Consider the following 57,671-nt stretch of genomic DNA (forward strand, 5'->3'; position numbering starts at 1 on the left):
TTTTTTGCCTGTCCGTTATGAAGAAGCGCTGGATATCCTTTTTGCGATTGACCAGGATTGCGTCGGCTTCCCTTATCTTATCTTCCCGGATTTTGTGGAGGTGTATGGACAAGCCGAGGCGCATTGGGAGCTTTCGATGTTGGCGCTGGAACGTTTCACGGGAAAATCATCTGCCGAGTTCGCGGTCAGGCCGTTTCTCTTGCGGGACCCGGAGCGGATGATGCGCCAAATGCTCCTGTGGTCGAAGCATCCGGATGAGCATGTGCGGCGTCTGGCCAGTGAAGGGTGCCGGCCCCGCCTGCCCTGGGGGCAGTCCTTGCCGATGTTTAAGCGTGATCCTGCCCCGGTGCTGCCGGTGCTGGAGCAGTTAAAGGCCGATCCGTCCCTTTATGTGCGCAAAAGTGTGGCCAACAACCTGAATGATATCGCCAAGGATCATCCAACGCTGGTCCTGGACTTGGCATCACGCTGGAAGGGGGCCTCTGAACATACGGACTGGATTGTGCGGCACGGCTGCCGCTCGCTGATCCGTAAAGCAGATCCTGCAGTGATGGCATTGTTCGGATACGCCGCATCGGAGGATGCTGCACCGCTGGTAACAACAGCCGAATTATCGGTGGCCCCTGGGGTGCTGTCCATCGGCGGCAGCTGTGAGCTGCGCTACACACTTGCTGTCCGGGAAGGCGGGCCGGTGCGTGTCCGTATCGAATACGGGATCGATTTTGTAAAGGCGGGGGGCCGTACCTCGCGCAAACAGTTTCTTTTATCCGACAAAACAGTCCCCGGAGGCACCAGCCTTGCCGGAACGCGGACCCACCGCTGGGCGGATCTGACGACCCGCCGCCATTATCCTGGGGAACACAGGATTGTGCTGCTGGTCAACGGCCGCGAAGCGGCTGATACGGTACTTTCCCTGGAATCAGCAGAAGCCGACGTACAAGGATGAGGAACAACCTGCATTAAGGGAAAACAACACCCTGCCAGCCATATAGCTGCGTAAAGAACGGGCGAGAGCCACGTCTTGCGCAGCTTTGTGTCTTTGAGGAGGAACAACAGTTCCGGTTAAAAGGGTTACTTCTTATTCAGCTCGCGGAAACACTTATGTTACCTTTCCATAGTCTTCCTGCTATACAATAGAAAGGCTACATACAGCAAATTCAAAGAGACAAAGGTGGTATTGCAGTGAAATCAAGCAAATACAGTAAATGGGCCTCGCTGGTGCTGACCGGGGTGCTTAGCCTCACCCTGTCGGCACATGCTTCTGCGGCGGCGGCACAACCGGGGACAACAATGAAGCCAAGCTGGACCTCTCCTTCCCTGTTCACGCCTACAGTGCTGGTCAAATCCGGAAGCGAAGCCGTGATCCACGATGTTAAAGCTGTCCCTGACAAAAAGCTGGTCTATGTGTACATGGGGCAGAATGTGCCAAATACAACCGGCAAGACCAAACAGGAATGGTCGGTAGATACCTTGAAAGCGCTGGATGCGAACACTGGCAAGCTCAAGTGGGAATATGTCTTCCATGAGTCCAAAGGCCCTTATACCATTACCAGCAAAGCCGTGTTCGGCAGCAGTGGAACGTCTTATGTCTATCAGGCTTTTTCTGACAAAACGTACAAGCTCTATTCCGTGAACAGCGCCGGCCAGCTGAACTGGGTGCAGAAGCTGACAGGTCCATCCAACATCTCCTTGATGAAGGATGGCTCGGTCCTGACTTCCACCACCGGTCTTCCGAACGCCAAAGGTGTGGTGAAATCGGTGCTTACCTTGTATAACAGCAGCGGCAAGCAGCTCCTCAGCCAGCAGGTGCAAGGCAGTGTCATTACAGCTCAGGGTGAGCGGATTGTAATGGCTGCAAGCCCGATGAGCCAAGCTAGTAACGGCACATGGCTGGAGAAATTGAATCCGCGGCTTGAAGTCTATGATTTGTCGCTTAAGCAGCTGTATGCTTATCAGACTCCGGCCAGCTCCAATATTTACGGCGATGGCAGTCCGGGACAATTTGTACTGAACGACGGAACCTTTATTATCCGCATCCATCTGGCGGATAACCAGAACAAGCTGCTGGCGTTTGGACCGGAAGGCAAGCTTCTATGGGGCCGCAGCATCCCGGGCAGTGCATATACAGAGGCTACCGCAAGCGGGTATATCGTGTACGAGAACGGGAAATTTACTTTATATGATCTGGCCGGTCAAGTAGGTGACCCTCATACATTTTTAGATGCCGAAGGGGAGACTTTCGGGATCAATCGGACCAGCGACGGCAACCTGAGCTTCAGTATGAAAGAAGACCAAATGTACATACTGAACCCGAAGACCCTGCAGACGATCCACGGATTCAGTATCACCGACCTAAACCTCGGTACGAATGATTATGCAGCCCATACCGTATACTCTTCGTCAGAAGACGGCAAGCTGTCCAAGTTTGTATTGCCGGTGAAGTAACTTTAACTGCTTTTCAGAGCACCCTTCGGGGTGCTTTTTCTTATGAAAAAATGTGAATTCGCCCCCAGGTGTGGATCGGGCCGAATGAAAGGCAAAAATGCCTTTGAATTCGCCCGGTAGCTGGGGACTCGCTCGCAGTTACGGATACGCCCACAAGTGCGACTAGTTGGTTCATGATAGTTCGATCTCTTTGAGCTGTTTGGTTCATGGCTCAGGGTCCTACAGCTGGACTCGTATTTACCGGCTGGGCTGCAAATGATAAAATAAGCCAGAATAGCGGCAGAAAGGCCATTCCTTATCTGCGCATAAAGGAGCTGTATGCATGGCTAAACAAAAGTTCTATGTGGTATGGGAAGGCAAACAACCAGGCGTCTACAGCACTTGGGCGGAATGCCAGGCACAGACCGATCATTATACCGGTGCTAAATATAAGTCCTATGAATCAAAGGCGGCGGCGGAAGCGGCTTACAAGGCTGGCTGGAAAGGCAACTGGGGAACAGGAGCCAAGACCTCCGGCACAACCGGCGCCAAAACGGGAAGCTCTTACAAACGCAGTGCCATCGTAGAGACTTCGGAAGAGATTGATTATGACAGCATATCGGTAGACGTAGGAACCCGGGGCAATCCGGGCCCGGTGGAATATAAGGGTGTGGATACGCAGACAGGGGACATTATATTCTCCTGCGGTCCGATCAAAAAGGGAACGAACAATCTGGGAGAATTTCTGGCCATTGTGCATGCGCTGGCGCTTCTTCATCAAGAAGGCAGCAAACGGACGGTCTACAGCGATTCTGTTAATGCCATGAAGTGGGTGAAGCAGAAGAAGGTAGCCACTACACTGCCCAGGGACGCCTCAACCGCTGAGATCTGGGAGCTGATTGACCGGGCAGAACATTGGCTGCGGACCCATACCTACGAGAATAAACTGCTCAAGTGGCAGACCAAGCAGTGGGGAGAGATCAAGGCCGATTATGGCCGCAAATAACGGCTGAGCTAGGGCGTGTAATCAAACCCGAACCGAAGGAGAAATTGGAGCCAAGATTCCCCATTCCAGGGGTTTGAATACACTGCCTTGCTTAATGGTAGTTCCGGATCACTGTTAATCTGCTGTATGCCGCAATGGCGAACAGCAACAGCAGCAATCCAATCGAACCCATGACCGGACCGGGACTGAACAGGTCGGACAGGTAGGAGACGGCCGTGAGACCTATTGAAGGAGCCACGCTCATGATGGAACCCAGCACGCCGAATACTCTGCCCTGAATTTCCTCCGAAATTTCCAGTCTGAGCAGGGTGTTGATCAGAAGTGTGCTGAATGAGAACATGAAGCCGATTATAAGAATGACGGGAATAGCCACCGCTGCGGTTGTAGTGAAGGATAACAGGATGTACAGAGGACCGAGACACAACAGGCTGGTCATGATCAGCCTCCCCCGGTTCTTCAGCCTGGAGCCCAAGAGCATAATTAACCCTGAGCCAATCATATAGCCGAGCGGAATACAGGCTTCCATAAGACCGAATTGAAAGGGTGTTGATTTCCAGACCTTAACAGCCATAACCTGGGTCAGCATCATCGAAGGCATGAAGAACAAGGTAAGGGAAGGCAGCATAATGATGACGGCGCGGGCGAAGGGGAACCTCCAAATATAGCGGACACCTTCGGCCAGGTCTTGGGTGAACTTTCTTTTTTCTCTGGGGGCAAGGTTGACACGGGAAGGCAGCGGTAGCGAGCGGACAGCCAGGATCAGCAGGAAGGATACGAAGAAAGTAACGCCGTCAAATAAAATAGCGTCAGCCGCGCCGAAGCTGGCCACAAAAATACCTCCCGCCGAAAAGCCGATCGTCCGGCAAATATTTTCCGACAGATTCAGGAGCCCTACCGCTTGTTGCACATGCTCTTTGCCGACTACGCCTACGATCGAAGCCTGATAGGCCGGGGACTGGAATAATGCCGAAGCTGTCGTAAGCCCCATCAATACAGCCACGATAATGAACGAAGTGGACGGTACGGAGATTACCGCAGCCAGCGTCAGTGCCAGCACACAGCTAATCAGATCCGTGACCAGCATAATGGTTCTGCGGTTCACTCTGTCTGCAAAGGTGCCTCCGATCGAGCCAAGCAGGGAACTGAGCAATAAATTGATAATGGTAAGGACGGCAACCAATCGGGCGCTTCCGGTTGTTTGCAGCACCCAGAGACTCAAGGCGATACTGTGAAAGGTGTTGCCGAACAGGGAAATGGAAAAGGAGCAAAGCAGCAGCAGGAATCTCCGGTTTCCCCAAATCGTCGGATGGGATTGGACAGTGGGGGTTGCGGGTTTCGCCAAGCTTGGATCTGGCATAACGTTCTCTCCTCTCAACTTAAGCGTTTAAGTGAACAGCTAAAAAAAATTATTCTACAAAAATACGGTTATTTTCTTGTTCAGCGTAGTTGGAGCGGTTCAGTAAATCTGTCATTAGCTCAAAGGCAGCCGCTGTTTTATCTCCGCTAAAGGTAACCTTTTGTACCTGTTCACCCAGTATTTGTGGACAATTGCAGGTACAGACAACATAGAGACGTTCAAAGCTCCCGGCTTTCTGGGCGTAACTACCCATAAACTCATTGATGATGATAGCTTCTTGAAATTGTTGACCCTGCAGGATATTATCCAGTTCCTCCTGATTCTGAACCATAAACACCGCGTCGTCCGGCAGCGGAAGGCTATCCCTGATGTAGCGGGCAAGCAGAGAATTGTTGTAGCTCTCCATAATTAAGCAGACCTTCGAAGGATCCTCAGGCATAATCTTGCCTAGAGCGGAGCGGTAGTTGAACAGAACCTGCTTGAACAGCTTATCCTCAATCAGGCTGTCAATCAGAATCAGTGGTATACCTTCCACAAAGTGTTGGGATATGGAATAGAAGGATTCATCCCGGACATCGATTAGGAATACGGCTTCCAGTTTTCGTTCAATGATGATATCCAGGGAAGGTTTCTCTGCATCCAGTGAGTATAGCAGCGTATGATAGCCGGCCGCTGTCAGCCGCTGTTCCAAAGACCGGATAAACGAAAACTGCGAATGGAGCTTCCAGTAAGGCATATTGACAGATGTATTGACCAATACGCCAACCAATCCCGTGCGTCTGTTCGCCAGCGAGCGGGCCGCCAGATTCGGAATGTAATGAAGCTCTTCGGCAAGCTGCATAATCTGATTGCGTGTCTTCTCCGGAATGGTCTGGTTACCAACGCGGTTCAGAACATAGCTTACCGTCGCCACAGAGACGTTGGCCCTAAGCGCGATGTCTTTCATTGTAGTCTTTTTCAAGGCTGCCTGGCTCCTTACCTTGTATAATATTTCTAAATATTAACATTGGGATCAGCGAAGAGTCAATCCATCGTATTGCACCTTTGCTCGTCTGTTGACGGAGAGGGCACCAAGATTTAGTATATTAAAAGCGGGTTTCTATGAATAATAGGCTGAATTAATGATAGACTCAGAGAATGTGGCAGCCAAATCCGAGTTTGGTGCAGAGTCATCAAATGGATCAAAATTGTGGTTAATAACAGATAAAGAATGAATACTATGGCAAGCGGCAGGAGGAGAACCGGATGTTTGGAAATGATTGGGACGAGGTACTGGAAGAAGAAACGAACAAACCGTATTTTCAAGAGCTGCGGTATGCGCTGGCACGGGAATACAAGGAACATACGGTCTATCCGCCAAAAGATTTATTGTTCTCTGCGCTGAAGCTGACCCCTTATCAGCAGACCAGGGTTGTCATCCTGGGACAAGATCCTTATCATGGAGCGGGACAGGCGCATGGACTCAGCTTCTCTGTGAAGCCAGGTGTACGGATTCCGCCATCCCTGCGCAATATTTATGCGGAGCTGAAGGAGGATACAGGGGCTGCGATTCCGAATCATGGTTCGCTGCTGCACTGGGCCGAACAGGGTGTACTGATGCTGAATGCGGTGCTGACCGTACGTGAAGGACAGCCCAATTCGCATAAAGGGCTGGGCTGGGAGAGGTTTACGGATGCGATTATGGAGAAACTGAATGAACGGACTGTGCCGCTGGTCTTTATTTTATGGGGAAGCCATGCGCAGCAAAAAGGGGCTTTTATCGATAAAAGCCGCCATCTGGTCATTCAGTCCCCGCACCCCAGCCCGTTTTCGGCACACCGCGGCTTTTTGGGCAGCCGCCCTTTTTCCCGGGCTAATCAGTATTTGGAATCACATCATCTGGAAGGTATAGATTGGTCCATTCCGAACTTATAGGTAGCTTTGGACGACAGCGAAGGGGTTGGCGCAATGAAACATTGGGTGGGCAGACCGGTTATTATGTATTGCGGCGAAGAGCCCTACACCATCATGAAGGGAATTCTGCGCAAATGGGACCCTGCGGCCTCTGTGGCGGTTATCGGCCATCAGGAAATTGCCGTGCCTTTTCGTGATATTATGTACATCAAGGCTTTGGCACCCAAAGAGCGGGCCTTGCCTCCGGTGCTCCATTCCGTCGGATACGTCATGAGAGAGCGGCAGCAGTTTGATACCGCCGTCTATTTCAAATCGGCAGTAACTGTCTGGAGAGGGGACAAGCTGATTGCCTTTAATACATCGATCATATCCCATACAAAAGGTTCAGTTACGCTTCAGGATGGTCAGAGTCTGATGAAGGGTACTCATCTATTTGTAGTGCGGTCCTTGCGGGGATAAGCGCATATTCACAAGTCAAAAGGCAAGCCTTCGATTACCCGGAGGCTTGCCTTTGTTTGGATTCCCGTCTCTATAAAGGCTCCACAGGATCTGGCGGCGGATCTTCGACCCGCTCCGCGACAATGATCTCATAAATGTGCAGGAAGATAATTTTGGCGATCATATAGACCGGAAGGGCGATAAGCACGCCGATAATACCATAGAAATCTCCGCCGATCAGCACGAGAACCACAGTAGTTAAGGGATGGACATCAAGTGATTTGCCGTAAATGATCGGCGAGAGCAGATTATCCTGAATCTGCTGGGCGATGATAATAATGACGAGTGCCCAGAGGGCCATGGATGGCGATTCGATGAAGCCCACGATAAGGACAGGAATGGCGGCGAGCAGCGAACCTACATAGGGAATAAAATTCAGCGGAACTGAAATCACAGCCAGCATCAGGGCATACGGCATACCGATAATAAGAAAGCCGATATACAGCATGACACCCAGGACAACATTGAGCAGAACACGTGTAACAATGAAGCTGCTGAGTGCACTGTCAATTTCCTTGAGGATTTCCTGTCCTTCCTTGCGGTATTTCTTTGGAACCAGTCCCATAAGAATAGGGGTCAGCTTGTGGCCATCCTTCAGCATGTAATACAGAAGGATCGGCAGGGTGGCGATCACGATAACGATGCTGGAGACAATACTGATGAAATTGGACATGGAATCCGTTACCCAGGAAATGGCGTCGTTCAAATAGCCGGAGAACCTGGCAAAGATATCGGATTCACCCTGGAATATACGTGAGAACAGCGGTTTGCTGCGCAATTGATTGAACTGCTCCTGAATTCCCTGGACCAGATAAGGCGTGCTGTCGATAAAGTTCTGGATTTGTTCCTGAAGCGTCGGCCAGACCAGGATCCAAAAAAGCACAAACAGCCCGGCGAAGACAAGATAAATCAGCAGGATGGAAAACATGCGGTTCAGCCTTTTTTTCTCCAGGAAACTGACGAGCGGCCGCAGCAGATAATACATGAACCCCGAGAGCATCATCGGAACCAGCAGCAGATTTATAATGGCGCCCAGCGGCCTGAAGAGGAACATCACTTTGGAACCCAGATACAAGATCAGCAAAAAAGCAATAATGCCAAGGCATGTCCGGAAATACCTGTGTTGCAGCAAATGCAGCACCCCCTAATTTCTATAATGTTTATTTTCCGGCGTATGTACTGCACCATTTGGAGGCTCTACTAATATACTAAACCCGGTTCTATCTTTATAACCTAATTCGCAAGTCTTGATTCACAGAATGGATATGAATGCGTGCAGTCACGGTTTAAGAGGTGGCATAGGCGGTTAATACCGCTTTATCGGGAGGGATGCATGATGACCAGACTTGTCGTGGGGATTTTCGGGCATCCAAGTGATGCTTCCCTGTCTATCAACGCAGTGCAGGAAATCGGAATCAAGGCGAAGGATATATCGGTCGTAACCAAACAGAAGGCCGTCGTCGAGCGGATTGGCAAAGACACAGGGATTGGCCAGGCAAAAGCCGGGGTTGGGAACGGGGGATTATTCGGTACCGCCAAGGGGCTTGCTGTGGGACTTGCAATGATGCCCGACTCGGCTGTAGCAGCCGGTCCAGCCGCACCAAAACTGGCAGGCGCCGGTCTGGGAGAGGAACCGCAGATCGATGGCTTGGCCGTCAGTCTGATCGGAATCGGTATTCCAAAAGCGGATGCCATAGCCTATGCTCAGCATGCCGAGCAGGAACATATAATCGTAATCGTCAAACTCAACGGGGAGAACAGCCGGCAGGTGGAGGATCTGTTTAAAGCACATCATGCCATTCCGCTTAGATCTTCAGAAATGGATTAGAAACGAATATATCAAGGTCTGGAACGCGCTGAACGGGATTTCCGTTTGAGCGCTTTTTTTCTGGATTGAATAAGCAAAGTCGGGATAATCTCGTTCACACCTCCGGTTTCTCTCGTCACCTCCCTGGCTTTAATCAAGGACAGAAACGCAAAAAATTCACCTAAAGCAGCCAGGCCGGAGGCAATAATGGCCAGGTCTTCGGCACTTAGCTCTTCAATCTCCAGTGTGTTGCTTTGATTTGGATTATCGCCCATCTGCTGATCACCTGCTTTTTCCGGTATGTAATATAAACTATGTTGGAGGTCATGGGGTTGAATAGGCATTTGAGACGTAATTTCTCTGTCTTGGCAAACAAGCCATAATAACGAATAGGAATAAAGAATTATAGAAAATATAATCGTTGAGCAGGGAGGTTGCTTCGACCAAAAAAGAAAGATGGATTTGATTTGATAAATGCGCTTTACAGGGAATGAAAACGCTGTTAAAATCATAAATGAGCATAAATGATCATTAAAATTCAAAATATATGGTGAAATGGTCATAAATACTCATCGAAGGGATATATAGTTGAGCGCGGAGAGTTACGCTGGAACATAAAGGGAGAGTGGCAACATGCTCTTTGAAGAGGAGCGAAAGCGCCGGATTGTTCACTATGTCGAGATGCATACAAGGGGATCGGTTCAGGAGCTTAGCCAGGAAATGGGCGTATCCGAATCGACGGTTCGCCGGGATTTGAAAGAGCTTGAAGAGGCCAAGCTTTTGAAGCGTACACATGGCGGAGCGGTGTCTTTGCAGAGTGTGAACTTTGAGGCGGAATTTCAGGACAAGGAAGACCGCTTCCTTGAAGAGAAGCAGCGGATAGCACGCAAGGCGGTGGAAATGATCCAGGAAGGCGATGCCATCCTGCTGGATGGAGGAACGACGACTTTGCATATAGCGAGGGAGCTTAGGTCCTTCTCCAATATCAAGGTCATCACGAACTCCATTATGGCTCTGAATGAATTGAAGGATTGCCGCACGATTGAAGTTTCAATTACCGGGGGAATGCTGAGGCCGGATACTATGGCTTTTGTGGGACCGATGACTGAACGTTCGCTGGAAATGGTGAGGGTGGATAAGGCGTTTCTGGGTACGAACGGACTTGACTTGCGGGAAGGAATCACCACACCGAATATGCTGGAAGCCGCAACTAAACGCAAGATGATTGCTGTTGCCAAGCAGTCCATCCTGCTTACGGACCATAGCAAGATCGGCCAGGTATCCTTTTGCAAAGTAGCCGACCTTACGGAAATGGATCACTGCATCATCGATTCCGGGGCCCCGGACGGCTTTATCGGGCGGCTGACAGATATGGACATTAACTTCACTTTAGTGTGAACAAAACATAACAAATTGAGGGTGTAACTATGATTTATACAGTAACGCTTAATCCTTCCATTGATTACATTGTGGAGGTTGATCAACTTATACTGGGCGGCTTGAACCGCATGGAGCGCGATCTGAAGCTCCCCGGCGGCAAGGGAATTAACGTTTCCCGGGTGCTGAATCAGCTTGAGGTGGAGAATAAGGCACTGGGTTTTCTGGGCGGCTTCACCGGCCGTTACATTGAGGAATGGCTTCATCAGGAGGGCATTTCCAGCGATTTCGTAGCTGTTGCTGATGACACCCGCATTAATATCAAGCTCAAAGCAAAGGAAGAGACGGAGATCAATGGTACAGGCCCGGCTATCCGTGCTGCGGAAGCGGAGGCCCTGCTGCATAAGCTTGATGCGCTGCAGGCCTCGGATATCGTTGTCTTGTCCGGGAGTGTTCCTCCTTCGCTTGGCGCAGATTTCTATGACCGCCTGATTGCGGTCTGCAAGCGGCGGGGTGCTGAATTCGTCATTGATACGACAGGGCAAGCCCTGAGACAGGCACTGGTGAGCAGGCCTCTGTTGATTAAGCCGAATCACCATGAGCTTGCAGAATTGTTCGGTGTAACGATTACCTCAAGAGATGAGATTATCGTCTACGGACGCAGGCTCCTGGAAGAAGGAGCGCAGCATGTGCTGGTCTCCATGGCTGGTGAAGGTGCTTTGTTCATCTCCGAGCAAGGTGTCTATCATGCCAAAGCACCGGCAGGAATCGTGAAGAACTCGGTAGGTGCGGGTGATTCAATGATCGCCGGATTTGTAGGCACGTTCTCTTTAACCGGAGATCTGCTGGAAGCTTTCCGCGCAGGTGTAGCTTCGGGGAGCGCAACCGCCTTCTCCGATGACCTGGCATCCCGGGAGCACATCGAGCGGCTTCGGTCTGGGGTTGTGGTCTCGAAAGTGTAGGCAAGGTAACCGCATTTTAGCATTTTAAAGAACTCTAGGAGTTGACAACAATGAAAATTACGGATCTGATGATTAAAGATACAATGATCCTGGACCTGCAATCTACTACTAAGGAAGCTGTGATTGATGAATTGATCGCAAGCCTTGCAGCAAGCGGGCGGATTAATGATCCAAGCCTCTTTAAGGAAGCGATTCTGGCCCGGGAGGCCCAGTCCAGCACCGGCATTGGCGGCGGGATTGCGATGCCGCATGCCAAGACCAAAGCCGTGAACGAAGCGACGGTTGTGTTCGCCAAGAGCAGTGCGGGCGTTGATTTTGCTTCGCTTGATGAGGAGCCGGCACGGCTATTCTTCATGATCGCTGCTCCGGAGGGGGCGGGCAATGTGCATCTCCGTACTTTGGCCTCCCTGTCCAGACTGCTGATCGACAGTGAGTTCATCCAGCAGCTGATGGATACGCGGACACCTGATGAAGTATCGGCACTCTTTGATGCCAAGCAGGCGGAAGAGGAAGCCAAGGCGGCTGCGGAAGCAGAAGCCCAGGCGAACAAAGCCGGCGAAGCTGCAGCCCTGCGGAAGCCGGCAGCCGTCATTGTCGGCAATCCGGATTCCGAGGCCTTTGTCGTTGCGGTTACGGCTTGCCCGACCGGAATTGCCCATACCTTTATGGCGGAAGATGCACTCAAGAAAAAGGCCCTGGAAATGGGCATCAATATCCGTGTGGAGACGAACGGTTCGGAAGGTGCGCAAAATGTGCTGACCTCCGAAGAGATCCGCCGGGCCAGCGGTGTCATTGTCGCGGCGGACAAAAATGTGGAGATGGCCCGTTTCGATGGCAAACCTGTATTGCAAAGACCGGTTAGCGACGGTATCCGCAAGTCTGAAGAGCTGATCCGCAAAGCGGCGAATGGCGATGCGCCTATCTACCGCAGTGAAGGCCGCAGCGGCGGCGATGACGCTCCTGCCGCCAAATCCGGCACCATTGGAGGCAAGATCTATAAGGATCTGATGAACGGCATCTCGCATATGCTGCCATTCGTCGTCGGCGGCGGGATTCTGCTGGCCTTCTCGTTCCTCCTCGAACAGATGGTGGGCGTAGATAACCCGCTGGTGAAACTTCTTCAGACCATAGGCGGCGGAGACGGAGCCTTCCATTTCCTGATTCCGATTCTGGCCGGGTTCATCGCGCTGAGTATCGGCGACCGTCCGGCCCTGATGCCGGGTATGGTCGGGGGCTACATGGCTCTGAATTCCAATGCCGGCTTCCTCGGCGGTCTGGCTGCCGGTTTCCTTGCCGGTTACGTCATTATTCTGCTGCGTAAAGTGTTCGCAGGACTGCCCAAAACTCTGGACGGGCTGAAGCCGATCTTGCTGTATCCGGTATTCGGGCTGCTGATTACGGGCGGAATTATGTTCTACCTGTTTGATCCGATATTCAGCTCGATCAATGAAGGTCTGATTACCGGTCTGAACAACCTGGGTACGGGCAACAAGGTGCTTCTGGGTCTGGTGCTTGGCGGTATGATGGCCATCGATATGGGCGGTCCCTTTAATAAAGCTGCCTATACCTTTGCCATCGGTGTCTTTACCTCCAGCGGCAATACGAACGGCTTTATGATGGCGGCGGTCATGGCGGGCGGGATGGTTCCTCCACTGGCCATTGCACTCGCAACCACGTTCTTCAAGAACAAATTCTCGGAAACGGAACGTAAATCCGGCATCACCAACTATGTGCTGGGACTGTCGTTCATTACCGAAGGGGCTATTCCTTTTGCGGCGGCCGACCCGCTGCGGGTGTTGACCTCGTGTATCCTGGGCTCCGCTGTAGCAGGCGGTCTGACCCAACTGTGGAGCATCAACGTTCCTGCTCCGCATGGCGGCATTTTCGTGGCCTTCCTGTCCAGCAATGCCGTATTGTTCCTATTGTCCGTACTGATTGGTTCTGTGATTTCCGGGCTCATCTTCGGGTTATGGAAGAAGCCGATTGCCAGAACTTAATAACATTTGATACAGCCCCAAGCTGCCGGGAGATCGACCTGACGTCTGTCTCCCTGGCAGCTTTTTAGATTCAAAGGGTTATATAATTCTTGATTACCCTCCAAATTCCGGTCTTATTTCTGTATAATCATAAATATATATATAGCAGAAAGTAAAGGAGAGGGCGAGATGATACTGCACAAGGGGGAAGTCTTGTTCCGTCAAGGGGACAGCTGCCAGAATCTATACAAGGTGAAAAGCGGGCTGTTCAAGGTGACAAGGCTTCATGCGAACGGGAACATGGTATTGTTCAATATCCTGTATCCCGGAGAGACGGTTCCCCATCATTCCCTAATTTCGCCAAAGGAGGCGCATGGAACGGCAGTTGCGCTGATGAGAAGTGAAGTAGAGCCTATTCCGGCGGTGGAATGGTACCGGGAGCTGCACGAAGAACCTGGCAAGGCGCTGGAGATTGCGCTGCTGCTTCAGGAGAAGGTACGCTTTATGCAGACACGGCTGGATCACCTAACCGTCGGTTCACCCGGGGAGCGGCTGGAACTGCTGACCCGCTGGCTGAATGACTACGCACACGGCGCGGCGCTGACTGACTTTTTGACACAGGAAGAAATCGGCCAATTGATCGGTGTGAGGCGTGAGACGGTTAACCGCTTATTGCGCCATCCGGGGCATTAGCAGGTTTTTAATGGAAAACTGTTTAGAGAAGGCAATCTGCGTGGTATAATGTTATCAGAACATATCAAATTAGAGAAAGGATCAGGATACCATGTGTCCCCGAAGGACGATTCCCCAAAGGACGATTTGGAAACGTTATGATCTGTCTTATACTTAGCTTCCCTGTAGAAGGTGTGTACGTTAACTGACGAGACCGCCTCTGCGAAAGGGAAGGAGTATTGTATGCGAAGGATTAGCACCTTCGGTTTCACCTATCGTAGAGGCGTAGAGAACGTCAAGCCGCCATTTACGATTAAGGGGAGACCAGGGTATGAAGAAACAAGACAGTGGCATGAGATTGCCGCTCCGATTGGCCGTTATTTTGTCCGGAACATTGCTGTTGGCTTTTGCTTATTATCACATTAACTATCAGAACCATTTGACCGAGGGCGGGTTCGTAGGATTATCGCTGCTCGGCAAATACGTATTGGGAATTTCACCTTCATTATCTATTTTACTATTGGATATTCCCGTACTGATCATTGCCATCCTGTTCAAAGGTAAAGCATTTGTAGTTAATACATGTATTTCTGTAGGTGCTTTTACTCTTTTCTATGGACTGATGGAGCGTTACTCCGGATGGGTCATTGACTTGCAGGATAATTTGCCGCTCGCGGCACTTTTGTCCGGCGTATTGACAGGATTGGGAGCGGGAATGGTTATGCGTGGCGGCGGGGCCAGCGGTGGTGATGATATCTTGTCGCTGCTGATTAGCGAGTGGAAAGGCATTAAGGTAGGTACGGTCTTCATCCTGATGGATGTGGTCGTCCTGGCATTGTCACTTTTCTATATGCCGGTCAAGGAAACACTATATACAGTCATGGCAGTGGTAGTAGCAGGTTATGTAATTACGTTTACGACCTCGCTGGGCAAGCCGAAGCTGGTGAAGGCACCCAAGATTCAGACTTCACTCGGCAAACCGCATGACAGTACAGTGATGTGAACAGGGCGGAACCGCTGAACGGCCTGTTCGGGAACAGTTACCGACATCTAGGTCAGCCAGAACATTCTGGTTGGCCTTTTTTGTTGTTTAGGAAATGATGCAATGCCCAAAAATGTGGATATCTTGGAAGCTTCAGATGATATAGCAGTGCAGGGGGATTGGGCTCCATCAGCGGGAGTGAAGCGGACAGAGAAAACCTTATTTTACGGAAAAGTCTGCTTTCCTGGGGGATTCGGACTCAGGAGCCGTTATATCGTTCGATTAAGCCTAGATTGAAGGGAGATAGGACAATTAGCGGAATCTCTGTCCGTTTATCCTGCTGAATAGACGAATTCTCCCCAATAAGGGATTTCCTGTCCGCATCAGCCGTGGATATATCGTGAAGGGACCTCATCATGTCCGCAGAGGGACCCACGCAAATCGCACGGTCAACAATGCATGTCCTAACCACGCTATATATGGGCAAGAGTTGTGCACGTTGTACAACAATGTGAGCTCTAAGCAAAGCCAAATGATGATAATCTTGCCTATTGAACAACAATCCGGGCCTCGTAAGCTCCGAGTTGGTATTCACGCTGTAGGGTGATTTTGTTCCGCGGTTATCGCAAGCTTGCGGTTAGATGGAATCTTGCTGAAACTAGGCTTCACCAGCAGACGTATATCATTTGACATACATACACCCGAGGAGGAACTGTTGATGAATGCTCATGAAATTGATTATGTCATTAGGGGAGAGGAAATTCAGTGTGTGGAGGTGCAGCTGGACCCCGGAGAGAGCGTACTTGCCGAGGCGGGGAGCTTTATGATGATGGACCCCGAGATTACGATGGAGACCATTTTTGGAGACGCCAGCGGAAGCAGGAGCGGACTCATGGGCAAATTGATGGGGGCAGGCAAACGGCTGCTGACCGGTGAAAGTCTGTTCATGACCGTATTCACCCACAGTGGTGCCTATGGACGGAAGAGCGTCACTTTTGCAGCCCCGTATCCCGGAAAAATCATTCCGCTGGATCTGAAGCAATACGGAGGCAAAATTATTTGCCAGAAGGACTCTTTTCTTTGCGCGGCCAAAGGGGTGTCGATCGGCATTGAGTTCCAGCGGAAGCTGGGGGCCGGATTCTTTGGCGGTGAAGGTTTTATTATGCAAAAAATGGAGGGTGATGGCCTGTCCTTCGTTCACTCCGGCGGCTATGTGCTGGAACGGGTGCTGCAGCCGGGAGAGACTATCAAGCTGGACACGGGCTGTCTGGTCGCCATGACCTCTTCCGTAGATTATGACATTGAGATGGTTAAAGGTGTGAAATCGATGCTGTTTGGCGGCGAAGGACTGTTCTTCGCAACCCTGCGCGGCCCCGGCACGGTCTGGGTGCAGTCCCTGCCGTTCAGCCGCATGGCCGACCGGATTCTTTCCGCAGCCCGGGGCTCGGGACGCAAGGAAGAAGGCAGCATTCTGGGCGGATTGGGCAATCTGCTGGACGGCAGATAGGTAGCAGGCATGGCGAAGAAGGCTGTAAACAGACGAACGGATTGTCCCATAAGTAGAATGATCTATGTGTGACAGCAGAGCAGCGATTCTCGTTTACTGGGAATCGCTGCTCTGCATTTTGTATGCTCAAACAGCGGAGAGGACGGAACGACCCGCGGAAAAGCCAACGTTCGCCTTGGTATCCGGATTTTTACCGCAAAGGTGAATAAAAAATTCTTACGGCCACAGGGATTGGAACAACGGTCCGTTCGCGGAGCGTCCACACGAGCGCTAGTACAGCATCAGAATAAAAATAAGGGATTCCTGAAGGCTGCTTGATATAGATTAGCGTTCGTCACCAGCTTTCGATCTATTCTAATGTATATACTACCTCAGAATGGTTTTAAACGAGGCTCAAACATCCATAATGATGTATTTTGTTGGAATGATGCATTTCCTGCTGCAGACGGAACTCGCAATGGCAACAGCGACGGATTAAAAACGGCTGAGGATCGTGTCGAAGTAGCCGATCGGGCTGCAGAAAATATTAAAAAATTAAAAGGCGTCCGGCAGGCCAATGTGCTTGTTACGCGACGTAATGCTTATATTGCAGCAGCCCTTGATGATGACCAAAAAAAGCTAACACGCGATATTGGAGATCAAATCGCGAAGCAAGTTCAAGTTAGAGCGGCGGATTCCAATATCCAGAACGTCTATGTATCCACGAATCCTCAATTTGTAGATCGTATCAATGGATATTGTGCCGGATTGGTTAGAAATATCGCTAGAACATCGGAGATAGTAACCGGGCAAAAACCTCTTTCATCTTTTGCATTGTGGACCTTTTTTCGAATTCCGACAGCAGCATTTCATTGCTTACACTAAGATCCCGATAAAAATCTTGCACCAGGCGTTTAACGACCTTCCCGTCAAAAAAGACTGCATTGAGTTCAAATTGCCCGCAAAAGCTGCGCATATCCATATTTGAGCTGCCTGAGCAAGCCAAGTCATCGGAAATGATCACTTTTGCATGGATGAACCCTTTTTGATAGCAATAAAACCGTACGCCAGCCTGTAGCAATTCCTTGACATAAGACAAAGAAGCATAATAAACAAGCTTTTTATCGGGAACGGACGGTATGATGATGCGAACATCGATTCCGCTGATAACGGCTGTTTTCAGGGCCAATAAGACACCGGGATCGGGAACGAAATAAGGCGTCTCAATATAGATCCGCTTCTTTGCTGAAACGATTAAGGAGAAAATAAGCTCCAGGATCGTCTCGTCCGGACCGCTTTTTACGATTTGCACCCATTCCCTCCCTTGACTTTCCTGAACGGGGTAATAGGCGGAATCGGTAATGATTTGTTCTTTCACCAGGTACCAATCGATCAAAAAAGTATATTGGATCCACAGCACCGCATCACCTTTAAGGCTGAAATGAGTGTCCCGCCAGTAGCCGAATTTCGGAGCCTTCCCCATGTATTCATCCCCTATATTCAAACCTCCGAAAAAACCGATTTTTCCGTCCACAACCACGATTTTACGATGATTACGGTAATTGAGCCGTTTATCGAAGAAGGTCGTCAGCGGAGGAAAAAAACACCCCGTTTCCACGCCGGCATCCTGCAGCCGTTTCAAATAGGCTTTTCCCAATCGACGGCTGCCGAAGCCGTCATATAAAAACCGCACCTTTACCCCTTCCTGTGCTTTCCGGATCAACAACCGCTCAAATCGGGTACCGATACGGTCGTCGCGGATAATGTAGAATTCGATATGGATATGGTGCTCGGCCCCGGCAATCGATTCCAACATCGCCTCAAAGGCCTGTTTTCCTTCGGTATAGACCGTCGTTTCATTGCAAGCGGTAATGGGTACGGACGGTATGTTTTTGAGCGATGCATGCATGTTGTTCTCTCGCCAAAAAGCTGTCTCGTGCATATCTTTCGTTCGCTGTTTGCTCCGGGCAATGAGGCCTGCCTTGAGTTGTTCCCAGTGCTTGTTTTTCTTTCGGCGAAGCGTACGGTAGCATGAGTATTCCTTCGCTACAAAATAATAGAAGAGGAAACCAAGCAGCGGAAAGATGAACAAAATGATAAGCCATGCAATCGCTTTGTTCGATCGGCGATATTCAATGATGATTATGGATGCAATTTGGACGATAAATAACAAGAGAACCAATATGATCCAAAGCAATGGTTCAGTCTCACCTCCTCACAAGATGCCCGGTCGAGCTTCTTCAATATAGCTGGTATATATACGCCATTAAATGTTCTTTGTATAGAGTGACCAATTTATCTACAGAATACTAATTATGATTTTATGGATAAAGGAGTAGGATGGGTGGGAAACAAAACGCATCGATCAGACACGTTAATCATCGGCATTGACGTCGGGTCAACAACCGCTAAAGCAACCGTTGTAGATCCGTCAACCAATGAAATATTGTGGTCGGATTATCAGCGTCACCACACCAAACAGGCGGAGAACGTACTGGAATTCTTGCTTACGATCGGAAACGAATTTCAGGATGTTAAGCAGGAAAACATTCGCGTGTTTATGACTGGCTCCGGCATCGGACCGGTAGCCCCGCATATCGGAGCGAAGTTCGTTCAGGAAGTGAATACCGTTACGATGGCTGTCGAGCATCTTCATCCCGACGTGAGGAGCGTCATTGAACTCGGCGGACAGGATGCCAAAAAGGATAAAGCTAAAAAGGGGGATTCCTATGATTGCAAGAGGAAAAATGGCAATTATTATAGCGTTAAGTCTGTGTTTACTTGTTACCGGCTGCAGGGCTGAAACCGACGAACGGACTAATCAACTGAACGCCAAGTCAAATATTAAGGTGAATCAAACCGCCAAACCTGTGGTATTGATCATGATTGATTCTTTAATGGATAAGTCTCTGCAAAAAGCGATTCAAGAAGGCCGCGCACCCGCAATGCAGTATCTGCTTAAGAACGGGCAATATTTTCCGAGGGTCGTTAGTTCGTTTCCCACGATGTCCGTGACAATTGACAGCTCTTTATTGACAGGAACGTATGCGGATCGGCACCATGTGCCTGGACTCGTTTGGTACGACAGTAAAGAAAACCGCATGATTTTCTACGGCAATGGTGCCAAGGAATCGTTTAAGATCGACCAACTGCAGGTCTTTATGGATGCCGTTTATCATTTAAATCAAGTTCAATTGAATAAAAAAACGAAAACGATACATGAAGAGTTAGCTGATAAAGGGAAAGACTCTGCATCGATCAATGCCGTGATTTTCAGAGGAAAAACGGAGCATACCTTAACTGTGCCGCAATGGATCGCGTACAGCACGCGTCTGCCGGAACAACTCAAAGTAACGGGACCGAAATGGTTATCCTATGCGGCGCTTTCGCGACAAGACCCTAAGAATGAACGAAATACTCGGGCCTGGAATAAATTCGGAATGAATGACGAATTTTCGGCGAAAGAGATCGCATTTCTTATTAAACAACATAAACTTCCGAATGTTACCATTGCTTACTTTCCGGAAAATGATAATACCCTTCATAGAAAGGGCCCTTCCGAGCTGGAGGGAATCGAGAAAGCCGATCAAGCATTGCAAGACGTGCTGAACGCTTACGGTTCATGGGAGCAAGCTTTGAAAAAAGCGACATGGATCGTCATGGGTGACAGTGCGCAAAGCTATGTATACGATGATCGTGACATATCCATTGTTGATTTAAGGCCGCTTCTGGACCGGTACCGCATAGCAAAATTAAATGAACCCGTAAGGCCCGAAGAGGACCAAATCGTGATTTCTGCTAACGAACGGATGGCCTATGTCTATGCGATAGATTCCAAGTTGGAGTTATCTGATATGGTGAAGCTTTTGAAAAACGAGGACAAGCTCGACATCATCGCTATGAAAGACGATAAAAACATTCATGTTACTGCAGGGAAGAGTGATAAAATGTTTTCTTATCGTCCCGGAGGGAAATACGTGGATGAATATGGGCAGTCGTGGACATTATCGGGTGACCCTAAGATCGCGGATATTTCGATAACAAACAACCGGATCAGTTATGGAAAGTATCCTGACGTACTCGCGAGATTATATGGGGCCATGCATTCTCATGAGGGCCGATACGTTATCGTTACAGTGAATCCCGGATATGAAATCGTCGGTGAAAGTTCCCCTACTCACATCGGTGGAGGTGCCCATGGTTCGCTGCATGAATTGGATTCCGTTGTTCCATTAATCGTATCCGGAACGAATACCCGGCCCAAAACACTGCGAATGGTTGATATCAAAGACTGGATACTTAAATTGGTGAATGGATAAATTCAACATAGATGGCCCATGGGAACGTGCGGCCCTCCACTGATGGCACTAGCCGTAGTGGATACGATCCAGGCACATCCGCATGGATTCCTGTCTGGTTACCCAGATGCTACCCTGCGCGGCCCCGGCACGGTTTGGGTGCAGTCCCTGCCGTTCAGCCGCATGGCCGACCGGATTCTTTCCGCAGCCCGGGGCTCAGGACGTAAGGAAGAAGGCAGCATTCTGGGCGGGCTGGGCAATCTGCTGGACGGCAGATAGCGAGCAGGCATGGTGAAGAAAGACGAACGAATTGTCCTATAAGTAGAATGATCTATGTATGACAGCAGAGCAGCGATTCTCCCGTTTACTGGAGAATCGCTGCTCTGCGTTTTGTATGCTCAAACAGCGGAGAGGACGGAACGACCGGCGGAAAAGCGTCAGCCTTCACCTTGCCGGATTTTTACCGCAAAGGTGAATAAAAAAAATCTGGAAACCACAGCGATTGGAACAACGGTCTGTTCGCGGAGCGTCCACACGAGCGCAAGTCCAACATCAGATTAAAAATAAGGGATTCCTTAAGGCTGCTTGATAAAGATTAGCGTTCGTCACCAGCCTTCGAGCAGTTCTAATGTAAATAGTACCTCAGAATGGTTTAAACGAGGCTCAAACATCCATACTGATGTATTTTGTACATTCAAAGGATAGCCATAAGGCACTTTTCGGCGAATGCTGCGGTTCCTGCTGCACCAAATACACTGAAACCCTAAAATGAGCCTACTTTTGCCCATCCTGATGTATAAAGTGCACTCTAGCGATCTCCGCCCTAGGCTTACAGCGTGCCTCCCGGGAGGCAGCTTTCGAATGAGCCATCTATTTCCACCTTTTAAGCCGTGTCATGTGGAAATTTGACTATCCGGGCCTGTGCTGTATATATTATTTGGCAAAGCCTATACTCTGAGAAGGCAATGACCGGAGGCCTAATATGTTCAAAATATTCATTATCGAAGATGACAGCGGACTGGTGTCCCTGCTGCAGGATTATTTACATAAATTCGGTTATGAGACCCGGGCGGTACAGGATTTCGAGCGGGTCCGCACCGAGTTCGAAACCTTTGAGCCGCATCTGGTGCTCCTGGATGTGAACCTGCCCAAATACGACGGGTATTACTGGTGCCGCCAAATCCGCGGAATATCCACATGTCCGATCCTGTTTATCTCCGCCCGGGACGGCAAGATGGAGCAGGTGATGGCCCTGGACAATGGGGCGGACGATTATATTACGAAGCCTTTTGATTATGAAATCGCCATGGCCAAAATCAAAAGCCATCTGCGCCGCGCCTACGGCACCTATGCGGGCAGCAGCAATGACAGAAGCCTTACGGTGGCGGGTGTAACGCTTGACGTTGAACGGCTGATGCTGTTGCGCGGGAGTGCCAAAATTGATCTGAGCCATACTGAAGCTAAAATTCTGGACGAGCTGATGAAAAAGGCTGGCATCCTTGTCAGCCGGGACCGGCTGCTGGAGAAAATATGGGATGACCAGGCCTTTGTGGATGAGAATACGCTGAACGTCTATGTTACCAGGGTTCGTAAAAAGCTCGGCGCACTGGGGATCACTGAAGGTCTTCAGACAGTACGCGGGCAGGGCTACCGGCTAACTCCGGATTGGGGGGATGAAGGGTGAGGTTATTTGTCCGCGAGCAGTTCCCTGTCATGATTGTCTACCTCGCCCAGCTCCTCCTGATTACACTTGTCTACAGGCTCGACGGCGGCAGCGGGCTGAACGTCAGCATCTATGCGGCCCTGCTCAGCACTTGCCTGCTGCTTGGCTACCTCGCCTTCCGTTACTTCTCCAACCGGTCTTTTTATGAGCGGCTTGAGACGCTTCCTGCTTCACTGGACGAGGCCGGCGGGCCTGCTCAGGATTCTCCCCTGGCCGCAAGTCTCCGCCGTCTGCTGGGCCAGCAATCCCGGCTCTACCAGAACGATCTGCACAGCTACCGCCATAAGCTGACCGAACATATCCATTTCATCAACCAATGGGTGCATGCGATGAAGACTCCGCTGTCTGTGATCCATCTCATCATTCAGGACAAGGATGGGCCGCCCTTCACGGCGATCGGAGATGAGCTGGACCGGCTGCGAAAGGGTCTGGATACCGTCCTCTATTCCGCACGTCTTGATACGTTTGAACATGATTTCTACGTCGAACAGCTGGATTTGGAGAAAGTTGTCCGGGCAGTCACCTCAGAGCAGAAACGGCTTTTCATCCGTAAGCGAGTTTACCCTTCCATTGTCATGGAACAGCGGATTGCGATCACCTCCGACGACAAATGGCTTTCTTTTGTGCTGACCCAGCTCATCACCAATGCAGTGAGGTACACGGTACAGGAGGGCCGGCATATTCATTTTCATGGGTATGTGCGGGAGGGGGGCGGAGCTGTGCTCGAAATTCGGGATGAAGGCGTAGGAATTCCTTCGGGGGATTTGCCGCGTGTATTCGATCCATACTTCACCGGTGTGAACGGCCGCAGCTTTCAGGAGTCTACAGGAATGGGGCTCTATTTGGTCAAGCAGATCTGCGGCAAACTCGGCCATGAGGTGGTGATCTCGTCCCGTGAAGGTGAGGGTACAGCTGTACGGATTCTTTTTCAGGAAAATAATGCCCCAGTCAACCCTTCCCGCCTTACAAATGTGTAAGGTGATTGTAAGTTTCAGAAATAGCAGCCTGTGTTTACAGTTTGTATAATGAACTCAATCCGGCAAAGAGAAGGAGCGGTACCGCTTGCCCCTATTAGATGTCCATAATTTATCCAAAATATATGAGGGTAAGGTCTCCACTCATGCGCTGAACCATATCCGCTTTGCGGTGGAGAAAGGGGAGTTCGTCGGCATTATGGGCCCTTCCGGGAGCGGAAAGACGACATTGCTGAACTTGATTGCCGCTATCGACGAGCCTACCTCAGGTCAAATTATGATTAACGAAAAAGACCCCAATACCCTGGCCCGCCAGGACAAAGCGCTGTTCCGCCGCCACGAGCTGGGTTTTGTTTTTCAGCATTTCAATCTGCTGGACACCTTGACCGTGGAGGAGAATGTTGTGCTGCCGCTTACCCTGGCCGGGATGCGGGTGCCTGAAGTGCTGCGGAGGCTTGAGGAAGTGGCCGGCCAGCTGAGTATTGGGCATTTGCTGCATAAGCGCACCTACGAGATTTCCGGCGGTCAGATGCAGCGGGTTGCCATCGCCAGAGCGATGATTCACCGGCCGGCGCTGATCCTGGCGGATGAACCGACAGGCAGCCTGGACTCCAAGTCCTCCGGTGAGGTGATGGACATGCTGGCCGAGGTGAATAAAGCGGAAGGCGCAACGGTGCTCATGGTGACGCACGACGCGGTAGCCGCCAGCTTTTGCCACCGGGTGATTTTTATCAAAGACGGGCGCTTCTTCAGTGAGATGTACCGGGGCAGCAGCAGAGGAACCTTTTTCCAGGGGATTATCGACATGCTGTCGCTGCTGGGGGGAGCAAGCCATGACGTTTCGGCAAATCGCATTTAGGAATGTGGCACGCAGCAAGCGTAAATATGCCGCCTATTTTGTCAGCAGCGCCTTTTCGGTCATGGTTTTTTTTCTGTGTGCTTTGTTCATTTATCATCCGCAAATCTCGGGAGCGCTCATCTATGACACGGCTGCGGATACGATGATGGCAGCGGAGGCAATTATTTATGCCTTTTGCTCGCTGTTTATGTTTGTCTCGGTTGGTTCCTTTCTGCAATCCCGCAAAAAAGAGTTCGGCATCCTGCTCATGCACGGCATGACGAAACGGCAGCTCCATACGATGATATTCCTGGAGAATATGATCATCGGCACCGTTGCCATCCTGACCGGCACCGGGCTTGGACTCTTGCTGGGCAAGCTGTTCCTGATGATTGGAGCCAGTTTCCTGGGGCTTCCTTCCCTGGCCTTCTACCTTTCCTGGCAAGCTCCCGTGCTGACTATTTGCAGCTTCGTCCTGCTGTTCCTGCTGATTTCCCTCTGTACCTTTCTGTTTGCAGGGAACGATTCGCTGATGCAGCTGTTTCAGGGGCAGCGCAAGGAGGAGGAAGAACCAAAGGTATCTTTGCCGCTGTCGCTGCTGTCATTAGTGCTGCTGTTAAGCGGGTATTATTTGGCGGCAACCGCAACGGCGGCTTCCGTACAGAGAATTATGTTCCCGGTGGTGGCAATTACGGTGCTGGGGACCTATCTGCTATATACCCAGTTGAGCGTAGCTATAGTCAAGCTGCTGCGCTCGGTGCGGAATCTGTATTGGCACCGGACCAATATCATCACACTCTCCGGTCTGTCCTACCGCTGGAGGGACAACGGGCGTATGCTGTTTATGGTCACTATTGTTTCGGCGGTATCCTTTACCTCCGTTGGCGTGTTCGCCTCGATTCATACGTTGTCCCGGGAGCTGAACCTTGATTATCCCGCAGCCGTCGGTTATGTGGAGAAAGGCAATGCGGCAACTGAGGCCTCGGAAGCGAATCTGCAAGGCATCCGGGAGGAGCTGGAAGCACTGGATCTTTCTTATGAGCTGCTGCGCATTCCGGTCAAATTTGCCTCGGTAGCGTCTCAGACCGGGCCGGACCGGACGTTGCGCCTGCCGCTCATTGCTTATTCCGACTACAGGCTGGCGCTGGACAAGGCGGGTTTCAGTACCGATGAACAAACCCTTAAGGGCAATGAAGGCCTGGTGATGATCGGCTCTCAACGGGACCGCAGCTTGACGGCAGAGCGGAAGAAGGTTGTTTATACACTTAGCCAGGGGTTGCCGATTCAGGAGATTGGCTACACCCGGCATGTGCCGATTGCCGAATATCTGCTGCCGGAGCTGGATGGCCGGGATGGGGGCGACTTCAGCGGTGTCGTCGTCAGTGATGCGTTATTTCAGTCGATTGACCCGGTGCAGACCGATCACTATACCGGATTCTATATCAAGGACTTTCCGGAGACGGTGGGCATCGCGGCAGGACTTGCCGAGAATGGCAAACGTGCCTATGAAAGTAAAGCCGACTATGCAGTTGTGGTCAGCGGTACCCTATTTGAGATTCAGCGGACGTTGTACAGCACGATGCTGTTTGCTTCGCTTCTTGTGGGTACGGTCTTTTTCATAGCTGCAGGGAGTTTCCTGTACTACCGGCTCTATACGGAGCTGGATCACGACCGGCTTCAATACTCCACGCTGTCCAAAATGGGACTGACCGACAAGGAACTGGACCGCATTGTTACCATTCAATTGTCGCTGCTGTTTTTTGTGCCCATCGGGCTTGCCGTCCTGCATAGTTTATTCGCTTTTATTGCGCTTCAGCGGCTGTTTTACCTATCTATCTTTACAGAGACGGGGGCTGTACTGATCTGCTATCTGGCCGCCCAGGGACTGTATTTCTTCATGATTCGCAGCCGCTATCTGCGCAACCTGAAAAAGAATCTCATATAAGAAAAGCGGAGGGATAGGAATGAAAGCTTGGATTACGGATTTTATGGAGCAGTTTGGATACCTGGGCATCTTTCTGATGCTGGCTCTTGAGAATATTTTCCCCCCGATCCCGTCGGAGGTTATTCTCCCCTTTGGAGGTTTTATGACAACGACCTCCGGGCTGACTATACCGGGAGTTATTCTGGCCTCTACAGCCGGATCGCTGCTGGGTGCGGTAGTGCTCTACGCCATTGGCCGCATGCTGGATGTCAGCCGGCTGGAGCGGATCGTGGAACGCTATGGCCGGTTCATCCGCATCAAGCCGCAGGATATCCGCAAGGCGGATGCCTGGTTTGACAAATACGGCTACTGGACGGTATTGTTCTGCCGGATGGTCCCCCTGGTCCGCAGTCTGATTTCGATTCCGGCAGGAATGTCAGGCATGAAATTCGGGCTGTTCATGCTGTTCACAACCATTGGGACACTCGCCTGGAATGTGCTTCTTGTGCTGATCGGAGCAGCTTTGGGCGAATCGTGGGAAGATATCGCGAGCTATATGGATGTCTACTCCAATGTAGTGTACGTGGTGCTTGCGGCAGGTGTTGTACTGCTGGGCTACCTGTTCCTGCGCAAACGCAAGCAAGGCAAAACAGGCAAGCAAACCGTCAAGGCCCGCAGCTGACCGGGTGAGGCTTAATGGAATAGCTCGGGATAAATATAAGGGGGATAACTATGGAACTGCTGACGATTATTAAAGCCATTATTCTGGGGATTGTGGAGGGGCTGACGGAATTTGCCCCGGTCTCTTCCACGGGACATATGATTATTGTCGATGATATGTGGCTCAAATCCCAGGAGTTTCTGGGAAAATACACCGCGAATACATTCAAGGTTGTAATTCAGCTGGGATCGATCCTGGCGGTTGTCATTATCTTCAGGAACCGATTCATTGATCTGCTCGGTCTGAAGCGTTTCAGCCGCAAGCAGCTGGAGCCGGTCTCAGAGGGGCAGCCTCAGCAAGAGACAGGAGGACGGCTCAAGCTGGCACAGGTCATTGTGGGACTGCTTCCTGCGGGTGTGCTGGGCGTGTTATTCGAGGATTACATCGACGAGCATTTATTTTCAACTTCGACGGTATTGATCGGTTTGGTTATCGGAGCAATCTTTATGATCTGTGCGGACCGTTTTGCCCCAAAGAAGACCGTTGTCGAATCCGTTGATCAGATTACATACAGACAGGCGCTGACGGTTGGCTTTATTCAGTGCTTGTCGCTGTGGCCGGGGTTCTCACGTTCGGGATCAACGATCTCAGGGGGCGTGCTGCTAGGTATGAGTCACCGAGCTGCGGCCGATTTCACCTTTATTATGGCGGTGCCCATTATGGCCGGAGCGAGTCTGATTTCACTGGTGAAGAACTGGGAGTATTTCACTATGGATGCGCTGCCCTTCTTCATTGCCGGATTCATCAGTGCGTTTCTGTTCGCACTGCTTTCCATGCGATTCTTCCTGAAGCTCATTAACCGGATCAAGCTTTTGCCGTTTGCTATATACCGGATAATACTTGCAGGAGTAGTGTATTTGGTATTTTTCTAAGTTCGTTATAAGGATTTGATATAGCTGAAGCCCCACTAATCTGTTGCAGATTGCTGGGGCTTCAAGTTATGATGGCATCAGATTAAGGGCAAGCATTCCATAATTTCATTTCGGAGACAGGTGCCGGGCGGAGAATCAGCAGTTCCGTTTGGCTTAAAAGGGAAGTTCGGTACAAAGCCGACGCGGTCCCGCCACTGTATCGGAAGAGTCTTTAGCAGCACAGGTCACTGGCAGAGTACTGCAGCCGGGAAGACCGCTAAGGATGTTGACGCCGCTAGCCAGGAGACCTGCCTGTTTCAACAGCACTGCTTCACCTACGGAAGATAGGGAGGTGTTAGGCGTAACCCATTTGTGTATATCATGGGCGTCTTTCCCTATGCCTTCCTGGGGAAAGACGCCTTTTTAGTTCATAGAAAACCAGATTTTCAATCATAAGATCAGCGAAGGGGAGTTGTCCAAATGGCGAATCAAGTTAAAGTAAGTAATTTGGGGTATCCGAGAATCGGCAAAAACCGCGAGTGGAAAAAAACACTGGAGTCCTACTGGTCCGGCAAAATGGATCAGGAGACCTTCCGTTCTGAAATGGCCGACATCCAGCTTCAGCATTTGCAGACCCAGCAGGCTGCCGGAATCGAGCTAATACCTGTGAATGACTTTACCTTCTACGATCATGTTCTGGATACGGCAGCGATGTTCGGGATTGTACCTCCGCGTTTCGATTACGATGGCGGAGAGATCAGCCTTGATCTATACTTCGCCATGGCGCGCGGCAACGCGGGAGCGACCGCTTGCGAAATGACTAAATGGTTCAATACCAACTATCACTATATTGTTCCCGAGATCGGCCGTCAGACGCCGCGTCTTACGGAGAACAAGCCGCTGGCCGCTTACCGTTTTGCCAAAGAGCGCGCCGGGATCGAAGGCAAGCCGGTAATTGTCGGCCTGTACACCTTCCTTAAGCTCTCCAAGGGTTTTGCGGCATCCGAGACAGCAGAGGTTGCCGGCCGTTTTCTTCCGGTCTATGTACAGCTGCTGCAGGAGCTGGCAGCAGAAGGCGTAGCCTGGGTTCAGATAGACGAACCCGCCATTGTAACGGGGGCATCCGAAGAGGAATGGAAGCTGCTGGACACTATTTATCAGACAATTGCCTCTGAAGTACCGGGTCTGAATATTCTGCTGCAAACTTATTTTGAAGCGGCTGAACCGCTGGAAGCACTGCTGAGCCTGCCAGTACAGGGATTGGGTCTGGATTTCGTCCATGATGGAGGCACGAACCTGGAGTCCATTGAACGCCTGGGCTGGCCTGCGGACAAATGGCTGGGAGCCGGCATTATCGATGGCCGCAACATCTGGCGCTCCGACCTGGATACCAAGCTGGAACTGGTCCGGAAGCTGGCCGCGCTCACCGGGGCGGACCACCTGATCCTGCAGCCTTCATCCAGCCTGCTACATGTGCCGGTGAGTGTAGCAGGGGAGAACAAGCTGAAGAAGACGGTGAAGAATGCACTGGCCTTTGCCGATGAGAAGCTGGCTGAGCTTAGTCTGATCAGTGCCGCCTTTGCAGGCAGCGAGGAAGCTGCTGCGGCGCTGCAGGCCAGCCGTGAAGCTTTGGAAGCGTTCCGCGCACTGCCGGAACGCGGGCGTCAGGATGTGGCGGAGCAGGTCCGCGGACTGGCACAGCTGCCGGATCACCGCAGTTTGCCGTTCGCCGAGCGCGTGAAGCTTCAGCAAGAGAAATGGCAGCTTCCCTTGCTTCCGACGACCACTATCGGCAGCTTCCCGCAGACGGTAGAAGTGCGGCAGGCCCGGCTCAAATGGCGGAAGGGCGTCTGGAATCAGGAACGTTATGACCAATTCATCCGTGAGCAGATCGAGAGTGCGATCACTCTTCAGGAAAAGCTGGGACTGGATGTGCTGGTCCATGGAGAATTTGAGCGGACCGACATGGTAGAATTCTTCGGGGAGAAGTTGGCAGGATATTTATTTACACAGGGCGGCTGGGTGCAGTCCTACGGGTCCCGCTGTGTGAAACCTCCGGTCATCTACGCTGACGTTGCATTTATAGAGCCGATGACCGTAAAAGAAAGCGTATATGCACAGTCGCTGACCAAACTTCCGGTAAAAGGCATGCTGACCGGGCCGGTGACCATTCTGAACTGGTCATTTGTACGCGACGATCTGAGCCGTGAGGAAGTGGCGAATCAGATTGCTCTAGCCCTGCGCCATGAAGTACTGGCACTGGAAAGTGCAGGCGTTGAAATGATTCAAGTCGATGAGCCCGCTATCCGGGAAGGGCTGCCGCTGAAAGCGGAGGACCGTGAGCATTACCTGAACTGGGCTGTTAAATCATTCCGTATTGCTACGAACCATGTGAAGGATACTACCCAGGTGCACACCCACATGTGCTACAGCGAATTTAATGACATGATTGACTCGATCTCGGCGATGGATGCCGATGTTATCTCCATCGAGACATCCCGCAGCCATGGCGAGCTGATCGTAAGCTTTGAAGAGCAGGAATATGACAAAGGTATAGGTCTGGGCGTATACGATATCCATAGCCCGCGTGTTCCGGCGGTTGAAGAAATGACGGCGAATATCGACCGTGCACTGCGGGTGCTTGATCCTGAGCAGTTCTGGATCAATCCGGATTGCGGCTTGAAGACACGCGGCTGGCAGGAGACGGAAGACGCACTGCGCAACATGGTGGAAGCTGCTGCTATTGCACGGGGGAAAAGTGCAGTTCTAAACCGCTAGATCAAATATTGGTAGGCAGACAAGGGGTTCTTGGCGGCATAATTAGGTTGCTGCAGGACCCCTTTTGCCTTTGGATCAACAAAGCAGCGCTTTGGAAGTTTCTTTCCGGTGGTAGTGAGCTGCACTTTGCAATATCGGGTTTAAGGGATGGAGCTTTTGTGAAGTATTAAAGGAGTATTAAGGAGTCCTAAAGGAGTCGCTTCACTGCATTTTGTACATCAGGTTGTCTGTATAACGGGCCGATGATCAAATTGAGTGCATTTGATGCATTAGGAACCGCAGAAAGGTCTTGTAAAAGCCTGTTTTCTAAATTTCTAGTGTATGAAATACATCAGAATCAACTTTTGAACTATTCTGGAGCGATTCTAATGTACAAAATACATCAGACAACGCTTTACAGCCCCATAGGAGTGTAATGTGACCAACCGCCGGTACTCACAGGATTATCTATATCTAATCGGGTATCTAATCAGGTATCAATCGGGGAAATTTTTGGTGAAGTACTTGATAATAATTCTCATTCTTGATAGAATGGGAAAAGAAAAGAAGGAACCGTGGAGGGTCCCTTCGGATCAATAATTACTTGCTTTCAAAGGTTTTGCAATCTGTTTCTTCGGCGCGTGTTGGTTCTTTGGAGCTGTGGAAAGCGACAAAGATGGTATCGGCGCTGCATTTGTTCTCTTCTGCCCAGTGGGTGTAGGAGCTAACTTCACACATTACGTCTTTTGCCATGAGGGTTCACCTCCCTGTAGTAAAGTGACAGCAGCATAATGAAAGTCTGTCCGGCAAGGTGGAGCTTGTCTGAACAGAGCAGTACCCTCATTCTGGATGAATCGAGGGTATTTATGATGCGCTGCATCTTGATTATGGTTTAGTGTACCAAAAATAGAGCGTTCTCGCAATCAGGATCATCCGTTTTTGACGGGTGATCCTTTTTTAGCTTGGATCCGGGCTGTGGTGCAACCTTCCAGCTTCTGGGAGCGTCAAGAGGAAGTGAGCCGGGAGAGATCTGGAGAGACCGGACCTTCCATGATGCTTCAGATGGACTGGAGAAAAGGAAATAACACTACACTTTTGGAGGAATGAGAATGCGAAAATGGGGTCTGCATTACTTGGGTTTACTAATTCTTGCTGTAGCGCTTATACTGGCAGGCTGTAGTTCGTCCGACCAGAACTCGTCGGCCAACACAGCTGCAAGCTCGGAAGGTTCGGGAAGTGCGTTGAAGGAAGATCTGCGTTCGGAATCCGCTGTTGCCAACATGGCTGACCAAACGTCGGATGAGGCAAGCACAGCTGCGGCACCGGCAGAAGCCCCTGCTGCAGGCGGTGATCCGGCTATCCAGGATACGACGGCGGCGAACACAGCTTCCGGAAGCAGCGGATTTACCGGCAGTGATGTGGTGGCAGGGCTGAACAAAAAGCTGATCTACCATGCCAATCTGGATATGCAGGTGCAGGACTATGCCAAAGCGCAGACCAAAGTGCGCAGCATGGTCACCCTGGCGAATGGCTACATTATTGAATTTACCGAAAATGTGTCTGAATATGAGCAGGGGGGTACGTTCACCTTGAAGGTCCCGGCTTCGGGTTTCTCTTCTTTTTTGAGCAATCTGGAAAAGGTGGAACATGTCGCGCTGCAGCGCAGCATTCAGGGGCAGGACGTCTCGGAAGAATATGTTGACCTGGAATCACGCCTCAAGGCTAAACAACTAATGGAGATACAATATACCGAATTTATGAAAAAGGCTACCAAATCTGCGGATCTTGTAGCTTTTGCCAATGAGCTTGGCTCCATCCAGGAACAAATTGAGCAGATCAAGGGCAGAATGCGCTATATTGACCAGAATGTCTCCTTCTCGACAGTCGAGCTGCGGCTTTATCAGACCGACGACACACTCTCGGTTAAGCAAAAGGAAGAGCAAGGACCGCTGATGGAGCGGGCTTCTGAAGCTTTGCAGGGTACGCTGAAGGCGCTGTCGGTTGCATTCCAATCCCTGTTTGTATTCCTGGCGGCTGCGCTTCCGGTCCTTATAGTCGGAGGACTTGTGCTGGCTGTGGTGCTCTGGTACCGGAAGCGGGCAACACAGCGCAAGGAAGAACAGTCGAATCTTAGAAGGCTGGCTAATCAGAAGCAGCTTAGAGAGCAGCCAGCTGCCAAGGAAGCGGACGAAGAGAAGGAGTAACCGTTCTAATCACCATACAAAAAGCCTCCTGCCCACCAAGAATCCGGTGAGCATGGAGGCTTTGTTATTGAAGTAACAGATAGATCGGGCTTAGGCCTGGCCGAACATCACGCGATATTCTCCGTAGCCTTCTTTCTCTAAATCCTCTTTGGGTACGAACCGCAGCGCAGCTGAGTTGATGCAGTAACGCAGGCCGTTCTCACCGGGCCCATCATTGAAGACATGGCCCAGATGGGAATCCGCTGCTTTGCTGCGCACTTCGGTACGGACCATAAGGTGGCTGAGATCGGTATTCTCCTTCACCGAATAATCACGGATAGGACGGGTGAAGCTGGGCCAGCCGCAGCCGGAATCGAATTTGTCCAGAGAACTGAACAGCGGTTCGCCGGATACGATATCAACGTAGATTCCATCCCCGTGATGATCCCAGAATTCATTGCGGAACGGAGATTCCGTAGCACTGTTCTGCGTCACTTCATATTGAAGTGGAGTTAGACGCTGCTTCAAGCTTTCCTGATCTTCACGATGCGACCAGTGGTTCTCGATAAAAGCATCCCGGCCGGAACCTTTCCGGTAGCGCTTGTAGTGCCCCGGGTTCTTATGATGATAGCCCTGATGGTACTCCTCAGCGCGATAAAACGTTGCTGCCGGCAGAATAGGCGTAATAATCGGCCCAGTAAATCGCCCGCTTGCCTCAAGAGCGGCTTTGGAGGCTTCGGCCTGCAGACGCTGCTCTTCGGAATGGGTAAAGATGGCCGTTCCGTACGATGTGCCGCGGTCATAGAATTGTCCGCCCGCATCCGTAGGGTCAATCTGCTGCCAGAACAGCTCCAGAAGTTTCGTATATGGGAAAATATCCGGATTAAAGGTGATTTGAACTGCTTCCACATGTCCTGTAGTTTCGGAGCAAACCTCTTCATAGGTGGGGTTCTCTGTATGCCCTCCGGTATACCCGGATACGACCTCAATAATGCCGGGCAGCTCCTCGAATGGGGACACCATGCACCAGAAGCAACCTCCCGCAAAGGTGGCCTTTTCCGACTTGGATTGCGTATCATTAAATGAATCGCTCATTATATATCCCTCCATTCACATAATGCAATTAAATAGATCACAATTTAATTATAAAGTAATTATTCCCTGAACGCCACCGCCATGGATAACTGACTGAGGCGTTGCTTATTTAAAAGTGCGCGAACGCAGACCAAGCCAGGCCAAACCCAAGACGGCCAGATAGAGGAGAATTGCGGCAACCGCACTTGCCGGACTTTGCAGGGCATTCCCGCCAAGGAAAGCGAAGAGGGCGATGCCGGGAATTTTGCCTATCCCGGTAGCGGCCAGGAAATTCCAGAAGGGCAACGCGGCTGCCCCGGCGTAGACATTGACTGCGGTCTGGGGAATGACAGGGGCCAGCCGGGCCAGAATAACGGAGGCGAAGGGACGGCGTTCCACCGCTTCCGTGAATTTTGCCAGGGACGGCACCGAGGCCAGGTATGCCCTGGCCCTGTCCTTAAATAAGTACTTCACCCCGCCGAACATCAGGGCCGCAGCCAGCGTAGTGGCTGCCCAGCATATTGCAGCGCCGGCCACACTTCCATAAGCATAGCCGAACAGACTAATGACGGCCTTATAAGGTACGACCGGAAACATAGCCAGCAGCGTGGCCGTTCCGATCAATAGAACAAGAGGGTGATCCTCTTTCATCCAGCTTAGGATGTCATATCTGTAGATAAACGCGGTGATTGTCCCCGAAACATAGAGGATTGCCGCGAGCCATTTTCTCATGTTCATTATGCCCCTTCTACCGCTCATTCATCTTATCATACTGAAAAAAAAGCGATTATTGAAGCAAAGATCATTGGTGACCGCTACGCGTCCATGTATAATATAACTTCGGGAGTGTTGCAGACCAACGGATTATTATGTTTTATAGAGGGGGATTTATCTATGAGTATGCCTGAACGCATAAGGGTGGCCATGATTGGTATTGGAGATATTGCCCGCAAAGTCTATTTGCCCCTGCTTACGCAGCATCCCCGGGTGGAAGTGGCCGGTGTGCTCAGCTATTCCCCGGACACGGTGCGGCATACGGTGGACCAATACCGGTTGCCGAAGGGAACAACGAATCTGGACGAACTGCTGTCCTGGAAGCCTGAAGCCGTATTTGTGCACAGTCCGACGCCAACCCATTACGATATTGTGACAAGGTGCCTGCAGCATGGGGTATCCGTATATGTGGACAAGCCATTGTCCTATGAATTGGAAGAGTCGCGGCGAATGGCCGAGCTTGCCGAAGACAAGGGGCTGCTCCTTGGAGTAGGTTTTAACCGCCGTTATGCACCAATGTACGTGTCAGCCAAGTCCTGGCTGATGGAAGCCGGAGGAATCAGTTTATGCCAGGGAATCAAGCACCGGACCCGGCAGCAGGCAGCGTCGAGCCGTGAAACGGTTCATGATGATCTGATTCATATGCTGGATTTGCTGCTGTGGCTCTGCGGCGGCGATTATGAGCTGCTTCATGGCCATCTGCTGCAAGACGGCGGCGGGCAGCTGCGGCAATCTTCGGGGATACTCAGCTTTGGCAGTGGAACAACTGGAATGTACAGTATGGTTCGGGATGCGGGAGCAGACCTGGAGAAGGTGGAACTGCATGGAAATGGCAGGTCCGTGGAAGTTGCCGACATGGAGAAGGCGGTTTTTTATGAAAAAGGAGTGCAGCCGCGATATCAAAGCTTTGGCAGTTGGGACACCGTACTCATGCGCAGAGGGTTCAGCGGAGTTGTCGAGGATTTTTTGAACCACATTCATACACCTGGACATTGCGGAATTGCTGCATCGGCAGTATTGCCAAGCCATAAGCTGGCGGCGCAGCTGACCGGAATGACGGTCTGAACAGAAGGGAGCAGGACATGGACGATTACCATAAATCAATGGAAGAACAAATTATTGAAAGCTACAAACGTGACGAGGAAATGATGATCCTTGTTTTTGCGCAGTGGTGTGTGAATAACGGACTGGACCCCCATGCCCTCTATTTGCAAGCCTACCCGCAGCAGGAGGGGAACGAGGCCCTGCGCAAGGCGCTGGCGCTTACCGTATCCACAGAGGAAGCGGGGTTCATCTCCGACGACACCGTTCTTGGGGTGCTGTCACTTTACAGCAATGATGATTTGGCCTATGTGGTAACCGAAGCTGTTGCCGAGCGGCAAAGTGCCAAAGAGACCCCGGAGAATGAGGAGTAAGCCGCACGAAGGTACAAAGGAACTTTTTTTTGGTAAACGATGTTCATTGTGCATGAAATGTGGTAAAATTATATATACTAACTTATCGTAAGTTTCAAAAGTGAGAGGTGAGAACAATGGAAGAACATCAGCTAACGATGTGTCCCAGATTCGAAACTGCCTTCTCTTTCTTAGGCAAACGCTGGAATGGACTTATTATTCAGACTTTGATGAGCGGACCGAAACGTTTCAAAGATATTTCCGGTCTGATTCCTTCAATGAGCGATAAAATGCTGTCCGAACGAATGAAAGACCTGGAAAGTGAAGGGATTCTGGTACGCCATGTGTACCCGGAGACACCAGTGCGCATTGAGTATGAACTGACAGAAAAGGGCCGTGCGCTTGAACCTGTCATGCTGCAAATTCAGTCCTGGGCCGAGAACTGGGTAGAGTAACTGCCCTGTCTTTAGTCAATTTCTGGAAGCTCCTTTTCCCCGGTAGAGGGGGGAAGGGGCTTTTCTCGACTTGCAGGAATTTGCGATCATCCGGGCCAGTGCTGCTTCAAGAAGGAACAAGGGGTGTTATTTTGTCATAAAAAGCTTGCAACCGGGGAGAAGATATGTAATATAATAGAAAAAACATGAACCCATCCACGGCGGAAGCGCTTACGAATGAGATTTGCCCGATTGGCTTACATTAGAGCAATAGGTCAGCAAACGGATCAGGAGGCGATGAAGGTGAATACGAAGACGAAGACTACCCTGTTTTCCCGGGAAATAACGTATGGAAAAAAGGATGTTGCCGAGCTGGAAAGAGCTTCGATCAAAGTGCAGCTTATCTACGACAAGGCACTGTTCATGCTTCATGAATACCTTCCGGAATCCTTATGGGATGCCTGGATTGGCGTACCTTACAGTATTATTTCATCGCTTTACAAAGGGAATAATGACAGTGGAACTATATTTCAAAAGTGGATTCAAAGCCCTGCCGGCTGGAAATGTATCGGGTGTGAACGGCATTGTCTGGAGTCGGCGGCATCACCTCAGCAGCCTCTCCCCTTTGGTCAACCGCGTCAATATACATTCCATAATGGCATCCGCCAAAGTATGGTGCTCCAGGCTGTGATCTGGTCAATGTATGAGAATATTGTGCTGTTTCAGCCTTTTCTGGGTGATGAGCCGTTTTTTGATCAGGAGGAGTTGAACACGATTTCCACTTATTTTGTTCCCACCTATCTCAGTGAAGTCCCGCTGCTGGAACGTACCAAACCTTCCAAAGTATATAAGGACGGACACATCTCCGTTTATCAGGAATTCATATCCGCTCCGGACCTTGTGCTGCAGTGGAATGGCGGTCTGACGGAAGGCCGGTGGATGACAGGTGTATATATGGATCAATCCCGGTTTGCGGGGCTCGGCCCTTATTTGAAAGATGCGCAGGGTAAAAGGACGTATATGCAGGCTTGTGTACTATAAAACTTAAAATTGTTTTATTCATAAAAGAGATATAATTTTAGTGCGTATAATCACAAGGAAAACCGCCTTCAAGGGTTAATGTGAAAGAGTGATATAATTCACATCATCCCAAGGAGGAACTTATAATGACGAACCCACAATATAATGATAGAACTCCCGAAACACATCAAGACCGCTTTACAGGCGACGTAATGGTCAGAGATATTGTTCTGCAATTCCCCAAATCAGCGGATTATTTCAAAGAACAACGGATCGATTTCTGCTGCGGGGGTGCGAGACCTCTGGCTGATGCGGCTGCCGAGCGCGGTCTGAACACTGACGAGGTTATTGGAGCCCTGCACAAACTGCTTGAGGAGCATCCCGTTCTTGAAGAAGAGAAGGTCTGGAACCATGCAGATTCTGCAGCTCTGGTAGAGCATATTGTAACCAAACATCATGGCTACTTGCGTGAAGAACTGCCTCGAATCGGTCAAAACGTAACCAAAGTATTCCGTGTGCATGGGGGAGATTCCCCACATTTGGCCGAACTCTACAATCTATATAATAAACTGCAGGATGAGCTGCTTCAGCATACTGCGAAAGAAGAAGCAAGCGAGTTCCCCAAGCTGCTGGCCTATGATGCCAATCCGAGCGAACAAAGCCGTATGGAGGTGAAGAATCTGCTCCAGGTACTTGAAGGAGAACATGATGGCGCAGGTGAGCTGCTGAGACAAATTCGCCAAATCACCGATGACTTCACTCCTCCGGCCCATGCCTGCACCACCTACCGTTTAACCTATGCCCGGCTGGAAGAGCTGGAAGGCATGACCTTTGAGCATGTTCATTTGGAGAACAATATCCTGTTTCCAAGATATCAGTAACGTACAGGCCCCGGGCAACCGGGGCTATTCCGGTTATGCCGTTGGCTGAACTACGGTTTCTCCGCTGCCCTCGATCCTTTTGTTGAGAACGAATTGAGTTTGCGTTATCCTACAGTAGACAGCATGTATTGTTACTACATGCCTGGCTCACTGCTGCCGGTGGTCGCCAGGCAGGGAGAAGGCGGTGCCGGTAATGCCCATAATACCTTTGAGGCGTTTGATGTTAGGACTAATTCTTATTTTGATTTCGGGCGGATGTTCTTCCGTTGCAAGTGGAGGAGCAAATGTCAACACAGGTAGAGCCGATCCGGCAGCTGGTCCGGTGCTTTCCCTTTTAGTTGGCGGCAATACGCTTGACGCTGGTTTGGAGAATAAACTGAGTGGTGTGTACAGAAACGGGATAACCATAATGGAGCTGCTGAAAGGCAGCGGTATTGTAGTTTTCGACGAGGAGGGTAAGCACATCCGGTCGGTAAACAGGATTTCGCTCAGCCATGAACTTGAATGGGAGCTTAGGCTGAACGGCAAGGTGACTACTGCTGCAGAATGGAACCAAGTGGTGGAGAATAACGCCAAGTTTACGATTTCAGCCCATACCGCTGGTGGAGAAGAAGTTCTGCAGCCGATAATTCTGGCTGTGAATGGAGGCAACAGGCAGACGGAGCTGACACATTCATACGTTATGGTACATACGGAGGATCTAACGGTTAGAAGTCTGCTCAAGAAGAGCAGATTTATCCGGATGGCAGAGGATAACAAGACGCTGGTATCCGTGCTGGATTATAAGCCGCTAAGCAATGAAATGTGGATGCTTCAGGTTAACGGGAAGCCGCTGCTGGAGAGCGGAATGGACATGAAGCTCAGGCCGCAGGACGAGTTGGAAGTAAACCTTGTGACACGTTAATCATAAATACATAACCACCAGACCTTCTGTCCAAATAAAGCCGGAGGTCTGGGTATTTACTTTCTAGTATTAGATGAATAAATTCTGCTAATTGTTGTGAAAAAATTCACATTTAATGTGATTTCAATCACAAGCGTTCTTTAAATTTAAAACGTATAATTTTGTCATAAGAGATGGATTGAGAGAACTTACGAAGCATTTGAGGAGGCACCTAATCATGACGCAGAAGAGAGAAAAGCTGGTATTGATCGGTAACGGAATGGCTGGAGTCGGCACCATAGAACAAATTTTGAAGCTGGGCGGCAACTATGAGATTACAGTCTTTGGAAGTGAGCCGCATCCTAACTACAACCGGATCATGTTGTCTTATGTCCTGGAGGGCAGCAAGACGGTGGAAGATATCATTCTTAACGATCTGAACTGGTATAAAGACAATGGTATCACTCTTCATACGGGAACAACGGTGACACGGATCGACGAAGCCTCCCGCCAGATCATTACGGCGGATGGGATGAGTGTTCCTTACGATAAAGTAATTATTGCGACAGGATCGAATTCGTTTATTCTGCCGATTCCGGGCAGCACCAAAGAAGGGGTCGTAGGCTTCCGGGATATTGCCGATTGTGATGCTATGCTCGCAGCCGCCAAGCAATACAAGCAAGCGGCGGTTATCGGCGGCGGACTGCTGGGACTTGAAGCAGCCAAAGGTCTTGTTAATCTTGGCATGGACGTAACCGTCGTGCATTTGATGGAAGATCTGATGGAGCGTCAGCTGGACCATAATGCTTCCTCGATGCTGCAAGCTGAGCTGGAACGTCAAGGCGTCAAATTTGCCATGGGCAAACAAACCGTTGAGTTGACAGGCGAGGAAAGGGTCAGCGGACTCCGTTTCAGCGACGGCACTGAGCTCGCAGCTGATTTCGTGGTCATGGCGGTTGGTATTAAGCCTAATGTGGCCGTGGCCGCAGCCAGCGGCATTACCGTCAACCGCGGGATTGTCGTGAATGATTATCTGCAAACATCAATGCACAATGTATTCTCTGTAGGTGAATGTACGGAACACCGCGGAGCTTGTTATGGTCTGGTAGCACCGCTGTTTGAGCAGGGGATGGTGCTCGCGAAACATCTGTGCGGGGCCGATACGAAACCGTATGAAGGTTCCGTGGTTTCCACTAAGCTGAAGATTTCCGGAGTAGATGTGTTCTCAGCCGGTGAGTTTATCGAATCTGCCGAGCATACGGTTATTTCGGCCAAAGATGACTGGAAGAAAACCTACAAGAAGATTTTGCTCAAGAATAACATCATTGTCGGAGCGGTATTGTTCGGAGATGTCACCGAATCTGCGAATTTGCAGAAGCTGGTGAAGCAAGGCACCGAGATGACGGATGAAATTTATGCCGAACTGATGGGCACAGGCTGCTGCGGCAGTGGTGGAGCGAAGAAAACGATGGCTGTCGAAACAATGGCCGATGAAGAAATCGTCTGTGGCTGTAACGGGGTTACCAAGAAGGCAATCGTGGATGCGGTGACCGAGAACGGCTTCACAACGGTTGACGAAATCAAGGCCTGCACCGGGGCTACCCGCTCTTGCGGCGGATGTAAGCCGGTCGTGGAACAAATCCTGCAATTTGTACTGGGTGACAGCTTCCAGCAAAGTGCGAAGCAAGGCATCTGTACTTGTACTCCGCTGAGCCGTGATGAGATTGTGGCGGAAATTACGGCCAAGGGCTTAAAAACAACCAAAGAAGTAATGAATGTACTGGGCTGGAAACAAGAAGAAGGCTGCTCGAAATGCCGTCCGGCCATCAACTACTACCTGGGCATGATCGCACCGGATACACATGAGGATGAGAAGGAATCACGTTTTGTAAATGAAAGAATGGGTGCCAATATCCAAAAAGACGGAACCTACACCGTTATTCCGCGCATGTACGGCGGGGTTACCACACCTGAGGATTTGAAGAAAATTGCCGATGTCTCGCTTAAATATGATGTGAAAGTCGTCAAAGTTACCGGCGGCCAACGTCTCGACCTGATAGGTGTGAAAAAAGAAGACCTGCCCAAAGTATGGGAAGAGCTGGATATGCCTTCAGGTTATGGGTATGCCAAATCCCTGCGTACGGTTAAGACTTGTGTGGGATCGCAGTTCTGCCGTTTCGGTACTCAGGATTCCATGGGTATGGGTGCTCTCATGGAGCGCAAATACGAGCGTCTTGATTTTCCGGCCAAATTCAAAATGGCTGTCAACGGTTGCCCGCGTAACTGTGCGGAATCTTGCACCAAGGATATCGGTATCGTCGGCAACGACGGGGGCTGGGAGATCTTTATCGGCGGGAATGGCGGGATCAAGCCGCGGATCGCAGATTCGTTCTGCAAGGTGAAGACGGATGAAGAACTGATTGAAGTGTGTTCCGCTGTAATGCAATACTACCGTGAAACAGGCAACTATCTGGAAAGAACCTCCGAGTGGGTGGAACGGATGGGTCTGGAGACGATCGGGGCAGCTATTCTGGATGATGAAGTGAATCGTAAAGCACTGGCTGCACGGATTGATTTTGCCCTGGCTCAAGTTTCGGACCCTTGGAAAAAATTGCTGAAAGACGATCCTACGCGCAAGGCGCTTTTTGAAGAAGCCAGAGTGTAAATCAGAGACCAAAGGAGAGAGACTCGATGGAATTAACCATTCAAGATTACGCTATTGGAACAGTGCAGGATTTCCTGCTGCAAATTGGACGTGTGGTCGTGGCCGGAAATAAGGAATTGGCTGTATTCCGCACCTCTGAAGGGACTCTGTATGCTGTGGAGAACCGCAGTCCGCATCCCAAAGGCGGTCCTCTTGCAGAAGGCATCGTATCGGGATATTACCTCTATGACCCTCTGTATGACTGGAAGATTGATCTGCGCAGCGGTGAGGTGCAGGCTCCGGATCATGGGCAAGTGAAGACTTTCCCGGTTAAGGTGGAGAACGGGAGCGTAAAAGTCAGCTTGTAGAGACATTTAATCATTATTGACTAGAAATGGCGGGGTGGAACCTTATGTTCACACAGAGCGTGGAGAACATCGTTGAGACTGCGGTCAGCAAACGCGACGCAATGAATAAAAACTTGCCCAGGTATTTACTGGCGGCCATGTTGGCCGGAGCTTATGTAGGTATCGGCATTATCCTGATTTTTTCACTTGGAGCACCGCTGGCGGCTATCAAATCCCCATTTCAGCCGCTGATTATGGGCGCTTCCTTCGGAATTGCTCTGACCCTGGTAGTATTTGCAGGCTCGGAGCTGTTCACCGGCAATAATATGTTTTTTACCGCAAGTACGCTTGCCGGCAGAACCAGTGTACTGGATACCTTGAAGAACTGGGTGATCGTATTCATCGGCAATGTTGCAGGTGCTGTAATTCTGGCCTTGCTGATTCGCGGAACCGGCCTGTTTAGCAGCGCTCCTCCGGAACATTTGATCTTTGCAGCGGCAGCCAAAAAAATGAGCCTGCCCTTCTCCGAATTGTTTTTTCGTGGAATACTCTGTAACTGGCTGGTCTGTCTGGCTTTGTGGATGTCCTCACGAGCCAAAAGCGAAACGGCCAAGCTTGTGCTGATCTGGTGGTGTCTGTTCGCCTTCATCGCCAGCGGTTATGAGCACAGTGTAGCCAATATGACACTGCTGAGTGTAGCTGTAGTGCTCCCGAACCATCCGGAAACCATCACCATTGCCGGCTGGCTGCACAACATGATCCCGGTCACGCTGGGCAATATTATTGGCGGCGGCGTGTTCGTCGGTATGGCTTATTGGCTGATTTCCCCTGTACGGGGCTTAAGCAAGAAATAGAACAGAAGACATGGGCGTATTAGAATGCATAGAAGCTGTTCCCGGGCACTGCCGGGGGACGGCTTTTTTTTATTGGGGAAATTATGCAATGTACAAAAATGTGGATATCTTGGAAGCTTCAGATGATATAGCGGTGCAGGGGGATTGGGCTCCATTAGCGGAGTGAAGCGGACAGAGAAGACCCTATTTTGCGAAAAAGTCTGCTTTCCTGGGGGATTCGGACTCAGGAGCCGTTATAACGATCGATTGAGCTTAGAATGAGGGGGACAGGACAATTAGCGGAATCTCTGTCCGTTTAACCTGCTGAATAGACGAATTCTCCCCAATAGTTATAATGAACGAAACCGACTGCACTTTGCATCATGTAGGTTGAATTTGGCAATGACTGAGATGAAGTCCGCAGCACCTCTGTCCGTTACTGACACCTTGACTGTCTGCTGGCTGGCTGTTGAAGAGAGCGGCTACTTGGGGTGTGTAAGGGGGCGATAGTCAGCAGATGTCGCCCGAGTGCGCCTCTCCTTTGGTGATTTTGGCAGCAGAATGGTTAAACAGCGGATACCTGCCCAAAAAGGCAGTGCTTTATGATCAATGGGTATGCAAAAACTAAGCAGGCTCCCTGACAGGAACCTGCTTAGCGTTATTATGAAGTATGGAAGGTTATATGTTTCATTGAGGAGAATAGCGGGTATTGGATTATGGCATTAAATCCGGCAGATCTCGTTCGGACATAATTCACAGTGACAGATCTCCTGCAGCATGCCAAGATCTTTGATGACAATCATACCGTTCTCGTATTCAACCGCATCTTTCTTGCGCAGATCGCTCAGCATCCGGTTGACACTTTCACGGGTAGCGCCGATCATGTTGGACAGGTCCGTATGCGTGATTTTTTTGTTGATAAGGATATTCTCGCCGCTTTTCTCTCCATAGGTGTTGCCCAGGCGAATCAGTGTGGAGCAAAGCGCACCCGGTTTCCCGTACATCATCAGATCGCGGAACTTCGTCTGTGTCAGCCGGTGATGAATCCCCATCCATTTCATGAAGTCAATCGCAAAATCGCAATGCTGACAGATCAGGATCTCCAGATCCTTTTGCTCGATGATGCCGACTTCACTTTCTTCAATCACTTCAGCAGTGAAGCTGTGCTTCGTGCTGAAGAACGGATCGGCTTGCCCGACCATATCCCCGGCTTGATACATATACAAAATGAGTTCCTTGCCCTCATCAGTAGATTTGGTTAATTTGACACGTCCACGTTTGATATAAAACAATTTATCCGAATAGTCGCCTTCCCAAAACAGGTGAGACCCTTCTGGGACCATGCGTTCTTTCATTGTAACAAGCAGTCTGTTAAAGTTCTGTTCGGAAAAACAGTTTGTATTCCCGTGGGCTTCGATAACATTGTAATGTTCCTTAATCATAATCGACATCCCCTTTATTCCCTCAGTTTTTCAGTAAATTTTAAATTAATTATACCTTGAAAAATCCTCTTTTGGTTGGAAAATTTCGAGAAAAAGTGTCGAATTTTTAACATTGTGATAATTTTCACTTCAAAGCTGTGATATTTAATATGATTTGCACCTAAAAAGAGCTTAAGAATGGTGACAGTTCAAAGATTGCATGAGCTGCATTGTCTTGATAGACTTAGTGAATAGAGGGACAACCTCCCTCAAATCATATTCTATTCATAAAAAGGAAAGTTTGAGGGCTAAGGATGGAGACATTAATATTATGGCCTGAAGGGGCACCGGGAGCATCCGGAAGCAACGATGAGGATTGTCCGGCTATTACGCCTTATCTCGTAGAAGGGGAGAGGAATGCGGCCGTAATCATCTGCCCTGGCGGCGGTTATGGAATGAGAGCGTACCATGAAGGGGAGCCGGTTGCACAGTGGCTCAACAGCCTGGGCATCTCGGCCTTTGTCCTGCGCTACCGTGTAGCTCCTTATCTGTACCCTTGCGCGCTCAATGATGCTCAAAGAGCGATTCGTACGGTCCGCCTGCGTGCAGAAGAGTATCGTATCGACCCGGACCGGGTCGGAATTCTCGGTTTCTCGGCCGGAGGACACTTGGCATCTACTACAGGCGTGTTGTTCGACCAGGGTGATCCAGAAGCCGCCGAGCCGGTAGATCGGATATCCAGCCGTCCGGACGCACTTATTCTGTGTTACCCTGTCATTACGATGAATGACGAGGTGGGGCATGAAGGCTCCAAGCGGAATCTGCTTGGCGTCCGTCCGGATGAAGGGCTTGTGGAACGGCTAAGCAGTGAGCTTCAGGTTACCGCAGATACCCCGCAGACCTTCCTCTGGCACACATCGGATGATGCGTCGGTACCGGTGGAGAATAGTCTGCTATTTGCAGCTGCGCTTAGCCGGTATAACATTCCTTTCGATCTGCATGTCTATACTCACGGGAGACATGGGCTGGGACTCGCTGAGGAAGAGCCGTTCGTCGCCATCTGGACCGATGCCTGCGCCTCGTGGCTGCGCATGATAGGCTATACGAAGAATCCTTAAACAGCGGATGGGTTGCGCAAGAGACAGGGACTGTTCAAGGTTCCTGTCTCTTGTGTATTTACCGGGTCGGATAAGCAGAAACCTGTAGCCTGTAGTCCGCCCCGGCTCTTGAGTCCATGAACCCCGACAATCGGATGCTGGTTTCCGAAATAAGCGGTAAAGGCCAAACGAATGATTGGCAGATTGCCTCTTAGTAATTTTGATCTCCAATGTGTCAACCCCCGACTAGTAAGTCACTTATTAACACGACTCTGCTCTGCTGCATTTCGTGCATTAGAATGGGGGCATATCCCCTCCTCAACTCATTCTGATGTATTTAATGCAGCAGAAAAATGGAGAACCTCTCCAAAAGTGCCATTTAGCCCATTTATGATGCACAAAATGCAGTAGAATCCCCAAAACAGTGCTCATCGCAGTCACTCTGCTGCACTTTATGCAGCAGAACCACCTCTTCACCCGCTGGAGCCCCTTAGCCCAGGCCGCAGCTTCTCCCGCCCGCCCACTTCAAAAACTCCATACATACGCACCTGAAATCCATTAAAATAAACATATGTAAGCGTTTTTCTTTTTGGTATAGTATGGGAGCCGGAGGTGGATGCTCATGTGGTCCTGGCTGATCAAGCCGATAGTTAAGCTGAACGTCAAGCAACAGCTCATCCTGCTGTTTCTGATTATGATTTCCCCGATTCTGATCCTGAACAGTTACGGCAACATGAAGGCGGAGCAGATTCTCAAACGCCATGTCACAAATGCCTACGTGGAGCTGAACAAGCAGAATTTCACCATCATTAACCGCGACATCGACACAGTCAACAAAATCACGACTACCATAATCCAGAACCAGCTGATGCAGCAGATTAATATGAGCGGCAACGATTCTGTGCTGGATCGGGTGAAACGCTACGAGACCATCGAGAAGCTGTTGGGCAGCTATTCGCAAGGCGCAGAGCGGGGCGACGGTATTTATTATTCGCTGTATGTCTACGACCCGGACGATTATTACTTTTTTGCTCCCAATTTCCCGCAGGTTAAGAAAGCGGGGGTCTATTTTTTTTCCAAAGGGGAAGAGCCTTACTGGTTCGAGGAAGCGGTGCAGCAAAAAGGACGCGGTTACCTCAGGTTCATGGAAAAACTGAGTCCACAGGCCGAGAATCTGAAGACACTTACCTACGTCAGAGCGGTCAATACCATCTATGAGGGGGCTGGAACGATCGGCGTGCTGGTTGTGACCAAAATGGACTCCAAACTCGGAGAATCGCTGAAATCCATCTCGCTGCCGGACGGAGGAGAAATTTATCTGACGGATCTGGAGAATCAGGTGCTCGCCTCTACGGCAATCGATACCGGTGAAGTCATCGAGCTGCCGGAGGGCGCCGAGGCCGGAGATCCGGAAGGGATGGTGGATGTGATTACGTCCGACTTTATTTATGTGGTCAACAACAATCATTCTATGGGTCAAAAGCTGGTCTATAAGGTTCCGGTCAAATCGCTCCTGCAGCAGCAGAACGAAATGAAGCGGGTCATTCAATACATAACGGTCGCTTACGCTGTATTTGGGCTTATGATCATCACTTATTTCTGGCGATCATTGATGACTCCGCTGCAAAAGCTGGCTTTTTTCGTACGCAAGTATGAACCCGGCAACCGTGTGCCCGAGACACCGAGCAGGGGCAGTAATGATGAGGTCAGTGTGCTGATTTCTGCAACTTATGACATGGCCCGGCGCCTGAACGGACTGATTATCTATAAGTACCAGATGGAGCTGAAGCAGAAGGAGTCACAGCTGCAGCTGTTGTATCAGCAGATCAATCCGCATTTATTGTACAACACCCTGGAGAGTATTTATTGGAAAAGCTCGCTGGAAGGTAACGTGGAATCTGCGGAAATGATCAAGGAGTTGTCCAAGCTGATGAAAATCAGCCTCAGCCGCGGACGGGAGCTCATCACGCTGGAAGAAGAGCTGGAGCATGCGTCCGCTTATATCAAGCTGCAGCAACTTCGGCATGATTATACCTTCCGTGTGGTCTGGAACATCGAACCGGAGACTAAAAGCAATCTGATCCCCAAGATCAGTCTGCAGCCGCTGATTGAGAATGCCATTATACATGGGGTCAAAAACATGGGTGAGGACGGAGAGATTCTCATCAGCACCTACGCCGAGGAAGAAACCATTCTAATTCAGATTGATGATAACGGATATAAACAGGTGGATTACGAAGCCATTGACGGCATCTTGAACGACGAGCGCCCGCACTCTGCCAGTGGTTATGGCATACGCAATGTGCAGCAGCGCATTCATCTGCATTTTGGCCCGGAGTACGGCATCTGCTATACACCGCGCACAGAAGACGGAACGAGGGTCACCGTCAAGCTGCCGAAATCGCACATTACAGACTAAAAAGGGGAGTGAAAGCTATTGTTCAATATATTGGTTGTGGATGACGAACCGTTAATTTGCAAAGGGCTCAGCAGTCTGCTGGCCTCATCAGGGATAAGCATCGGGCATATTTATACCGCACTCAGCGGGTACGAAGCGCTCGACTGCATTCGGATGGAGGAAATCGATCTGCTGGTTACGGATATCCAGATGGGAGCCATGAGCGGCATTGATCTGATGCAGCATGCGAAGCTGGCCAAACCGTGGGTCCAAACCATTGTAATCTCGGCACATGAGACCTTTCAATATGCCCAAATGGCTGTTAGGCTGGGTGCCAAAGACTATTTGATCAAACCGCTTAACAGCGAACAGTTCCTGGATTCCGTGCGCAATGTGCTGCTGAAAATGGAGAAGCCGTCTCCGTCGCTGGACACGTTCATGGCGGGACTCGGGGAGAACTTCCGTCCCGAAGAGCCGCTTCCCGAATACAGCGCATTGCTTAACTTGCTGCTTACCGATCCGGATGCGGTACTTGCGGATGGAAGGTGGATGCAGCAGCTGGATGATCTGAAGCTTCGGGGGCCTTTTTTCGCTGTGATCAAAATCAAGCTGATGACCGTTCTGCCGGGCAGTCCGCAGGAGAAGGGGTATACCCTCCGGGAACAGAGCCTGCTTCGGTATGCGGCCATGAACATTGCCCAGGAGCTGCTTGCCCAGGAATGGGATTTCAGAGCGTTTTATTCGCCGGAAGAAGAGATTACGGTGATTATCCAGTGGGATGATCCAAGCTACGAGGAAGCAGCTTCGGGGCAGATTAACCGGCTGGATGTGCTGGGCCGCAGTCTTCATTTTCACATTCATAAATATTTGCAGCTGCATGCAGTCATTGGAATCAGCCAGATTCTGCAGGGGCTTTCCTTTATGGAGGTACTGAACCGGCAGGCTGCCAAAGCCATTCTCTGGAACCGGGAGCACAGCGATCATTACGTGTTCTATTACGGAGACTTCAACTGGAGCAGCTATACAACCGACCCGTCAGTGGAGGAGCTGCATACGCACAGCAATCTGATTGTACAGAAGGCGAAGGAGTATATCGAAGCGAGTTATGCGCAAAAAGGGCTAACCATTCATGAGGTGGCCAAAAAAAACCATGTCAGCCCCAATTACTTAAGTTATCTGTTCAAAAAAAATACAGGTTTCAACTTGTGGGAATATGTCATCAAGCTGCGGATGGAGGACAGCCGGGAGATGATTATGAACACGGATTTGCGCCGTTACGAAATCGCCGAGCGGGTGGGCTACGAATCACCGGAGCATTTTAGCAAAATATTCAAAAAGTATTACGGCATCAGCCCAAGTGAATTGAAAAAGTAAATAGCCCCAGTGAAGAAGTATGAACGCTCATGACTTCGGTAGATATAGACATGTGCAGTCCCTCCCTCATTTTCTACAATTTAAGGAAGAAGGCATTGCTTGAACAATGCGAATGATCTAAGGAATGAGGGAGTCTGATGAATCAAACTGCAAGTCTGACCGAACACCCGGAGCGGAAGAAGCTCCAGCCCTACAAACAAAACCGCTGGAAGAAAAATTTCTGGGGTTATATGTTTCTCGTGCCCGCACTCGCCATCTTTATCATGTTCATGTGGGTGCCCATTTTTAAGGGGCTGCTGTATAGCTTCTATCATGTGGATTTTGTCAAAGGCAACACTTTTGTCGGTTTTGAAAATTACGCCAGAGCTTTATCCGACCCCGATGTATGGACGGCCGTCAAGAACACGCTCTATTATATGTCCTTGTGTCTCGTGATCGGCTTCTGGGTTCCGATTGCTTTTGCCATTGCCATTTCTGAGCTGCGAAAATTCGGGGGTGTTGTGCGCGTAGCCGCATACCTGCCCTTTGTAATACCCGGTGTCGTCCTGTATGGACTATGGAGATGGCTGTACGATCCGGTTGGCCCGATCAATGCACTCCTGGGATGGGTCGGAGTGGATCAAATCTCCTTCCTGACGGACACCCGCTGGTCGATGATTTCCCTTGTAATTATGGAAACATGGCAGCAGTTCGGTTCTGGGATGCTGATCTACCTGGCTGCCGTGCTCAGTATTCCGCGCGACTGGTATGAAGCCGCCGAAATTGACGGGGCCGGGGTATGGGCGCGAATCCGTTATATTACTCTTCCCTCGCTGCGGAGCCTGATTATCCTGATGCTGATCCTGCAGATTATCGGTACCTCCCAAGGTTACCAGTCGCAGATGGCGCTCTTGGACGGCGGACCGAACAACACCACGTTGACCTATGCGCTGCTGATGGTGAAGTACGCTTTTACAAGACTGGATTATGGAACCGCTACAGCGCTTGGCATGCTGATGTTCATCGTCCTGGGCGGTTTGGGCATTGCACAGTTCAAGCTCAGCAAGGAGGATAACTAGATGAAGAGCGCAGACCGGGGCATTCTGTCCGAGCATGATCTGAAGAAAACGAGCAATAAAATGGTCTATGGACTAATGGTGGGGGTTATTGTCATCATGGTATTCAGCATGCTGTATCCGATCCTCATGACGATGTTCAACGGACTGAAGTCTAATCAGGAGGTCAATTCGTTCCCGCCGCATTTTTTTCCGCAGGAATGGCATTTCGGTAACCTGAAGGACGCGATGAAGTATATGGATCTGCCGGTGTTTCTGCGGAATACACTCTATATTTTTGCCGGGAATATGCTGATGACCCTGATCGTTCTGGGAATGTCGTCGTTCAGTATTTCGCGGATGAATGTGCCTTACAAAAGTGCTTTTTATTTCTTCTTCCTGATGACCCTGTTCATTCCGGCGACCAGCTACATGGTTCCAAACTTTGTGAACCTGAAGGAGCTGGGTCTGCTGAATCAGTATGCGGCTTTCTGGCTGCCGGCGGGGGCGAATACGTTCTATTTCCTGCTGCTCAAGAACTTTTTTGACGGAATTCATCCGGAAATTTTTGAGGCCGCCCGGATCGACGGGGCATCGGAACCGCGCAGCTTCTTCAGTATCGCGGTCCCGCTGTCGGTGCCCATTTTTGCCACCCTGGCCATCTTTATTTTCTCCACAGCCTGGAATGACTGGTATTGGCCGTCGCTAGTAATGCACAGTGAACAGAAATACACACTGGCGACAGCCATCTACAAATATGTAATCAACGTCAAAGCACTGAATACGAACATTAAGTTTGCCATTCTTTTTATTGTATCGCTGCCGCCGATCCTCGTCTTTCTGGTGTTTCAAAAGTTTATTATGCGCGGTGTGGCGCTGTCGGCGGTCAAGGGTTAAGACGAACGGGCACCAAAAACGGATCGTAAACCTGCACATGAAAGGAATAGGAATGCACCTCGTTTGGGGGCGCTCTCTCTTTTAAGATGGAAAGGCAGGAACATTATGAAGAGGAAAAGGGGAGTTTCAATGCGTAAATTTTCCAGCGTGCTGGCATGCCTCCTGATTGCGGGTTCGTTATTAGCCGCTTGCGGCGGCAACACGAATGGCGGGAATGCACAGGGGAATAAGGGGGGAGAGGCGCCACCGGATACCGCGGGTACTGCTACCGGGAATGCAGGCAGCACAACCAATGCACCGGCGGATGACATCACCCAGAGAAAAGTAACGATTAAAATTCATTATCCAACACCTGACCTCACGGAGATAAGAACTCAGGAAGATGACAAGATCAAGCGGTTCCAGACCGAATATCCGAATGTGGAGATCGTCAAGGACGACTGGCAGTATAATGTCAGCGAAATCGGCGTGAAAATGGCGGCGAATGAAGCCCCGACGTTCTTCAATACCTTCGCAACGGAAGCCAAATTCCTTGTGGAAAAGGGCTGGGTGGCCGACATTACCGACCTTTGGAACAATTATGAATTCAAGGATCAGATCAATCCTGTCCTGCAAAACCAGTTCATTATTGACGGCAAGGTGTTCGGAGTCACGCAAAAAGGGTATGTGACCACGACGATAATCAACAAAAAAATGCTGGATGATAAAGGTGTAGCGGTTCCGGCGATGGATTGGACCTGGGAGGATATGCTAAGCACCGCCAGAGGCGTAGCAGATGCCAAAAAAGGAATCTCCGGGATCGCCCCCATGGGCAAAGGCAACGAAGCAGGCTGGAACTGGACCAACTTCCTGTTTGAAGCGGGAGGCGAAATTCAAAAAATCGAGGGCGGCAAAGTTGTGGCCACGTTCAACTCCGACGCCGGCGTAAAAGCGCTGGACTTCTACAAGAAGCTCCGATGGGAAGCGAAGGCGATTCCCCAGGACTGGGCACTGGGCTGGGGAGATGCCGTTGGCGCATTCCAGCAAGGGCGCACAGCGATGGTTATGGCCGGATCTGACGGCGTAATCGAGCAGGCGCTGAATCAGGGCGGGCTGAAGCCGGAGGATGTGCTGACCTATCCGATGCCGGCTTTTGAGAAAGGCGGCAAGCACACCGGCGTCCTCGGCGGCGACTATCTCGTGATCAATCCGAATGCGACCAAAGATGAACAGGAAATGGCATTCCGTTATATCACTTTTGACTATTTCTCCGACAAAGGCCTGGAAGCCCTGGATGCCGTATTGCAGCAACGGACCACGGACGGCAAATATTTCATCCCGCCGCTTCTGGATTACTATTCCGCCGATTCCGAGTTTGGCAAAAAGACCAAGGCCGTCTATGATAAATATATGAATGTATATCAATACAGCCCTGATATAATGGCTCTGCTGGACGGTAAACCAGAGGCGCAATATAACACTCAGGATTACTACGCAACGATGTCCAATGTGATACAAGAGCTTTTCTCCAAAGAAGGTACGGATTCCAAAGCTCAGCTTGATGCTGCCGCCAAGACGGTGCAGGAGAAGTTCTTTGATACGATTAAGGTAGAGTAGCCTATCCCGATTTGACAAAAGGTGCCACCCGCCACTCGAATGGCGGGGGTGCCTTTATTTGCTTATCGGGTCAACGATTCGAATGTAAGCGCTTTGAAAACAAATCAAAAAAACTTTATACTTTGTGAAAGATTTCACTATACAAGACGAAAAGGATATGCTATGATCAGTGTGTAGAGAGAAAGACACCACAAATTGACAGGAGGACGAGGGAAATGGCCGTTAAGAATGAAGTGCCCGCCCAAGTAAAGCAAGCTACCGCTGAAGAGTATATTCAGGTACTTGTAGATAAAGCTAAGAAAGCTCATGAAGAGTTCATGAAGCTGGACCAAGAGCAAGTCGACACAATCGTACATGCGATGGCATTGGCCGGACTTGACAAGCATATGTACCTGGCAAAACTGGCTGTTGAAGAAACCGGACGCGGAGTATACGAAGACAAGATTACGAAGAACATTTTCTCCACCGAGTATATCTGGCACGGAATTAAATATGACAAAACCGTAGGGGTCATCGAAGACAACCCATACGATAGCTTCCAGAAGATCGCCGAACCGGTCGGCATTATCATGGGTATTACGCCAGTAACCAATCCAACATCCACCACGATGTTTAAAGCATTGATTTCGGCTAAGACACGTAACCCCATTATATTCGGTTTCCACCCGTCAGCGCAAGAGTGCAGTGCAGCAGCCGCAAGAATCCTGCATGACGCCGCTGTAAAAGCAGGCGCACCGGAGAACTGTATTCAATGGATTGAAATGCCGACAATGGACAAAACAAACGCCTTGATGAACAATCCGGACGTCGCCCTGATCCTGGCAACAGGCGGATCGGCAATGGTCAAAGCGGCTTACAGCTGCGGCAAACCGGCTCTGGGCGTAGGCCCCGGCAACGTGCCTGCTTTCATTGAAAAGAGTGCCGACATTGACCAAGCCGTTACCGATATCATCTTGTCCAAGTCTTTTGACCACGGTATGATTTGTGCTTCCGAGCAAGCGGTAATTATTGAAGAGGCCATTTTTGACCAAGTGAAGAAGAAAATGATTGCTAACGGTTGTTACTTCGTTAACAAAGAAGAAGCTGCGAAGTTGACCTCCGGTGCAATGAATGTAGAGAAATGTGCTGTGAATCCGGCAATCGTGGGTCAATCAGCTGTGAAAATCGCTGAAATGTGCGGCATTCAGGTTCCGGCAGGCACAAAGATTCTGGTAGCTGAACTTGAAGGCGTGGGCACTAAATACCCATTGTCCGCAGAGAAACTCAGCCCGGTGCTGGCTTGCTACAAAGTAAAAAATGCGGATCAGGGGATCGAGCGTGCTGCACAAGTCGTTGAATTCGGCGGCATGGGCCACAGCTCGGCGATCCATTCCAATAATGAAGAAGTGATTATGAAGTTCTCGAACCGTCTGCAAACCGGACGTATTCTCGTCAACTCGCCTTCCACACATGGCGCAATCGGCGACATTTACAACACGAATATCCCTTCATTGACTCTGGGCTGCGGATCGTATGGACGCAACTCGGTATCGCAGAACGTTACCGCTATTAACTTGATCAACGTGAAAAGGGTGAACCGTCGTACCGTGAATATGCAATGGTTTAAAGTGCCGGATAAAATTTACTTTGAAAAGGGTGCAACACAGTACCTGACCAAAATGCCTGATATCACCCGTGTCGCGATCATTACCGACCCTATGATGGTTAAACTGGGTTATGTGGAAAGAGTGGAGCATTACCTGCGTCAGCGTCAGACACCAGTAGCGATTGAAGTGTTCTCGGAAGTTGAACCGGACCCTTCGACTACTACTGTAGAAAAAGGTACTGCAATGATGAACAGATTCCAGCCGGACTGCATTATTGCTCTGGGCGGCGGTTCCCCGATGGACGCAGCCAAAGGAATGTGGTTGTTCTATGAACACCCGGATGCGGACTTTAACGGCTTGAAGCAAAAATTCATGGATATCCGTAAACGCGTCTACAAATTCCCTAAACTGGGCAACAAAGCGAAATTTGTCGCCATTCCGACAACTTCGGGTACAGGTTCGGAAGTTACATCTTTTGCGGTTATTACTGACAAGACTACGGCTAACAACACCAAATACCCTCTTGCTGACTATGAGCTGACTCCAGACGTTGCTATCATTGATCCGGAATTTGTATACAGCTTGCCTAAAACTGCTGTTGCCGATACGGGGATGGACGTTCTGACTCATGCGATTGAAGCGTATGTATCTGTAATGGCCAGCGATTATACCGATGGTCTGGCAATCAAAGCCATTCAACTGGTATTCCAATGGCTGGAGAAATCCGCACTCGAAGGCGACAAGCTTGCCCGCGAGAAAATGCACAATGCATCGACACTGGCCGGTATGGCGTTCGCCAACGCGTTCCTGGGCATTAACCACAGCTTGGCGCACAAATGGGGCGGCCAATACCATACGGCTCATGGACGTACCAACGCCATTCTGATGCCGCATGTCATCCGCTACAATGCCAAGAAACCAACGAAGTTCGCTTCGTTCCCTAAATACTCGCATTTCGTGGCTGACGAACGGTATGCTGAGATTGCCCGTATTCTGGGACTGCCTGCCCGTACGACCGAAGAAGGGGTAACAAGCCTGATTAATGCCATCCGTGAGATGAACAAGAAGCTGGGCATCGAAGAATCGTTCCAACAGCTGGGCTTTGATCCAAAAGACTTTGAATCCCGCGTTGACTATCTGGCGGACCGTGCGTTTGAAGACCAATGCACCACTGCCAATCCTAAAATGCCACTGGTTAGCGAGCTTGCCGATGTTTACCGCAATGCCTTCTACGGAAGATTCGACAACTAATAATCGGGTAAGATGTAAATTATAGAGTGAATCAGTATTGAAAATGGAAGTGACAAATATCACCGGAAAGGTGATATTTGTCACAGTCCTTTTATAGAAAATAAACTAAAATGTTTATATAACAAAGATCCCACTGTACAATATGGATTGTGAAAAAATTAACAACCAAATCCTGGGATCACGAGACACGGGATAAACCTTCAAGCCCGCGATCTCTACAAATACTATAAAGATATATGGAGGGATTTAGCATGTCGGTGATTGAAAAAGATGTACAAGAGGTTAAGTCGGGATGGCGGAATTTTGCAAAAGGTAAATGGTCGAGAAAAGTAAACGTCAACGATTTCATTGAGAAGAACATCAAGCCTTATCTCGGCAAGGAAGATTTCCTGGCCGGCGCAACACACAACACGACTGAGCTGTGGAAGCTTGTATCGGAAATGACTAAGCAAGAAATTGCCAATGGCGGCGTACTTGATGTGGATGTGAATACCGTATCCACTATCGTATCCCACAACCCGGGTTATATTGACAAAGACAAGGAACAAATTGTCGGCGTTCAGACAGATGCGCCTTTCAAACGTTCCATTCAACCTTTTGGCGGAATCAAGATGATGATCGATGCCTGCAACGCTTACGGCTTCGAACTTCCAAAAGGCATTGTAGACATGTTCACGAATATCCGCAAAACGCATAACCAAGGCGTGTTTGATGCATATACCGATGATATGAGAGCAGCCCGCAGAGCTGGTATTATCACAGGTCTTCCCGATGCTTACGGCCGCGGCCGCATTATCGGTGACTACCGTCGTGTAGCACTGTACGGGGTTGACTTCCTGATCAAAGAAAAGAAACAAGACCTGAAGAACCTTGAAGTAGACTCCATGAGCGAATCTGTTATTCGTCTGCGTGAAGAAGTATCCGAACAAATTCGCGCACTGAGCGAGCTGAAGAAAATGGCTGAAATGCATGGCTTTGATATATCCAAGCCGGCGAACACTGCCAAAGAAGCTTTCCAATGGGTATACTTCGGCTACCTGGCAGCCATCAAAGAACAAAACGGTGCGGCAATGTCCCTTGGACGCGTATCCTCGTTCCTTGATATCTATGTGCAACGTGACCTTGAAGAAGGCACTCTTAATGAAGAGCAAGCACAAGAACTGGTTGACCATTTCGTTATGAAATTGCGTATTGTTAAATTCCTGCGTACACCTGATTACAACGAATTGTTCTCCGGCGACCCAACCTGGGTAACTGAATCCATCGGCGGAATGTCCGTTGACGGTACAACTCGTGTAACCAAGAACAGCTTCCGTTTCCTGCATACCCTGTACAATCTGGGACCTGCACCGGAACCGAACCTGACTGTACTGTGGTCCGAGAAATTGCCTGAGGGCTTCAAGAAATATTGTGCGAAGGTTTCCATCGAAACCAGCTCCATCCAATATGAGAACGATGATCTGATGCGTCCGATTTATGGCGATGATTACGGTATCGCCTGCTGCGTATCCGCAATGCGTATCGGTAAACAAATGCAATTCTTCGGAGCCCGTGCCAACTTGGCCAAAGCTCTCTTGTATGCAATCAATGGCGGTGTGGATGAGAAGTCCGGCGTGCAAGTGGCACCTGAATTCCCGCGCATCACTTCCGAGGTTCTAGATTACGAAGAAGTAATGAAACGATTCAAACCGATGATGGAATGGCTTGCCAAGCTGTACATGAACACTTTGAACGTTATTCACTACATGCACGATAAATATTCTTACGAACGCATCGAAATGGCACTGCATGACCGTGACATTCTGCGGACCATGGCTTGTGGGATCGCGGGTCTGTCCGTAGCGGCTGACTCCCTAAGTGCAATTAAATATGCCAAGGTTAAACCTATTCGTAACGAAGAGGGCATCGCGATTGATTTTGAAATCGAAGGTGAATTCCCTTGCTACGGCAATAACGACGATGCTGTTGACAATATCGCTGTAGAGCTGGTTGAAACTTTCATGACCATGATCCGCAAAAACCAT

General features: G+C 50.1%; 49 protein-coding genes, 2 pseudogenes and 1 riboswitch (2 of these 52 cut by a window edge). Of the genes and pseudogenes, 41 read left to right on the plus strand and 10 right to left on the minus strand.

Translation table 11 applies throughout. From position 1 onward, the window contains the following. From IEY53_RS20425 to rnhA, 3 genes are all read left to right on the plus strand, one after another. Nucleotides 1-946 carry the 3' portion of a DNA alkylation repair protein gene (locus tag IEY53_RS20425; protein ID WP_189028247.1) on the plus strand. It extends 179 nt beyond the left edge of the window, so the window shows 946 of its 1,125 coding nt (coding positions 180-1,125); its start codon lies beyond the left edge, outside the window; it ends in the stop codon at nt 944-946. 236 nt (nt 947-1,182) lie between these two features. Beyond that, the gene (locus IEY53_RS20430) at nt 1,183-2,445 is read left to right on the plus strand and encodes a PQQ-binding-like beta-propeller repeat protein (RefSeq protein ID WP_189028249.1); all 1,263 of its coding nucleotides are present in this window, start codon (nt 1,183-1,185) and stop codon (nt 2,443-2,445) included. Nucleotides 2,446-2,767: 322 nt separating this feature from the next. Continuing rightward, nucleotides 2,768-3,430, plus strand: coding sequence for a ribonuclease H (gene rnhA / locus IEY53_RS20435; protein ID WP_189028251.1), 663 nt, complete (start codon nt 2,768-2,770; stop codon nt 3,428-3,430). Between the two features lie 91 nt (nt 3,431-3,521). On the opposite strand, the gene IEY53_RS20440 is transcribed toward rnhA, so the two are convergent. Both IEY53_RS20440 and IEY53_RS20445 read right to left on the minus strand, forming a co-directional pair. Next, nucleotides 3,522-4,787 (minus strand): MFS transporter, encoded by a 1,266-nt coding sequence (locus tag IEY53_RS20440; RefSeq protein ID WP_189028253.1) that lies wholly within the window; start codon nt 4,785-4,787, stop codon nt 3,522-3,524. A 49-nt stretch (nt 4,788-4,836) separates the two neighbouring features. Further along, nucleotides 4,837-5,748 carry a LacI family DNA-binding transcriptional regulator gene (locus tag IEY53_RS20445; RefSeq protein ID WP_189028255.1) on the minus strand — a complete coding sequence of 304 codons (912 nt, stop codon included), beginning with the start codon at nt 5,746-5,748 and terminating at the stop codon, nt 4,837-4,839. Between the two features lie 284 nt (nt 5,749-6,032). On the opposite strand from IEY53_RS20445, the gene ung reads away from it, so the two are divergent. Together ung and IEY53_RS20455 are read left to right on the plus strand one after the other, a co-directional pair. Further along, nucleotides 6,033-6,701, plus strand: coding sequence for a uracil-DNA glycosylase (ung, locus tag IEY53_RS20450; protein WP_189028257.1), 669 nt, complete (start codon nt 6,033-6,035; stop codon nt 6,699-6,701). A gap of 33 nt (nt 6,702-6,734) precedes the next feature. Continuing rightward, on the plus strand, nt 6,735-7,139 hold the full coding sequence (locus tag IEY53_RS20455) for a hypothetical protein (protein ID WP_189028259.1): 405 nt from the start codon (nt 6,735-6,737) through the stop codon (nt 7,137-7,139). 70 nt (nt 7,140-7,209) lie between these two features. Here the strand turns inward: IEY53_RS20455 and IEY53_RS20460 are convergent, their stop codons facing one another. Next, on the minus strand, nt 7,210-8,310 hold the full coding sequence (locus tag IEY53_RS20460; protein WP_229696259.1) for an AI-2E family transporter: 1,101 nt from the start codon (nt 8,308-8,310) through the stop codon (nt 7,210-7,212). 204 nt (nt 8,311-8,514) lie between these two features. Here IEY53_RS20460 and IEY53_RS20465 point away from each other — a divergent pair, with 204 nt between their 5' ends. Then, a complete protein-coding gene (locus IEY53_RS20465; RefSeq protein WP_189028261.1) occupies nt 8,515-9,006 on the plus strand; it encodes a general stress protein in 492 nt (163 codons plus the stop codon). Between the two features lie 11 nt (nt 9,007-9,017). Here the strand turns inward: IEY53_RS20465 and IEY53_RS20470 are convergent, their stop codons facing one another. Beyond that, entirely contained in the window at nt 9,018-9,260 is a 243-nt protein-coding gene (locus IEY53_RS20470) for a hypothetical protein (protein ID WP_189028360.1), read from the minus strand. A gap of 358 nt (nt 9,261-9,618) precedes the next feature. Here IEY53_RS20470 and IEY53_RS20475 point away from each other — a divergent pair, with 358 nt between their 5' ends. From IEY53_RS20475 to IEY53_RS20505, 7 genes are all read left to right on the plus strand, one after another. Beyond that, a complete protein-coding gene (locus IEY53_RS20475) occupies nt 9,619-10,383 on the plus strand; it encodes a DeoR/GlpR family DNA-binding transcription regulator (RefSeq protein ID WP_189028263.1) in 765 nt (254 codons plus the stop codon). 29 nt (nt 10,384-10,412) lie between these two features. Beyond that, on the plus strand, nt 10,413-11,324 hold the full coding sequence (gene pfkB / locus IEY53_RS20480; RefSeq protein ID WP_189028265.1) for a 1-phosphofructokinase: 912 nt from the start codon (nt 10,413-10,415) through the stop codon (nt 11,322-11,324). 50 nt (nt 11,325-11,374) lie between these two features. Continuing rightward, on the plus strand, nt 11,375-13,321 hold the full coding sequence (locus IEY53_RS20485) for a PTS fructose transporter subunit IIABC (RefSeq protein ID WP_189028267.1): 1,947 nt from the start codon (nt 11,375-11,377) through the stop codon (nt 13,319-13,321). 168 nt (nt 13,322-13,489) lie between these two features. Beyond that, a complete protein-coding gene (locus IEY53_RS20490) occupies nt 13,490-13,993 on the plus strand; it encodes a Crp/Fnr family transcriptional regulator (RefSeq protein ID WP_189028269.1) in 504 nt (167 codons plus the stop codon). Between the two features lie 310 nt (nt 13,994-14,303). Continuing rightward, the gene (locus IEY53_RS20495; RefSeq protein WP_189028271.1) at nt 14,304-14,975 is read left to right on the plus strand and encodes a YitT family protein; all 672 of its coding nucleotides are present in this window, start codon (nt 14,304-14,306) and stop codon (nt 14,973-14,975) included. A gap of 697 nt (nt 14,976-15,672) precedes the next feature. Next, entirely contained in the window at nt 15,673-16,461 is a 789-nt protein-coding gene (locus IEY53_RS20500) for a TIGR00266 family protein (RefSeq protein WP_189028272.1), read from the plus strand. Between the two features lie 357 nt (nt 16,462-16,818). After that, nucleotides 16,819-17,325 (plus strand): YhcN/YlaJ family sporulation lipoprotein, encoded by a 507-nt coding sequence (locus IEY53_RS20505; protein WP_189028274.1) that lies wholly within the window; start codon nt 16,819-16,821, stop codon nt 17,323-17,325. Here the strand turns inward: IEY53_RS20505 and cls are convergent. Beyond that, nucleotides 17,225-18,637, minus strand: coding sequence for a cardiolipin synthase (gene cls, locus IEY53_RS20510; protein ID WP_189028276.1), 1,413 nt, complete (start codon nt 18,635-18,637; stop codon nt 17,225-17,227). The two genes, IEY53_RS20505 and cls, sit on opposite strands and share 101 nt — an antisense overlap. Before the next feature lie 126 nt (nt 18,638-18,763). On the opposite strand from cls, the pseudogene IEY53_RS20515 reads away from it, so the two are divergent. From IEY53_RS20515 to metE, 10 genes and pseudogenes are all read left to right on the plus strand, one after another. Continuing rightward, nucleotides 18,764-19,165, plus strand: a pseudogene (locus tag IEY53_RS20515) (BadF/BadG/BcrA/BcrD ATPase family protein); the annotation flags it as partial. 4 nt (nt 19,166-19,169) lie between these two features. Further along, on the plus strand, nt 19,170-20,759 hold the full coding sequence (locus tag IEY53_RS20520; protein WP_189028278.1) for an alkaline phosphatase family protein: 1,590 nt from the start codon (nt 19,170-19,172) through the stop codon (nt 20,757-20,759). A gap of 108 nt (nt 20,760-20,867) precedes the next feature. Continuing rightward, a pseudogene (locus IEY53_RS20525) lies at nt 20,868-21,017 on the plus strand (TIGR00266 family protein); the annotation flags it as partial. Between the two features lie 703 nt (nt 21,018-21,720). Beyond that, the gene (locus IEY53_RS20530; RefSeq protein WP_189028280.1) at nt 21,721-22,422 is read left to right on the plus strand and encodes a response regulator transcription factor; all 702 of its coding nucleotides are present in this window, start codon (nt 21,721-21,723) and stop codon (nt 22,420-22,422) included. Further along, nucleotides 22,419-23,438, plus strand: coding sequence for a sensor histidine kinase (locus tag IEY53_RS20535; RefSeq protein WP_189028282.1), 1,020 nt, complete (start codon nt 22,419-22,421; stop codon nt 23,436-23,438). Before IEY53_RS20530 ends, IEY53_RS20535 begins: the two co-directional genes overlap by 4 nt. Nucleotides 23,439-23,523: 85 nt before the next feature. After that, nucleotides 23,524-24,294 (plus strand): ABC transporter ATP-binding protein, encoded by a 771-nt coding sequence (locus IEY53_RS20540; protein WP_189028284.1) that lies wholly within the window; start codon nt 23,524-23,526, stop codon nt 24,292-24,294. Then, the gene (locus IEY53_RS20545; RefSeq protein WP_189028286.1) at nt 24,269-26,218 is read left to right on the plus strand and encodes an ABC transporter permease; all 1,950 of its coding nucleotides are present in this window, start codon (nt 24,269-24,271) and stop codon (nt 26,216-26,218) included. Before IEY53_RS20540 ends, IEY53_RS20545 begins: the two co-directional genes overlap by 26 nt. 19 nt (nt 26,219-26,237) lie before the next feature. After that, complete coding sequence (locus IEY53_RS20550; RefSeq protein ID WP_189028288.1) at nt 26,238-26,879, plus strand: DedA family protein; 642 nt, start codon at nt 26,238-26,240, stop codon at nt 26,877-26,879. Between the two features lie 50 nt (nt 26,880-26,929). Beyond that, complete coding sequence (locus tag IEY53_RS20555) at nt 26,930-27,790, plus strand: undecaprenyl-diphosphate phosphatase (RefSeq protein WP_189028290.1); 861 nt, start codon at nt 26,930-26,932, stop codon at nt 27,788-27,790. A 101-nt stretch (nt 27,791-27,891) separates the two neighbouring features. Further along, nucleotides 27,892-28,099, plus strand: a riboswitch (cobalamin riboswitch). A 150-nt stretch (nt 28,100-28,249) separates the two neighbouring features. Then, entirely contained in the window at nt 28,250-30,547 is a 2,298-nt protein-coding gene (metE, locus tag IEY53_RS20560; protein WP_189028292.1) for a 5-methyltetrahydropteroyltriglutamate--homocysteine S-methyltransferase, read from the plus strand. 579 nt (nt 30,548-31,126) lie between these two features. Here the strand turns inward: metE and IEY53_RS20565 are convergent. Next, nucleotides 31,127-31,279 (minus strand): DUF1540 domain-containing protein, encoded by a 153-nt coding sequence (locus tag IEY53_RS20565; protein ID WP_189028294.1) that lies wholly within the window; start codon nt 31,277-31,279, stop codon nt 31,127-31,129. A 356-nt stretch (nt 31,280-31,635) separates the two neighbouring features. On the opposite strand from IEY53_RS20565, the gene IEY53_RS20570 reads away from it, so the two are divergent. Further along, complete coding sequence (locus tag IEY53_RS20570; protein ID WP_189028296.1) at nt 31,636-32,730, plus strand: DUF4349 domain-containing protein; 1,095 nt, start codon at nt 31,636-31,638, stop codon at nt 32,728-32,730. 90 nt (nt 32,731-32,820) lie between these two features. Here the strand turns inward: IEY53_RS20570 and msrB are convergent, their stop codons facing one another. Both msrB and IEY53_RS20580 read right to left on the minus strand, forming a co-directional pair. Next, nucleotides 32,821-33,804: a peptide-methionine (R)-S-oxide reductase MsrB gene (gene msrB / locus IEY53_RS20575; RefSeq protein ID WP_189028298.1), complete on the minus strand. Its 984-nt coding sequence runs from the start codon at nt 33,802-33,804 to the stop codon at nt 32,821-32,823. Between the two features lie 105 nt (nt 33,805-33,909). Further along, nucleotides 33,910-34,515 carry a TVP38/TMEM64 family protein gene (locus IEY53_RS20580; protein WP_189028300.1) on the minus strand — a complete coding sequence of 202 codons (606 nt, stop codon included), beginning with the start codon at nt 34,513-34,515 and terminating at the stop codon, nt 33,910-33,912. A 162-nt stretch (nt 34,516-34,677) separates the two neighbouring features. On the opposite strand from IEY53_RS20580, the gene IEY53_RS20585 reads away from it, so the two are divergent. The 5 genes from IEY53_RS20585 (at nt 34,678) to ric (ending at nt 38,286) form a co-directional block, all read left to right on the plus strand. Then, nucleotides 34,678-35,622, plus strand: coding sequence for a Gfo/Idh/MocA family protein (locus IEY53_RS20585; protein WP_189028302.1), 945 nt, complete (start codon nt 34,678-34,680; stop codon nt 35,620-35,622). Nucleotides 35,623-35,639: 17 nt separating this feature from the next. Then, on the plus strand, nt 35,640-35,972 hold the full coding sequence (yxiS, locus tag IEY53_RS20590) for a protein YxiS (RefSeq protein WP_189028304.1): 333 nt from the start codon (nt 35,640-35,642) through the stop codon (nt 35,970-35,972). 116 nt (nt 35,973-36,088) lie between these two features. Next, on the plus strand, nt 36,089-36,406 hold the full coding sequence (locus IEY53_RS20595; protein WP_189028305.1) for a winged helix-turn-helix transcriptional regulator: 318 nt from the start codon (nt 36,089-36,091) through the stop codon (nt 36,404-36,406). A gap of 231 nt (nt 36,407-36,637) precedes the next feature. Then, on the plus strand, nt 36,638-37,426 hold the full coding sequence (locus IEY53_RS20600) for a hypothetical protein (protein WP_189028307.1): 789 nt from the start codon (nt 36,638-36,640) through the stop codon (nt 37,424-37,426). Between the two features lie 125 nt (nt 37,427-37,551). Further along, nucleotides 37,552-38,286, plus strand: a complete 735-nt coding sequence (gene ric / locus IEY53_RS20605; RefSeq protein WP_189028309.1) for an iron-sulfur cluster repair di-iron protein — start codon at nt 37,552-37,554, stop codon at nt 38,284-38,286. Between the two features lie 147 nt (nt 38,287-38,433). On the opposite strand, the gene IEY53_RS20610 is transcribed toward ric, so the two are convergent. Beyond that, nucleotides 38,434-38,580 carry a hypothetical protein gene (locus IEY53_RS20610; RefSeq protein WP_189028311.1) on the minus strand — a complete coding sequence of 49 codons (147 nt, stop codon included), beginning with the start codon at nt 38,578-38,580 and terminating at the stop codon, nt 38,434-38,436. 28 nt (nt 38,581-38,608) lie between these two features. Between IEY53_RS20610 and IEY53_RS20615 the strand changes: the two genes are divergently transcribed. The 4 genes from IEY53_RS20615 to IEY53_RS20630 all read left to right on the plus strand — a co-directional run bounded on the left by IEY53_RS20615 (nt 38,609) and on the right by IEY53_RS20630 (nt 43,014). Beyond that, nucleotides 38,609-39,190, plus strand: coding sequence for a hypothetical protein (locus IEY53_RS20615; RefSeq protein ID WP_189028313.1), 582 nt, complete (start codon nt 38,609-38,611; stop codon nt 39,188-39,190). A 217-nt stretch (nt 39,191-39,407) separates the two neighbouring features. Beyond that, on the plus strand, nt 39,408-41,834 hold the full coding sequence (nirB, locus tag IEY53_RS20620) for a nitrite reductase large subunit NirB (RefSeq protein WP_189028315.1): 2,427 nt from the start codon (nt 39,408-39,410) through the stop codon (nt 41,832-41,834). Between the two features lie 26 nt (nt 41,835-41,860). Further along, nucleotides 41,861-42,181, plus strand: coding sequence for a nitrite reductase small subunit NirD (gene nirD / locus IEY53_RS20625; RefSeq protein WP_189028317.1), 321 nt, complete (start codon nt 41,861-41,863; stop codon nt 42,179-42,181). Nucleotides 42,182-42,225: 44 nt separating this feature from the next. Beyond that, nucleotides 42,226-43,014: a formate/nitrite transporter family protein gene (locus IEY53_RS20630; protein ID WP_189028318.1), complete on the plus strand. Its 789-nt coding sequence runs from the start codon at nt 42,226-42,228 to the stop codon at nt 43,012-43,014. Nucleotides 43,015-43,715: 701 nt separating this feature from the next. Here the strand turns inward: IEY53_RS20630 and IEY53_RS20635 are convergent. After that, nucleotides 43,716-44,435, minus strand: a complete 720-nt coding sequence (locus IEY53_RS20635; protein ID WP_373293896.1) for a Crp/Fnr family transcriptional regulator — start codon at nt 44,433-44,435, stop codon at nt 43,716-43,718. A 293-nt stretch (nt 44,436-44,728) separates the two neighbouring features. Between IEY53_RS20635 and IEY53_RS20640 the strand changes: the two genes are divergently transcribed. From IEY53_RS20640 to pflB, 8 genes are all read left to right on the plus strand, one after another. Beyond that, nucleotides 44,729-45,532: an alpha/beta hydrolase gene (locus IEY53_RS20640; RefSeq protein WP_189028320.1), complete on the plus strand. Its 804-nt coding sequence runs from the start codon at nt 44,729-44,731 to the stop codon at nt 45,530-45,532. Nucleotides 45,533-46,133: 601 nt separating this feature from the next. Beyond that, nucleotides 46,134-47,930 (plus strand): cache domain-containing sensor histidine kinase, encoded by a 1,797-nt coding sequence (locus IEY53_RS20645; protein WP_189028359.1) that lies wholly within the window; start codon nt 46,134-46,136, stop codon nt 47,928-47,930. A gap of 18 nt (nt 47,931-47,948) precedes the next feature. Continuing rightward, nucleotides 47,949-49,283 (plus strand): response regulator transcription factor, encoded by a 1,335-nt coding sequence (locus tag IEY53_RS20650; RefSeq protein ID WP_189028322.1) that lies wholly within the window; start codon nt 47,949-47,951, stop codon nt 49,281-49,283. A gap of 230 nt (nt 49,284-49,513) precedes the next feature. Next, nucleotides 49,514-50,341, plus strand: a complete 828-nt coding sequence (locus IEY53_RS20655; protein WP_229696262.1) for a carbohydrate ABC transporter permease — start codon at nt 49,514-49,516, stop codon at nt 50,339-50,341. Further along, nucleotides 50,342-51,214 (plus strand): carbohydrate ABC transporter permease, encoded by an 873-nt coding sequence (locus IEY53_RS20660; protein WP_189028326.1) that lies wholly within the window; start codon nt 50,342-50,344, stop codon nt 51,212-51,214. It begins immediately after the preceding gene. A 129-nt stretch (nt 51,215-51,343) separates the two neighbouring features. After that, nucleotides 51,344-52,810 (plus strand): ABC transporter substrate-binding protein, encoded by a 1,467-nt coding sequence (locus IEY53_RS20665; protein ID WP_189028328.1) that lies wholly within the window; start codon nt 51,344-51,346, stop codon nt 52,808-52,810. 215 nt (nt 52,811-53,025) lie between these two features. Further along, the gene (adhE, locus tag IEY53_RS20670; protein ID WP_189028330.1) at nt 53,026-55,647 is read left to right on the plus strand and encodes a bifunctional acetaldehyde-CoA/alcohol dehydrogenase; all 2,622 of its coding nucleotides are present in this window, start codon (nt 53,026-53,028) and stop codon (nt 55,645-55,647) included. 251 nt (nt 55,648-55,898) lie between these two features. Continuing rightward, on the plus strand, nt 55,899-57,671 hold the 5' portion of the coding sequence (pflB, locus tag IEY53_RS20675) for a formate C-acetyltransferase (RefSeq protein ID WP_189028332.1). 489 nt of this gene lie beyond the right edge of the window; the window shows 1,773 of its 2,262 coding nt (coding positions 1-1,773); the start codon lies at nt 55,899-55,901; its stop codon lies off the right edge, out of view.

It is taken from the genome of Paenibacillus albidus (genome assembly GCF_014644435.1).
GTDB lineage: Bacteria > Bacillota > Bacilli > Paenibacillales > Paenibacillaceae > Paenibacillus_AQ > Paenibacillus_AQ albidus.

Bases quoted from the DNA above. Each gene is read 5' to 3' on its own strand.
- IEY53_RS20530 (WP_189028280.1), top strand. From the start codon at position 21,721: ATGTTCAAAATATTCATTATCGAAGATGACAGCGGACTGGTGTCCCTG.
- IEY53_RS20555 (WP_189028290.1), top strand. From the start codon at position 26,930: ATGGAACTGCTGACGATTATTAAAGCCATTATTCTGGGGATTGTGGAG.
- IEY53_RS20545 (WP_189028286.1), top strand. From the start codon at position 24,269: ATGACGTTTCGGCAAATCGCATTTAGGAATGTGGCACGCAGCAAGCGT.
- IEY53_RS20550 (WP_189028288.1), top strand. From the start codon at position 26,238: ATGAAAGCTTGGATTACGGATTTTATGGAGCAGTTTGGATACCTGGGC.
- IEY53_RS20470 (WP_189028360.1), bottom strand. From the start codon at position 9,260: ATGGGCGATAATCCAAATCAAAGCAACACACTGGAGATTGAAGAGCTA.
- IEY53_RS20570 (WP_189028296.1), top strand. From the start codon at position 31,636: ATGCGAAAATGGGGTCTGCATTACTTGGGTTTACTAATTCTTGCTGTA.
- IEY53_RS20655 (WP_229696262.1), top strand. From the start codon at position 49,514: ATGTTTCTCGTGCCCGCACTCGCCATCTTTATCATGTTCATGTGGGTG.
- IEY53_RS20500 (WP_189028272.1), top strand. From the start codon at position 15,673: ATGAATGCTCATGAAATTGATTATGTCATTAGGGGAGAGGAAATTCAG.
- nirD (WP_189028317.1), top strand. From the start codon at position 41,861: ATGGAATTAACCATTCAAGATTACGCTATTGGAACAGTGCAGGATTTC.
- IEY53_RS20565 (WP_189028294.1), bottom strand. From the start codon at position 31,279: ATGGCAAAAGACGTAATGTGTGAAGTTAGCTCCTACACCCACTGGGCA.
- IEY53_RS20630 (WP_189028318.1), top strand. From the start codon at position 42,226: ATGTTCACACAGAGCGTGGAGAACATCGTTGAGACTGCGGTCAGCAAA.
- IEY53_RS20520 (WP_189028278.1), top strand. From the start codon at position 19,170: ATGATTGCAAGAGGAAAAATGGCAATTATTATAGCGTTAAGTCTGTGT.
- IEY53_RS20635 (WP_373293896.1), bottom strand. From the start codon at position 44,435: ATGATTAAGGAACATTACAATGTTATCGAAGCCCACGGGAATACAAAC.
- yxiS (WP_189028304.1), top strand. From the start codon at position 35,640: ATGGACGATTACCATAAATCAATGGAAGAACAAATTATTGAAAGCTAC.
- metE (WP_189028292.1), top strand. From the start codon at position 28,250: ATGGCGAATCAAGTTAAAGTAAGTAATTTGGGGTATCCGAGAATCGGC.
- IEY53_RS20595 (WP_189028305.1), top strand. From the start codon at position 36,089: ATGGAAGAACATCAGCTAACGATGTGTCCCAGATTCGAAACTGCCTTC.
- IEY53_RS20440 (WP_189028253.1), bottom strand. From the start codon at position 4,787: ATGCCAGATCCAAGCTTGGCGAAACCCGCAACCCCCACTGTCCAATCC.
- IEY53_RS20660 (WP_189028326.1), top strand. From the start codon at position 50,342: ATGAAGAGCGCAGACCGGGGCATTCTGTCCGAGCATGATCTGAAGAAA.
- IEY53_RS20495 (WP_189028271.1), top strand. From the start codon at position 14,304: ATGAAGAAACAAGACAGTGGCATGAGATTGCCGCTCCGATTGGCCGTT.
- nirB (WP_189028315.1), top strand. From the start codon at position 39,408: ATGACGCAGAAGAGAGAAAAGCTGGTATTGATCGGTAACGGAATGGCT.
- IEY53_RS20490 (WP_189028269.1), top strand. From the start codon at position 13,490: ATGATACTGCACAAGGGGGAAGTCTTGTTCCGTCAAGGGGACAGCTGC.
- pfkB (WP_189028265.1), top strand. From the start codon at position 10,413: ATGATTTATACAGTAACGCTTAATCCTTCCATTGATTACATTGTGGAG.
- IEY53_RS20455 (WP_189028259.1), top strand. From the start codon at position 6,735: ATGAAACATTGGGTGGGCAGACCGGTTATTATGTATTGCGGCGAAGAG.
- ric (WP_189028309.1), top strand. From the start codon at position 37,552: ATGACGAACCCACAATATAATGATAGAACTCCCGAAACACATCAAGAC.
- IEY53_RS20585 (WP_189028302.1), top strand. From the start codon at position 34,678: ATGAGTATGCCTGAACGCATAAGGGTGGCCATGATTGGTATTGGAGAT.
- msrB (WP_189028298.1), bottom strand. From the start codon at position 33,804: ATGAGCGATTCATTTAATGATACGCAATCCAAGTCGGAAAAGGCCACC.
- IEY53_RS20465 (WP_189028261.1), top strand. From the start codon at position 8,515: ATGACCAGACTTGTCGTGGGGATTTTCGGGCATCCAAGTGATGCTTCC.
- adhE (WP_189028330.1), top strand. From the start codon at position 53,026: ATGGCCGTTAAGAATGAAGTGCCCGCCCAAGTAAAGCAAGCTACCGCT.
- IEY53_RS20485 (WP_189028267.1), top strand. From the start codon at position 11,375: ATGAAAATTACGGATCTGATGATTAAAGATACAATGATCCTGGACCTG.
- IEY53_RS20505 (WP_189028274.1), top strand. From the start codon at position 16,819: ATGTATATACTACCTCAGAATGGTTTTAAACGAGGCTCAAACATCCAT.
- IEY53_RS20645 (WP_189028359.1), top strand. From the start codon at position 46,134: ATGTGGTCCTGGCTGATCAAGCCGATAGTTAAGCTGAACGTCAAGCAA.
- ung (WP_189028257.1), top strand. From the start codon at position 6,033: ATGTTTGGAAATGATTGGGACGAGGTACTGGAAGAAGAAACGAACAAA.
- IEY53_RS20475 (WP_189028263.1), top strand. From the start codon at position 9,619: ATGCTCTTTGAAGAGGAGCGAAAGCGCCGGATTGTTCACTATGTCGAG.
- IEY53_RS20580 (WP_189028300.1), bottom strand. From the start codon at position 34,515: ATGAGAAAATGGCTCGCGGCAATCCTCTATGTTTCGGGGACAATCACC.
- IEY53_RS20665 (WP_189028328.1), top strand. From the start codon at position 51,344: ATGCGTAAATTTTCCAGCGTGCTGGCATGCCTCCTGATTGCGGGTTCG.
- rnhA (WP_189028251.1), top strand. From the start codon at position 2,768: ATGGCTAAACAAAAGTTCTATGTGGTATGGGAAGGCAAACAACCAGGC.
- IEY53_RS20640 (WP_189028320.1), top strand. From the start codon at position 44,729: ATGGAGACATTAATATTATGGCCTGAAGGGGCACCGGGAGCATCCGGA.